49 protein-coding genes and 1 pseudogene (1 of these 50 only partly in view) are annotated in these 57,671 nt (G+C 55.3%); 26 read left to right on the top strand and 24 right to left on the bottom strand.

Translation table 11 applies throughout. From position 1 onward, the window contains the following. The 4 genes in view from menH to menE are tightly spaced (each overlapping or abutting the next) and all read left to right on the top strand, a layout consistent with a single transcriptional unit that may run on beyond the window. Positions 1–719, top strand: partial view of a 2-succinyl-6-hydroxy-2,4-cyclohexadiene-1-carboxylate synthase gene (gene menH / locus AFK62_RS13325; RefSeq protein WP_007665643.1) — the 3' portion only. It extends 73 nt beyond the left edge of the window; 719 of the gene's 792 nt are visible here — the last part of the coding sequence; its start codon lies beyond the left edge, outside the window; it ends in the stop codon at positions 717–719. Continuing rightward, entirely contained in the window at positions 706–1,563 is an 858-nt protein-coding gene (gene menB, locus AFK62_RS13320; RefSeq protein WP_007665641.1) for a 1,4-dihydroxy-2-naphthoyl-CoA synthase, read from the top strand. Before menH ends, menB begins: the two co-directional genes overlap by 14 nt. Further along, positions 1,563–2,528, top strand: coding sequence for an o-succinylbenzoate synthase (gene menC, locus AFK62_RS13315; RefSeq protein ID WP_007665639.1), 966 nt, complete (start codon positions 1,563–1,565; stop codon positions 2,526–2,528). Before menB ends, menC begins: the two co-directional genes overlap by 1 nt. Further along, on the top strand, positions 2,525–3,901 hold the full coding sequence (menE, locus tag AFK62_RS13310; RefSeq protein WP_007665636.1) for an o-succinylbenzoate--CoA ligase: 1,377 nt from the start codon (positions 2,525–2,527) through the stop codon (positions 3,899–3,901). Before menC ends, menE begins: the two co-directional genes overlap by 4 nt. Before the next feature lie 29 nt (positions 3,902–3,930). On the opposite strand, the gene AFK62_RS13305 is transcribed toward menE, so the two are convergent. From AFK62_RS13305 to AFK62_RS13295, 3 genes are read right to left on the bottom strand one after another with little or no spacing between them, the layout of a single operon-like run. Continuing rightward, on the bottom strand, positions 3,931–5,451 hold the full coding sequence (locus AFK62_RS13305) for a tripartite tricarboxylate transporter permease (RefSeq protein ID WP_007665633.1): 1,521 nt from the start codon (positions 5,449–5,451) through the stop codon (positions 3,931–3,933). A gap of 11 nt (positions 5,452–5,462) precedes the next feature. Beyond that, entirely contained in the window at positions 5,463–5,894 is a 432-nt protein-coding gene (locus AFK62_RS13300; RefSeq protein ID WP_007665631.1) for a tripartite tricarboxylate transporter TctB family protein, read from the bottom strand. Between the two features lie 14 nt (positions 5,895–5,908). Beyond that, entirely contained in the window at positions 5,909–6,889 is a 981-nt protein-coding gene (locus AFK62_RS13295; protein WP_007665630.1) for a Bug family tripartite tricarboxylate transporter substrate binding protein, read from the bottom strand. A gap of 133 nt (positions 6,890–7,022) precedes the next feature. Between AFK62_RS13295 and tctD the strand changes: the two genes are divergently transcribed. The 6 genes from tctD (at position 7,023) to glpQ (ending at position 13,860) form a co-directional block, all read left to right on the top strand. Continuing rightward, positions 7,023–7,703, top strand: coding sequence for a transcriptional regulator TctD (tctD, locus tag AFK62_RS13290; RefSeq protein WP_007665627.1), 681 nt, complete (start codon positions 7,023–7,025; stop codon positions 7,701–7,703). After that, the gene (locus tag AFK62_RS13285) at positions 7,684–9,120 is read left to right on the top strand and encodes a sensor histidine kinase (RefSeq protein ID WP_053531959.1); all 1,437 of its coding nucleotides are present in this window, start codon (positions 7,684–7,686) and stop codon (positions 9,118–9,120) included. The genes tctD and AFK62_RS13285 overlap by 20 nt, the downstream gene beginning before the upstream one ends. A gap of 141 nt (positions 9,121–9,261) precedes the next feature. After that, entirely contained in the window at positions 9,262–9,804 is a 543-nt protein-coding gene (locus AFK62_RS13280) for a YfaZ family outer membrane protein (RefSeq protein WP_007665623.1), read from the top strand. Between the two features lie 93 nt (positions 9,805–9,897). Then, the gene (locus AFK62_RS13275) at positions 9,898–11,094 is read left to right on the top strand and encodes a nicotinamide mononucleotide deamidase-related protein YfaY (protein ID WP_053531958.1); all 1,197 of its coding nucleotides are present in this window, start codon (positions 9,898–9,900) and stop codon (positions 11,092–11,094) included. A gap of 345 nt (positions 11,095–11,439) precedes the next feature. Beyond that, positions 11,440–12,792, top strand: a complete 1,353-nt coding sequence (gene glpT / locus AFK62_RS13270; protein ID WP_007665619.1) for a glycerol-3-phosphate transporter — start codon at positions 11,440–11,442, stop codon at positions 12,790–12,792. A gap of 9 nt (positions 12,793–12,801) precedes the next feature. Then, positions 12,802–13,860 carry a glycerophosphodiester phosphodiesterase gene (glpQ, locus tag AFK62_RS13265; RefSeq protein ID WP_007665617.1) on the top strand — a complete coding sequence of 353 codons (1,059 nt, stop codon included), beginning with the start codon at positions 12,802–12,804 and terminating at the stop codon, positions 13,858–13,860. A 138-nt stretch (positions 13,861–13,998) separates the two neighbouring features. Here glpQ and yfaE read toward each other — a convergent pair whose 3' ends face one another. From yfaE to ubiG, 4 genes are all read right to left on the bottom strand, one after another. Further along, positions 13,999–14,253 carry a class I ribonucleotide reductase maintenance protein YfaE gene (gene yfaE / locus AFK62_RS13260; protein WP_032983984.1) on the bottom strand — a complete coding sequence of 85 codons (255 nt, stop codon included), beginning with the start codon at positions 14,251–14,253 and terminating at the stop codon, positions 13,999–14,001. Between the two features lies 1 nt (position 14,254). Continuing rightward, positions 14,255–15,385 carry a class Ia ribonucleoside-diphosphate reductase subunit beta gene (gene nrdB, locus AFK62_RS13255; RefSeq protein WP_007665614.1) on the bottom strand — a complete coding sequence of 377 codons (1,131 nt, stop codon included), beginning with the start codon at positions 15,383–15,385 and terminating at the stop codon, positions 14,255–14,257. A 140-nt stretch (positions 15,386–15,525) separates the two neighbouring features. Next, positions 15,526–17,811, bottom strand: a complete 2,286-nt coding sequence (gene nrdA / locus AFK62_RS13250) for a class 1a ribonucleoside-diphosphate reductase subunit alpha (RefSeq protein ID WP_007665608.1) — start codon at positions 17,809–17,811, stop codon at positions 15,526–15,528. Between the two features lie 341 nt (positions 17,812–18,152). After that, a complete protein-coding gene (gene ubiG, locus AFK62_RS13245) occupies positions 18,153–18,884 on the bottom strand; it encodes a bifunctional 2-polyprenyl-6-hydroxyphenol methylase/3-demethylubiquinol 3-O-methyltransferase UbiG (protein ID WP_007665606.1) in 732 nt (243 codons plus the stop codon). Positions 18,885–19,043: 159 nt separating this feature from the next. Here ubiG and gyrA point away from each other — a divergent pair, with 159 nt between their 5' ends. Together gyrA and rcsC are read left to right on the top strand one after the other, a co-directional pair. After that, positions 19,044–21,680 carry a DNA topoisomerase (ATP-hydrolyzing) subunit A gene (gene gyrA, locus AFK62_RS13240; protein ID WP_007665605.1) on the top strand — a complete coding sequence of 879 codons (2,637 nt, stop codon included), beginning with the start codon at positions 19,044–19,046 and terminating at the stop codon, positions 21,678–21,680. Positions 21,681–21,873: 193 nt separating this feature from the next. Beyond that, positions 21,874–24,723 (top strand): two-component system sensor histidine kinase RcsC, encoded by a 2,850-nt coding sequence (gene rcsC, locus AFK62_RS13235; RefSeq protein ID WP_007676708.1) that lies wholly within the window; start codon positions 21,874–21,876, stop codon positions 24,721–24,723. 165 nt (positions 24,724–24,888) lie between these two features. On the opposite strand, the gene rcsB is transcribed toward rcsC, so the two are convergent. Next, complete coding sequence (gene rcsB, locus AFK62_RS13230) at positions 24,889–25,539, bottom strand: response regulator transcription factor RcsB (protein ID WP_007676706.1); 651 nt, start codon at positions 25,537–25,539, stop codon at positions 24,889–24,891. A 16-nt stretch (positions 25,540–25,555) separates the two neighbouring features. Further along, a complete protein-coding gene (rcsD, locus tag AFK62_RS13225; RefSeq protein ID WP_053531957.1) occupies positions 25,556–28,210 on the bottom strand; it encodes a phosphotransferase RcsD in 2,655 nt (884 codons plus the stop codon). Between the two features lie 838 nt (positions 28,211–29,048). Here rcsD and AFK62_RS13220 point away from each other — a divergent pair. The 5 genes from AFK62_RS13220 (at position 29,049) to AFK62_RS13200 (ending at position 34,825) form a co-directional block, all read left to right on the top strand. Further along, positions 29,049–30,185 (top strand): porin OmpC, encoded by a 1,137-nt coding sequence (locus tag AFK62_RS13220; RefSeq protein ID WP_007676703.1) that lies wholly within the window; start codon positions 29,049–29,051, stop codon positions 30,183–30,185. Positions 30,186–30,281: 96 nt separating this feature from the next. Then, positions 30,282–31,325: an FAD:protein FMN transferase ApbE gene (apbE, locus tag AFK62_RS13215; RefSeq protein WP_007676702.1), complete on the top strand. Its 1,044-nt coding sequence runs from the start codon at positions 30,282–30,284 to the stop codon at positions 31,323–31,325. Positions 31,326–31,397: 72 nt separating this feature from the next. After that, complete coding sequence (gene ada / locus AFK62_RS13210; RefSeq protein WP_007676701.1) at positions 31,398–32,462, top strand: bifunctional DNA-binding transcriptional regulator/O6-methylguanine-DNA methyltransferase Ada; 1,065 nt, start codon at positions 31,398–31,400, stop codon at positions 32,460–32,462. Beyond that, positions 32,462–33,106: a DNA oxidative demethylase AlkB gene (gene alkB, locus AFK62_RS13205; protein ID WP_007676700.1), complete on the top strand. Its 645-nt coding sequence runs from the start codon at positions 32,462–32,464 to the stop codon at positions 33,104–33,106. Before ada ends, alkB begins: the two co-directional genes overlap by 1 nt. A 72-nt stretch (positions 33,107–33,178) precedes the next feature. Next, positions 33,179–34,825, top strand: a complete 1,647-nt coding sequence (locus AFK62_RS13200) for a multidrug ABC transporter permease/ATP-binding protein (protein ID WP_007676698.1) — start codon at positions 33,179–33,181, stop codon at positions 34,823–34,825. An 80-nt stretch (positions 34,826–34,905) separates the two neighbouring features. Here the strand turns inward: AFK62_RS13200 and AFK62_RS13195 are convergent, their stop codons facing one another. Together AFK62_RS13195 and norR are read right to left on the bottom strand one after the other, a co-directional pair. Continuing rightward, on the bottom strand, positions 34,906–36,399 hold the full coding sequence (locus tag AFK62_RS13195; protein WP_007676696.1) for a SulP family inorganic anion transporter: 1,494 nt from the start codon (positions 36,397–36,399) through the stop codon (positions 34,906–34,908). A 97-nt stretch (positions 36,400–36,496) separates the two neighbouring features. Continuing rightward, on the bottom strand, positions 36,497–38,011 hold the full coding sequence (gene norR, locus AFK62_RS13190; protein WP_007676694.1) for a nitric oxide reductase transcriptional regulator NorR: 1,515 nt from the start codon (positions 38,009–38,011) through the stop codon (positions 36,497–36,499). A 157-nt stretch (positions 38,012–38,168) separates the two neighbouring features. Between norR and norV the strand changes: the two genes are divergently transcribed. Both norV and norW read left to right on the top strand, forming a co-directional pair. Beyond that, positions 38,169–39,602 (top strand): anaerobic nitric oxide reductase flavorubredoxin, encoded by a 1,434-nt coding sequence (gene norV / locus AFK62_RS13185; RefSeq protein WP_007676691.1) that lies wholly within the window; start codon positions 38,169–38,171, stop codon positions 39,600–39,602. 3 nt (positions 39,603–39,605) lie between these two features. After that, the gene (norW, locus tag AFK62_RS13180; protein ID WP_007676688.1) at positions 39,606–40,748 is read left to right on the top strand and encodes an NADH:flavorubredoxin reductase NorW; all 1,143 of its coding nucleotides are present in this window, start codon (positions 39,606–39,608) and stop codon (positions 40,746–40,748) included. A 3-nt stretch (positions 40,749–40,751) separates the two neighbouring features. On the opposite strand, the gene AFK62_RS13175 is transcribed toward norW, so the two are convergent. Next, positions 40,752–40,964, bottom strand: a complete 213-nt coding sequence (locus AFK62_RS13175; RefSeq protein WP_032984643.1) for a KTSC domain-containing protein — start codon at positions 40,962–40,964, stop codon at positions 40,752–40,754. 92 nt (positions 40,965–41,056) lie between these two features. Between AFK62_RS13175 and AFK62_RS13170 the strand changes: the two genes are divergently transcribed. Beyond that, on the top strand, positions 41,057–41,404 hold the full coding sequence (locus tag AFK62_RS13170) for a DUF1971 domain-containing protein (RefSeq protein WP_007676682.1): 348 nt from the start codon (positions 41,057–41,059) through the stop codon (positions 41,402–41,404). Positions 41,405–41,561: 157 nt separating this feature from the next. Here the strand turns inward: AFK62_RS13170 and AFK62_RS13165 are convergent, their stop codons facing one another. Beyond that, on the bottom strand, positions 41,562–42,200 hold the full coding sequence (locus tag AFK62_RS13165; RefSeq protein WP_007678380.1) for a glutathione S-transferase family protein: 639 nt from the start codon (positions 42,198–42,200) through the stop codon (positions 41,562–41,564). Positions 42,201–42,439: 239 nt separating this feature from the next. Between AFK62_RS13165 and AFK62_RS23010 the strand changes: the two genes are divergently transcribed. The 3 genes from AFK62_RS23010 to AFK62_RS13160 are packed head-to-tail and all read left to right on the top strand — an operon-like array spanning position 42,440 to position 43,373. After that, positions 42,440–42,775 (top strand): hypothetical protein, encoded by a 336-nt coding sequence (locus AFK62_RS23010; protein ID WP_321029366.1) that lies wholly within the window; start codon positions 42,440–42,442, stop codon positions 42,773–42,775. Between the two features lie 27 nt (positions 42,776–42,802). Beyond that, positions 42,803–43,054, top strand: coding sequence for a hypothetical protein (locus tag AFK62_RS21355; protein ID WP_071884324.1), 252 nt, complete (start codon positions 42,803–42,805; stop codon positions 43,052–43,054). Then, the gene (locus AFK62_RS13160) at positions 43,026–43,373 is read left to right on the top strand and encodes a low molecular weight protein tyrosine phosphatase family protein (RefSeq protein ID WP_032984765.1); all 348 of its coding nucleotides are present in this window, start codon (positions 43,026–43,028) and stop codon (positions 43,371–43,373) included. The genes AFK62_RS21355 and AFK62_RS13160 overlap by 29 nt, the downstream gene beginning before the upstream one ends. 160 nt (positions 43,374–43,533) lie before the next feature. On the opposite strand, the gene AFK62_RS13155 is transcribed toward AFK62_RS13160, so the two are convergent. Both AFK62_RS13155 and AFK62_RS13150 read right to left on the bottom strand, forming a co-directional pair. Further along, positions 43,534–44,028 carry a DUF523 domain-containing protein gene (locus AFK62_RS13155; RefSeq protein WP_032984764.1) on the bottom strand — a complete coding sequence of 165 codons (495 nt, stop codon included), beginning with the start codon at positions 44,026–44,028 and terminating at the stop codon, positions 43,534–43,536. A 266-nt stretch (positions 44,029–44,294) separates the two neighbouring features. Continuing rightward, entirely contained in the window at positions 44,295–45,038 is a 744-nt protein-coding gene (locus tag AFK62_RS13150; protein ID WP_007678376.1) for an SDR family NAD(P)-dependent oxidoreductase, read from the bottom strand. 85 nt (positions 45,039–45,123) lie between these two features. Between AFK62_RS13150 and AFK62_RS13145 the strand changes: the two genes are divergently transcribed. Further along, positions 45,124–45,687: a TetR/AcrR family transcriptional regulator gene (locus AFK62_RS13145; protein ID WP_007678375.1), complete on the top strand. Its 564-nt coding sequence runs from the start codon at positions 45,124–45,126 to the stop codon at positions 45,685–45,687. Between the two features lie 359 nt (positions 45,688–46,046). On the opposite strand, the gene AFK62_RS13140 is transcribed toward AFK62_RS13145, so the two are convergent. Beyond that, entirely contained in the window at positions 46,047–46,493 is a 447-nt protein-coding gene (locus tag AFK62_RS13140; protein WP_007678374.1) for a GNAT family N-acetyltransferase, read from the bottom strand. A gap of 165 nt (positions 46,494–46,658) precedes the next feature. Continuing rightward, entirely contained in the window at positions 46,659–47,051 is a 393-nt protein-coding gene (locus AFK62_RS13135) for a cell envelope integrity TolA C-terminal domain-containing protein (protein ID WP_369834725.1), read from the bottom strand. 503 nt (positions 47,052–47,554) lie between these two features. On the opposite strand from AFK62_RS13135, the gene AFK62_RS13130 reads away from it, so the two are divergent. Next, the gene (locus AFK62_RS13130; protein ID WP_129232767.1) at positions 47,555–48,043 is read left to right on the top strand and encodes a hypothetical protein; all 489 of its coding nucleotides are present in this window, start codon (positions 47,555–47,557) and stop codon (positions 48,041–48,043) included. 73 nt (positions 48,044–48,116) lie between these two features. On the opposite strand, the pseudogene AFK62_RS21350 reads toward AFK62_RS13130, so the two are convergent. The 3 genes and pseudogenes from AFK62_RS21350 to AFK62_RS13120 all read right to left on the bottom strand — a co-directional run. Continuing rightward, positions 48,117–48,260 (bottom strand): annotated as a pseudogene (locus tag AFK62_RS21350) (IS630 family transposase); the annotation flags it as partial. A 601-nt stretch (positions 48,261–48,861) separates the two neighbouring features. After that, positions 48,862–49,431, bottom strand: coding sequence for a hypothetical protein (locus tag AFK62_RS13125; protein ID WP_032984762.1), 570 nt, complete (start codon positions 49,429–49,431; stop codon positions 48,862–48,864). Positions 49,432–49,659: 228 nt separating this feature from the next. Then, positions 49,660–50,430: an SDR family oxidoreductase gene (locus AFK62_RS13120; protein ID WP_007678371.1), complete on the bottom strand. Its 771-nt coding sequence runs from the start codon at positions 50,428–50,430 to the stop codon at positions 49,660–49,662. 94 nt (positions 50,431–50,524) lie between these two features. On the opposite strand from AFK62_RS13120, the gene AFK62_RS13115 reads away from it, so the two are divergent. Continuing rightward, a complete protein-coding gene (locus AFK62_RS13115; protein ID WP_050555049.1) occupies positions 50,525–51,466 on the top strand; it encodes an AraC family transcriptional regulator in 942 nt (313 codons plus the stop codon). 28 nt (positions 51,467–51,494) lie between these two features. Here AFK62_RS13115 and AFK62_RS13110 read toward each other — a convergent pair whose 3' ends face one another. From AFK62_RS13110 to AFK62_RS13095, 4 genes are all read right to left on the bottom strand, one after another. After that, positions 51,495–51,977 carry a glutathione peroxidase gene (locus AFK62_RS13110; protein WP_007678369.1) on the bottom strand — a complete coding sequence of 161 codons (483 nt, stop codon included), beginning with the start codon at positions 51,975–51,977 and terminating at the stop codon, positions 51,495–51,497. 327 nt (positions 51,978–52,304) lie between these two features. After that, positions 52,305–54,401, bottom strand: a complete 2,097-nt coding sequence (locus AFK62_RS13105) for a pyrroloquinoline quinone-dependent dehydrogenase (protein WP_007678368.1) — start codon at positions 54,399–54,401, stop codon at positions 52,305–52,307. A 10-nt stretch (positions 54,402–54,411) separates the two neighbouring features. Continuing rightward, positions 54,412–54,777: a hypothetical protein gene (locus tag AFK62_RS13100; protein ID WP_007678367.1), complete on the bottom strand. Its 366-nt coding sequence runs from the start codon at positions 54,775–54,777 to the stop codon at positions 54,412–54,414. Positions 54,778–55,238: 461 nt separating this feature from the next. Then, entirely contained in the window at positions 55,239–57,236 is a 1,998-nt protein-coding gene (locus tag AFK62_RS13095; RefSeq protein WP_053531956.1) for a BCCT family transporter, read from the bottom strand. Positions 57,237–57,671: the final 435 nt, after the last annotated feature.

Raw genomic sequence — 57,671 nt, 5'->3', positions numbered from 1 at the left:
TGGGCGATAGCCGGGAATGGCATACGGTCGCCGCCGATGTCGCGCAATATGACCACCTGTTTATCGATCTCCCTGGTCACGGCGGCTCGGCAGGCAACGAAGCCGTGAGCTTCGCACACGTCAATCAGTTACTGGCGGCAACGCTTGATAGTTACAACATACTTAACTACTGGCTGGTGGGTTACTCCCTTGGCGGACGGATGGCGATGTTCCACGCAACCCAGGGAACAACGCGTGGCCTGCAAGGACTGATCGTAGAAGGTGGTCATCCAGGGCTGCACGACGCACAAACGCGAGCGACACGTTTAGCCGCTGATAGCCGCTGGGCGCAACGGTTTCGCTGCGAACCCCTCCGCCAGGTGCTGGATGACTGGTATCGCCAGCCGGTGTTCGCGACGCTCAGTGATGCCCAGCGAGAGGCGCTTATTACGCTGCGTGCCGACAACCAGCCCGCGGCGCTGGCGGCCATGCTGGAGTCCACATCGCTGGGCCGACAGCCGCCGCTTTGGGATGCGCTGTCGCGATTGCGCATCCCTTTTCATTACCTGTGCGGCGAGCGCGACGCGAAATTCCGCGCGCTCGCCGCCACGCTTGATGCCCCGCTGCATCTGATTACTGGCGCAGGCCATAACGCTCACCGGGAAAACCCGCGCGCGACAGCCTGCTGCATTAACGCGATTTTGCGAACCCCTACGGAGAACTCCCATGATTTATCCTGATGAAGCGATGCTTTACGCGCCCGCTGAGTGGCTCGACTGCTCTGAAGGCTACACCGATATCCGCTACCAGAAGTCTACCGACGGCATCGCGAAAATCACCATTAACCGCCCGCAGGTGCGTAATGCGTTTCGCCCGCTTACCGTTAAAGAGATGATCCATGCGCTGGCTGATGCGCGCTACGACGACAACATCGGCGTGATTATTCTCACCGGCGAAGGCGAAAACGCTTTCTGCGCGGGCGGCGATCAAAAAGTACGTGGCGACTATGGCGGCTATCAGGACGACTCCGGCGTCCATCACCTCAATGTGCTCGACTTCCAGCGCCAGATCCGCACCTGTCCCAAACCGGTTGTGGCAATGGTGGCGGGCTACGCCATTGGCGGCGGTCATGTACTGCATATGATGTGCGATCTGACCATCGCCGCCGAAAACGCCGTATTCGGCCAGACCGGCCCGAAAGTCGGCTCCTTTGACGGCGGCTGGGGGGCGTCTTACATGGCGCGTATCGTCGGGCAGAAAAAGGCACGCGAAATCTGGTTCCTCTGCCGTCAGTATGACGCGCAACAGGCGCTCGATATGGGCCTGGTCAACACCGTGGTGCCGCTTGCAACGCTTGAAAAAGAAACCGTACGCTGGTGTCGTGAAATGCTGCAAAACAGCCCGATGGCGCTGCGCTGCCTGAAAGCGGCTCTTAACGCTGACTGTGATGGCCAGGCGGGGCTTCAGGAGCTTGCCGGCAACGCCACCATGCTGTTCTACATGACTGAAGAAGGTCAGGAAGGGCGCAACGCGTTTAATCAGAAGCGCCAGCCAGACTTCAGCAAATTTAAGCGCAACCCATAATGCGCGCGGCACAGCTTTACCGTTACCGGTTGCCGATGGATGCGGGCGTGGTGCTGCGCGAAAGGCGCCTCACCACCCGCGACGGCTTGCTGGTGCGCCTTAGTGAAAACGGGCGTGAAGGGTGGGGCGATATTGCGCCATTGCCGGGGTTTAGCCGCGAGACGCTGGACGCGGCGCTTCCCCCGACGCGCGACTGGCTTACAGCGTGGCACTGCGGGGCGGCTCTGCCGCTGCCGGATATCGCAAGTGTCGCGTTCGGGTTGAGCTGCGCACAGGCGGAGCTTGACGGCGCGCTGCCGCAGGCGGCGAATTATCACGTGGCGCCGTTGTGCACCGGCGACCCAGACGAGCTTTTCGCACGCCTCGCCGGGCAAACCGGCGATAAGGTTGCCAAAGTGAAAGTGGGGCTGTACGAGGCGGTGCGCGATGGCATGATAGTCAACCTGCTGCTGGAGGCGCTCCCGGATTTACGCCTGCGGCTGGACGCCAACCGCGCCTGGACGCCGCTCAAGGCGCAGCAGTTCGCGAAATATGTGAATCCGGCCTATCGCCCGCGCATCGAATTTATCGAAGAGCCTTGCAAAACCCGTGACGACTCACGCGCATTTGCCGCTGAAACCGGCATCGCCATCGCCTGGGATGAGAGTCTGCGCGAGCGTGATTATATGATAGCGGCGGAGCCCGGCCTGCGCGCGGTCATTATCAAACCTTCGCTTACGGGAAGCATTGAGACGGTACGTGAACAGATTGTGCGTGCACATGCGGCGGGGCTGACTGCGGTCATCAGCTCCTCGCTGGAATCCAGCCTTGGCTTAACGCAACTGGCGCGGCTGGCGGCGTGGCTGACCCCAGGCGTCACGCCCGGGCTTGATACACTCTCGTTGATGCAGGCGCAGCTGTTGCGCCCGTGGCCTGGCAGTCCGCTGCCGTGCTGGTCTGTCGATGCGCTGGAGCCTCTGCTGTGAGCGTCTTCGACTGGCCCTGGCGTCACTGGGCGCGGGAGCGGCCGGACGATATCGCGCTGCGCGCCACCACAGGCGATCTTAGCTGGCGCGCGTTGTCAGAGCGTGTTGATGCACTCGCGGCGGGCTTTTATCAGCAGGGCGTCAATGAGGGCGACGGCGTGACGCTCTGCGCCAGAAACAGCGAGCGCACCTTGCTGGCCTGGCTTGCGCTGTTGCAGTGCGGCGCACGTATTCTGCCGCTCAACCCACAACTGCCACAAACGCTGATCCACGCGGTGTTGCCCTCGCTCACGCTGCGACACGCGCTCTGTCTGGGAGAGGCGCCCGCCTTGCCTGCGCTGAATATACTGGCGTGGCGCGAACCTGAAACCTCATACGCCGTCGCGTGGCGCGCCGACAGGCTGGCGTCGATGACGCTGACATCCGGCTCCAGTGGGCTGCCGAAAGCGGCCGTGCACACGGCGCGCGCGCATCTCGCCAGCGCCGCGGGCGTGCTGAGCCTTATCCCGTTTCATCCCTCTGAATGCTGGCTGCTGTCGCTGCCGCTGTTTCATGTCTCCGGGCAGGGCATTCTGTGGCGCTGGCTGCGGGTGGGCGCGCAGCTCGCGGTGCGTGAAGGACTGGCGCTCCCCGAGGCGCTGGAGGGCTGCACGCACGCGTCGCTGGTGCCGACGCAACTCTGGCGGTTGCTGCAACTGCCGGAACGGCATCTCAGCGTGAAGGCCGTATTGCTGGGCGGCGCGGCCATCCCGGTTGAACTGACCCAGGCGGCGGCACAGCGGCAGATAGCGTGCTGGTGCGGTTATGGGCTGACCGAATTTGCCTCAACGGTGTGTGCGAAGCGTGCCGACGGCAAACCCGATGTCGGCGCGGCGCTGCCGGGGCGCGAGGTGATGCTGGCCGGTGATGAGATCTGGCTGCGCGGTGAGAGTATGGCCGAAGGCTACTGGCGCGACGGGCGGCTGGTACCGCTGACAAATGCGCAGGGCTGGTTTGCCACCCGCGATCGCGGCGAATGGCACGACGGCAGGCTGCAAGTGCATGGACGGCTGGATAATCTCTTTTTCTGCGGCGGGGAAGGGGTGCAACCGGAGACCATCGAGCGCGTATTATGCCAGCATCCGCAGGTGCGCCAGGCGTTTATTGTCCCGCTTGCAGATGAGGAGTTCGGTGAGCGCCCGGTTGCGGTGGTGGAGTGCGAGGCCTCGTTTGAGCCGCAGGCGTTACGTCTCTGGGCGAGCGATAAGCTGGCGCGATTTCAGCAACCGGTCGCGTGGTTGCGCCTGCCTGAAACGCTCAAAAACGGAGGAATAAAAATCTCGCGGCGTGACGTAACGCAGTGGGCCGCCCGTCGTTTGCATGCAGAAACGTAATACGGCCCTTCGGGGAAGGGCCGTAACGGTTAGCCGATATCTACCGCAGCCTTACGCTTTTGCTGGCGCTTACGCAGTTTTTTCACCACTGGCGGCACGGCAATCACCAGCACCGCCATCACCAGTAACACTTTGGTGACGCCGCTCTGCCAGAGGATCCCCGGCTCGCCGTTGCTGATAGACAGCGCGCGGCGCAGGTTTTGCTCCAGCATCTCGCCGAGTACAAAACCTAAGATAAGCGGTGACATCGGAAAGTGCATTTTACGCAGGATATAACCCAACACACCCAGCGCTACCATAAGCACCAGATCAAACGTGGTGCTGTGCACCGCATAAACGCCGACTGCCGATACCGCCGCGATGGCCGGCACCAGGAACCATAACGGGATCGTCAGCATGCGGGTGAACAGACCGATCAGCGGAATGTTCATAATCAGCAGCATGATGTTTGCGATTAGCAGCGCCGCGATAAGCCCCCAGACGATATCCGGTTGTTCTGTGAACATCGCCGGCCCCGGCGTGATGTTATAGAGCGTCAGCGCGCCCATCATCACCGCCGTGGTGCCAGAGCCCGGCACGCCTAACGTCAGCATCGGGATAAACGAGCCGCAGGCCGACGCGTTGTTTGCGGCCTCCGGGGCCGCCACGCCGCGAATGTCGCCCTTACCAAAGGACCCGTCTTTGTCGCCAAGTTTTTTCTCCGTCATATAGGTGATAGCGCTTGCAATCGTCGCGCCTGCGCCCGGCAGAATGCCGACAAAAAAACCGATGACGGAGGAGCGCAATGTCGCGCCCGTACAGGCGGCGGCCTCCTTAGCGTTAAACAGCATACGGCCGGTTTTACGTACCAGCGTCTGACCGCTGCTGGTGCTCTCCAGCATCAGCAGGATTTCTGAAACCGAGAACAGCCCAATCACCACCACGATAAACTGCACGCCATCGGAGAGATGCACGCTGTCAAACGTGAAGCGATACACGCCGGTGTTGGCATCCACCCCGACGGTCGCAAGACCGAGGCCAATCAGGGCGGCGAGGAACGATTTCAGCGGATTTTGCGCCATCATGCTGCCAAGACAGGCGATAGCGAACACCATCAGCGCGAAATATTCCGCCGGGCCAAACGCCAGCGACCACTCCGCCAGCATCGGCGCAAACAGGATAATGCCGCAGATAGCGATAATAGAGCCGACAAAAGAACTGACCGCCGAAATGGACAGCGCCACACCGCCGCGTCCTTGCTGCGCCATTGGGTAGCCATCCAGCGCCGTCATAATCGCCGCGGCGTCTCCTGGCACGTTAAGCAAAATGGATGAGATTCGCCCGCCATATTCGCAGCCGATATAGACCGTCGCGAGCAGGATAAGAGCAGATTCCGCCGGTAAGTGAATGGCGAAGGCCAGCGGCAGCAGAATGGCGACACCGTTAATCGGCCCGAGGCCCGGCAGCAGGCCGACAATCGTGCCGACAAAACAGCCGATCAGCGCAATCAGCAAATTGGTGGGCGTCAGCGCGACGGCGAAGCCCTGCGAGAGATAAAGCCAGGTATCCATAAAAGCCCCCGTTAATTAAGCCACGCCCCGAGAGGCAGCGTCACGTCAAGCAGCCGGTCAAAGGCGAACCAGAGCGCGCCGCCCATCACCACACCGGATACCGCCGCCGCCGGAAGCTGCGCGCCAAACAGCACGCCGACCACCGCTGTCAGGAGCGCGGTCGCGAGCGGAAAGCCCAGCCACTCAAACCCCCAGGCATAAAGCAGCAGAATAATCACCATCACCACCAGCCGCTTGAGCACGGCGAGATGCGGCCACTCCACTACATCCGGATGGCGCAGCAGCAGCAGTACCGAGCAGAGCAGCATCAGGGCGATAATTCCCACCGGGAACGGACGCGGCCCGACCGGCTCGTAGGCGTACTCGCTGTGGATCTGCCAGGCGACAAACAACCCGCCAATGCAAAGCAGGATCCCGATGCCGGCAAAAATGCGATCGCTCATGGCCTCCCCCTTTGTTATTTCGCAAGCCCAAACGCTTTCGCTTTTTCACGGTAATCCGTGACCTGTTTTTTCACGTATTCATCAAGCGCTTTGCCGGTCATGTTGAATTCAAACAGGCCGCGCAGATCGCGCTGCTTTTTGAATTCGTCGGTTTGCTGGAGCTTTTCGAAGGTCTGTACCCACCACTGATAATCGGCGTCGCTGACTTTAGGCCCCACGTAGAAACCACGAATAATCGGCCACACCAGGTCATAACCCTGTTCTTTGGCGGTGGGAACCTGTGCAAGCTGGCCGGGCAGACGCTCGTTGGCAAACACTGCCAGCACGCGAACCTTATCGCCGGTGAGATACGGCACCATCTCGCTTAAATCGCCCGACACCGCCTGTACGTGATTACCCATCAACGCGGTCACCGGCTCGCCGCCGCCCTCAAACGCCACGTAGCGCATCTTGTGCGGATCGACGCCAGCTTTCTGCGCCAGCAGCGCGGTTTTCATCCAGTCCTGGCTGCCGATGGAGGCGCCTGCGCCAAACACCACGCTATTGGGATCTTTCTCGAGCGCTTTCATCAGGTCGCCGAGCGTTTTCCATGGCGAATCCGCACGTACCGCAATCATGCCGTAATCGGTGCCAACGCTTGCAAGCCAGCGCACGTCGTCAACGTTGTAACGGCCAAATTTCCCCTGTGAGAGATTCAGCAGCGAACCGCCGGAGAACGCCACCACGGTGCCCGGCTCACCGGGACGCTGGGCGACGATCGCGTTATAGGCCACCGCACCAACGCCGCCTGGCATGTATGTCACGCGCATCGGTTTTTCCAGCGCGCCGGTTTCCTGCAGGCTCACCTGAATCAATTTGCAGGTTAAATCGAATCCGCCGCCGGGTTTCGCCGGCGCGATACATTCGGGGCGCGACGGCGCGTCCGCCGCGCTGGCGGTTGTAAAGGTGAAAGCCAGTGACGTTGCTAACAGGGTAGAGAGAAGGGCTGTTTTCATTTTCATCCTCATGCATGACTGCCGTGATGTTTCTGATTATGTGAACTGCTTTGTAGCGTACCGGTTGCATGATTGTTAAAACTAAAGCCTTTCAGTTTCCTTTCATCGCGACAGAAACTTTACTGGATGTGATATGCGTCTCTTACTGGCAGAAGATAATCGTGAGCTGGCTCACTGGCTGGAGAAAGCGCTGACGAATAACGGCTTTGCCGTGGATTGTGTCGGCGACGGGCTGGCGGCAGACCATCTGCTGCAAAACGAACGTTACGCCGTGGCGGTGCTGGATATAGAAATGCCGCGTCTGAATGGGCTCGATGTGCTAAGCCGGTTGCGCCGTCGCGGGCAGGCGGTGCCGGTGCTGCTGCTTACGGCGCACGGCGCCGTGGCGGACCGGGTGAAAGGCCTTAATGAAGGGGCGGATGACTATCTGCCAAAACCGTTTGAGCTAAGCGAACTGGAGGCGCGGTTGCGCGCGCTGGTGCGGCGTAGCGAAGGGCAGGTGCAGGAGGCGCAGCGTCTTGGCGAACTGACGTTTCACGATGAAGGCTATTTCGAATTACAGGGTAAGCCGCTGGCGCTGACGCCGCGCGAGCACGCGCTCTTAACCGTGCTGATGTATCGCCGTCGCCGTCCGGTATCACGCCAGCAGCTTTTTGAGCAAGTTTTCAGCCTGAGCGACGACGTCAGCCCTGAAAGTATTGAGATATACATTCACCGGTTGCGTAAAAAACTCGCCTCCAGCAACGTTCAAATCACCACGCTACGCGGCCTGGGCTATGTGCTGGAGTGCAGCGATGAACTGGTTGCGCCCTGAATCGCTGCTCGGAAAACTGCTGCTGTTTCTTGGCCTGCCGCTCTTGCTGCTGTGGGCGTTTTCGGCGTTAAACAGTTATGTCAGCGCGCTGAACGCCGCGACGCAGGCATATGACCGCACGCTGCTTGCCTCGGCCCGTATTATCGCTGAAAGGCTCAATGTGCAGCACGGTGAACTCCAGGCGGACGTGCCGTGGGTCGTGCTCGATAGCGTCGAGCGCAACATGAATGACCGTCTTTACTACAAAGTGCAGGATACGCACGGGCGGGTTATCTCCGGCTATGACGATCTTCCGGTGATGCCACGCGGCGTGGCGCGCACCGATCTCTATCCGGCGCTCGCGTGGTTTTATCACGCGACTTATCAGAGCCAGCGGCTGCGCGTAGCGCGACTGTTGCAGCCGGTCAATGAGGACGGCATTAACGGTATGGCAGAGATTTATGTCGCCGAAACTTTGCAGTCACGTCATCTGCTGGCGCGCCAGCTATTGCTCTCTTCCGCGTTAACGCAGGGCGGCCTGGTGTTGCTGACGCTGGTGCTCGCCGGTTTTTTGCTGCGCCGGGTGCTAAAGCCGATGCGCAAGCTGTCGCGCCTGATGGTCAGGCGATCGCCTGGCGAACTGACGCCGCTGCCCGATCTGCTGCCGTGGTCGGAAACGCGGCTGTTGATTATCGCTTTCAATCGCTACATCAGCCGCCTGCGCGCGCTCATTGCCCGTCAGGAGCGCTTTAGCGCCGATGCCTCCCATCAGTTAAAAACGCCGCTTACGGTCCTCAAAACGCAGGCGGCCGTAGCCCTTGCAAGTGACGATCCGGCGCAGTGGCGCGAGAGTTTACTGGCGATGAGCGCGACGCTTGATAACACTATCGATCTGACCGAACGCCTGTTGCAACTGGCGTCGTTGCGGCGCGCCGAGCCGAGTGAAGCTCGCGCCTTCGACGTGGTGGATCTGGTGGCAGCAGCGCGCGAAAGCTGTTTCTCTCGTCTGCCGCAGGCGCGCAGCAAACCGGTCGATCTCGGTTACGAAGGCGAAGAAGGGCCGGTGTGGGTATCGGCGGAGCCGCTGCTTCTGGCGGAGTTGTGTGCCAATCTGCTGGATAATGCGCTGAAATATACGCCCGCAGGCGGTGTGGTGACGGTGCGCGTTTGCGTGGAGAAAAACGAGGCGCGACTCGAAGTGGAGGACAGCGGGCCGGGCATCGAGGCCGCGCAGCGCGATCAGGCGCTGACGCCGTTTCGTCGTCTTGATAATGCCGGAATGCACCCCGGCGCCGGGCTTGGACTGGCGCTGGTGAATGACATTGCGCGCTGGCACCGCACCCGCGCGGAACTGCGTAAGGGCGAACAGCTCGGTGGGCTGCTGGTACGCGTTCGCTTACCCGTTCACCTCTCCATGCCCGGCGCCGGTGGCGTTTAATGCGCTCCGGCATAGATGTTTTCTCTTTTTTAGGGCGCTACCGCGACGCACAGACGGCCCCGCATTGATTGCATGCGGGATACGGGTACAATGCCGCGTTGCATTTACAGGGTCCTTTTTCTTTTTTTTGAGACACATGGAATGAAAAATACTATTCGTTTAGCAATCGCTGGCTTGTTGCTGGCGGCCACGCAGGCAGGCGCCGTGAGCGTCAATGGCTCCGTGGGCGAGCATTACACTAATCTGGGCGCAGGTTTCGGCACCGAAAGCAGCGGCCTGCAGCTGACCGGCAACTGGGCACATAATGACGATCACGGGGATATCGTGGGCGTTGGCCTGGGCTTCAACATGCCGCTTGGGCCGTTTATGGTCACGCCGGGCGTGAAAGCTATCTATCTGAACCCGAACGAGGGCAGTGAAGGTTACGCGGCGGCGGTTGGCGGCGGCGTGCGCTGGGATATCGGGCAGCGCGTCTCGCTGTTTGGCGACTACTACTACTCGCCGGATTCGCTCTCCAGCGGCGTGAACGACTACCAGGAAGCCAGCGCGGGCGCACGTTTCTCTCTGTTCCGTCCGCTTAGCGTGGAAGCCGGTTACCGTTATATCAATATGACCGGTAAAGATGGCGATCGCGACAGCAAAGTGGCCGATGGCCCGTACCTTGGCGTGAGCGCAGGGTTCTGATTTTCCGGGCGCAGTTATCCGCTGCGCCTGTTTTTTTCCTCCTTCCTTTCTCTGCGCGCTATAGTAAAGCCGTTCCTTCATGCGGAGAAAATAATGCTACAGACAGAAATGCTCTCGACCGGCGATGAAGTGCTGCATGGTCAGATTGTCGATACCAACGCCGCCTGGCTTGCCGAGCTCTTTTTTAATCAGGGATTGCCGTTAACCCGCCGCAACACCGTGGGCGACAGCCTGGATTCACTGGTAGCGGCGCTGACCGAGCGCAGTCAGCACGCCGATATTCTTATTGTTAATGGCGGTCTGGGGCCGACGAGCGACGATCTAAGCGCTGAAGCGGCAGCCCGCGCGGCCGGTGTGGCGCTGGAGCTGCATGAGGGCTGGCTTGCACAAATGGAGCGTTTTTTTGCTGAGCGCGGGCGGGTGATGGCCCCGAGCAACCGCAAGCAGGCGTTGTTGCCGGCAGGCAGCGAGATGATAGACAACCCGGTGGGTACCGCCTGCGGTTTTGCCATCACGCTCAATCGCTGTCTGATTTTCTTCACGCCTGGCGTGCCGTTCGAATTTAAGCGAATGGTCGAGCATGAGATCCTGCCGCGCCTGCGTGCGCGATTTACCATTCCGGAGCCGCCGCTCTGCCTGCGTCTGACCACGTTCGGGCGTTCAGAAAGCGATCTTGCGGCACAGCTGGATACGCTGACCCTGCCGCCGGATGTAGTCATGGGCTACCGCTCCTCGACGCCGATTATTGAACTTAAGCTAACGGGCCCGGCCGCGCGGCGCGAGGAGATGGAAGCGTTGTGGCCGGCAGTGCGTGAGGTGGCGGGGGACAGCCTGATTTTTGAAGGCACCGAAACCCTGCCATTCCAGATTGCCCGTTGCCTGCGTGAGCAACAGCTCAGTATCACGCTCAGCGAGCAGTTCACCGCCGGGCTGCTGGCGCTACAGCTTTCGGGGGCGGAAGCGCCGCTGCTCGCAAGCGAAGTGCTGCCGGCGCAGGTGGAGACGCTTGCCCAGACCGCCCACTGGAATGTGGATCGCCGCAGCCGCCATCTCGCCGATCTGGCGCTCAGCATCGCAAGTTTCGAAGATGACGAGATAAATATTGCGCTGACCACGCCGCAGGGCACTCAGGCCGTGCGCCTGCGCGTTAACGCCAGCCGCTACGCGCTGCGCATCCGTCAGGAGATTTGCGCGATGATGGCGCTTACGCTGGTGCGCCGCTGGTTAAACGGCCAGGACGTGACGGCAAGCCAGGGCTGGGTGCAGGTCGTCGATACACTTACGGTATAACACTCATCGGGGCGTCAGCGGCTCAGGCCGGCGTCCCGCTCTTTTCCCCTCCGTGGTTCCTTCATGTTCTTCTCTTAAACACAACGCGTCTGACGTCTTTTCCTTTTCTTCCTCTGCACAATGCGGGTGCACCATTCCCTGCTTTTTGGGCTTAAACGAAAGTAAACGCGCATAAAGCGAAAAATATAACGCGGCGTGATGCGCTTTTGTGTTCGGTTGTCATATTTCTGTAACAATTTGTGCGATGTTTCACAGCATAAATAATCCTTTTTGCCTACTATCACGCTCGCAAAGGAAACATAAGCAAAACGAATAAATCTACATCCAAATAAGCAGGAGACAGTGATGTTAAGTATTTTTAAACCCGCCCCGCATCGCGCAAGGCTGCCTGACGGCGAGATAGATCCGCTCTATCGTCGCCTGCGCTGGCAGATTTTTATGGGGATTTTCTTCGGCTATGCCGCTTACTATCTGGTGCGTAAAAACTTTGCCCTTGCGATGCCGTATCTGGTAGAGCAGGGGTTCTCTCGTGGCGATCTGGGCTTTGCGCTGTCCGGCATCTCCATTGCTTATGGTTTTTCAAAATTCATTATGGGCTCGGTCTCTGACCGCTCGAACCCGCGCGTTTTCCTCCCGGCGGGGCTGATCCTTGCTGCGGCAGTGATGCTGTTTATGGGCTTCGTACCCTGGGCGACGTCCAGCATTATGGTGATGTTCGTGCTGCTGTTCCTGTGCGGCTGGTTTCAGGGCATGGGATGGCCGCCGTGTGGGCGCACAATGGTGCACTGGTGGTCGCAGAAAGAGCGTGGCGGGATTGTGTCAGTATGGAACTGCGCCCATAACGTGGGCGGCGGCATTCCGCCGCTGCTGTTCCTGCTCGGTATGGCGTGGTTTAACGACTGGCATGCGGCACTCTATATGCCTGCGTTCGGGGCGATTCTGGTGGCGATTATCGCTTTCGCGCTGATGCGCGACACGCCGCAGTCCTGCGGTTTGCCACCGATTGAAGAGTATAAAAACGACTACCCGGACGACTACAGCGACAAGCACGAAGAAGAACTGACCGCGAAGCAAATTTTTATGCAGTACGTGCTGCCAAACAAGCTGCTGTGGTACATCGCTATCGCTAACGTCTTTGTCTACCTGCTGCGCTACGGCATTCTCGACTGGTCACCGACCTATTTAAAAGAGGTGAAGCATTTCGCGCTGGATAAATCCTCGTGGGCGTATTTCTTCTATGAATATGCAGGTATCCCCGGCACGCTGATCTGCGGCTGGATGTCGGACAAAGTCTTTCGCGGTAACCGCGGCGCCACCGGTGTGTTTTTCATGACGCTGGTGACGATAGCCACAGTTGTTTACTGGCTCAATCCGCCGGGCAACCCTAATGTCGATATGGCCTGCATGATTATTATCGGCTTCCTGATTTACGGCCCGGTGATGTTAATCGGCCTGCACGCGCTGGAGCTGGCGCCGAAAAAAGCGGCAGGCACCGCAGCCGGCTTTACCGGTCTGTTCGGTTATCTTGGTGGCTCTGTCGCAGCGAGCGCTATCGTCGGATATACCGTCGATTTCTTCGGCTGGGATGGCGGCTTTATGGTGATGATTGGTGGCAGCATCCTGGCGGTCTTGCTGCTGATTATCGTGATGGTTGGCGAGCATAAACACCACCATGAAACGCAGGCGAAACGCGGATAAGGAGCACCGATGAAACTGAAAATGACGCTGGCGGCGCTGGCGATTAGTGTGATGTCGGCAAATGCGCTGGCGGCAGATAAGCTGGTGATTGCGCATCGCGGCGCCAGCGGCTATCTGCCAGAACATACGTTGCCGGCCAAAGCGATGGCCTATGCGCAGGGCGCCGATTACCTTGAGCAGGATCTGGTGATGACGAAGGATGACCAGCTCGTGGTGTTGCACGACCACTATCTGGACCGCGTGACCGACGTTGCCGACCGCTTCCCGGACCGGGCGCGCAAGGATGGCCGCTACTACGCGATCGATTTTACGCTCGCCGAGATTAAATCGCTGGCGTTTACCGAAGGCTTTGAGCTGGAAAACGGTAAAAAGGTGCAGACCTTTCCGGGGCGCTTCCCGATGGGCAAATCGGACTTTCGGGTGCATACCTTTGAGGAAGAGATAGAATTTGTGCAGGGGCTGAATCACTCAACGGGTAAAAATATCGGCATCTACCCGGAGATAAAAGCGCCGTGGTTCCATCATCAGGAAGGCAAGGACATCGCCGCAAAGACGCTGGAAACGCTGAAAAAATATGGCTATACCACCAGGCAGGATAAGGTCTATCTGCAATGCTTTGATGCAAACGAACTCAAGCGCATCAAGAATACGCTTGAGCCGAAACTGGGAATGGATCTGAAGCTGGTGCAGCTTATCGCCTATACCGACTGGAATGAAACCCAGGAGAAACAGGCGGACGGCAAGTGGGTGAACTATCGCTATGACTGGATGTTCAAACCCGGCGCCATGAAGCAAATCGCGCAGTATGCCGATGGTATTGGGCCGGATTACCATATGCTGGTAGCCGAAGGTTCAACCAAAGAGAACGTGACGCTCACCGCGATGGCGAAAGAGGCGCACGACAGCCATCTGCAGGTGCACCCGTATACGGTGCGCGCCGACCAGTTGCCGGATTACGCGGCGGACGTAAATCAGCTTTATGACGTGCTGTATCACAAGGCGGATGTGGACGGGTTGTTTACCGATTTTCCGGACAAAGCCGTGCAGTTTTTAAACGACAAACCGTAAAACAAAAAGGGCCGTAAGGCCCTTTTTTTACACCTGGCAGAAAGCTTTGTAGGTCAGGTAAGCGCAGCGCCACCCAAAAACACCGCCGACAACCTTATTTGCATCATCGTCCGGCACCCACATGCCCCTTTTAACGGGTTACATTTCTATCTCAATATCGCCCTGCGGTTTACAGCAGCACGGCAAAATCTCGCCTTCCTGTATAAATGCCAGTGGTTTGGTGAGCCACTGCACCTGTCCTGCGACCAGCTTACAGCGACACGAGCCGCAATATCCTTCGCGGCACTGGTACTCTACCATCACCGCATGCGACTCCAGTGCCACTAACAAGGAAGGGTGCTCGTCCGGGCACGACAGCTCGGTGCCCGTCACGCGAAGCGTAATACGACCCATATCAGAGCTGGAAGCTGCTCAGGTCGTCGTGGTCGATTTCAGAATCGATCTGACCGACCAGATAGGAGCTAACTTCAACTTCCTGCGGTGCGACCTGCACGTTGTCAGAGACAAGCCAGGTGTTGATCCACGGAATCGGGTTCGAGCGGGTTTTGAAGGGGAGATCCAGGCCGACTGCCTGCATACGGATATTGGTGATGTACTCAACGTACTGGCACAGAATATCTTTGTTCAGGCCGATCATTGAACCGCCCTGGAAGAGGTATTCCGCCCACTCTTTTTCCTGCTGCGCCGCCAGAACAAACAGATCGTAGCACTCCTGTTTGCACTCTTCGGCAATGATAGCCATTTCAGGATCGTCTTCGCCGCTGCGCATCAGATTCAGCATATGTTGGGTGCCGGTCAGGTGCAGCGCTTCGTCACGGGCGATAAGGCGAATGATTTTGGCGTTGCCTTCCATGAGTTCACGTTCAGCGAACGCGAAAGAGCAGGCGAAGCTCACGTAAAAGCGAATGGCTTCCAGCGCGTTCACGCTCATCAGACACAGGTAGAGCTTTTTCTTCAGCTCATGCAGGCTCACGGTGACGGTTTTACCGTTCACGCTGTGAGTCCCTTCGCCCAGAAGGTGCCAGTAGCTGGTCATCTCGATCAGATCGTCGTAGTAATGCGAAATGCCTTCGGCGCGCTTCAGGATTTGCTCGTTGGTGACGATGTCGTCAAATACTACCGCCGGATCGTTAACGATGTTGCGGATGATATGGGTGTAAGAGCGCGAGTGGATGGTCTCGGAAAACGCCCAGGTTTCTACCCAGGTTTCCAGCTCCGGGATAGAGATAAGCGGCAGCAGCGCGACGTTCGGGCTGCGGCCCTGAATGGAGTCGAGCAGCGTCTGGTATTTCAGGTTGCTGATGAAAATATGTTTTTCATGCTCCGGCAGTGCCTGGAAGTCGATGCGGTCGCGCGACACGTCCACTTCTTCAGGACGCCAGAAGAACGACAGCTGCTTCTCGATAAGCTTTTCGAAAATTTCATATTTTTGCTGATCGTAACGCGCCACGTTGACCGGCTGGCCAAAGAACATGGGTTCAAGAAGCTGATCGTTTTTCGTCTGTGAAAATGTGGTGTAGGCCATGACGTAAATCCTGTGAAACGGCTTTGTTGATAAGAGGCGGTTTGCACCGGCCTCTCACCCGGCCCTCTCCCCGAAGGGGCGAGGGGGAAATGAGAAACCCCCTTCACCGGGAAGAGGGTTGCTTCAGGTCAACGACCTTTTTAAATCTTACATGCCCCGCTTTCGCAGCCATCATCCTGAATGGATGGCGCCAGGTCATCCTGGGCATCTTCCGCGCCGTCGCGGGTGTTCTGGTAATACAGCGTTTTCACGCCGAGCTTATACGCCGTCAGCAGATCTTTCAGCAACTGCTGCATCGGCACTTTGCCGGACGAGAAACGCGTCGGGTCGTAGTTGGTGTTAGCAGAAATCGACTGGTCGATAAATTTCTGCATGATGCCCACGAGTTGCAGATAACCGTCGTTGCCCGGCATTTCCCACAGCAGCTCATATTTATCTTTAAGCGCTTCGTAGTCCGGCACTACCTGACGCAGGATACCGTCTTTTGACGCCTTGATGCTGATGTGGCCGCGCGGCGGCTCGATGCCGTTGGTCGCGTTCGAGATCTGCGAAGAGGTTTCAGATGGCATCAGCGCGGAGAGCGTGGAGTTACGCAGGCCATGCGTCTGAATAGATTCGCGCAGGGTTTCCCAGTCGTAATGCAGCGGCTCGTTCGCAATCGCATCCAGATCTTTTTTGTACGTGTCGATCGGCAGGATGCCTTTGCTGTAGGTGGTTTCGTTGAACCACGGGCACGCGCCTTGCTCTTTCGCCAGGTCATTAGAGGCTTTCAGCAGGAAGTACTGAATCGCTTCAAACGTTTTGTGCGTCAGATTGTTGGCGCTGCCGTCTGAGTAGCGTACGCCGTGCTTCGCGAGATAGTACGCGAAGTTAATCACGCCAATACCGAGGGTACGGCGGCCCATCGCGCCGCGTTTCGCCGCCGGGATCGGGTAATCCTGGTAGTCCAGCAGGGCGTCAAGCGCGCGAACCGCGAGGATGGCCAGCTCTTCAAGCTCGTCCAGGCTCTCGATAGCGCCCAGGTTGAACGCGGAGAGGGTGCAGAGCGCGATTTCGCCATTCTCGTCGTTCACATCTTCCATCGGTTTGGTCGGCAGCGCGATTTCCAGGCACAGGTTGGACTGGCGCACCGGCGCGACAACCGGATCGAACGGGCTGTGGGTGTTGCAGTGATCCACGTTCTGGATGTAGATACGGCCGGTAGAGGCGCGCTCCTGCATCATCAGCGAGAACAGCTCAGAGGCTTTAATACGCTGTTTGCGGATGCTGTCATCCTGCTCATATTTGGTGTACAGACGTTCGAACTCGTCCTGATTGGCGAAGAACGCATCATACAGGCCTGGCACGTCGGACGGGCTGAAGAGGGTGATGTCTTCGCCTTTCAGCAGACGCTGATACATCAGCTTGTTGATCTGCACGCCATAGTCCATGTGACGCACGCGGTTGGCTTCGGTGCCGCGGTTGTTTTTCAACACCAGCAGGCTTTCAACTTCCAGATGCCACATTGGGTAGAACAGCGTTGCCGCGCCACCGCGAACGCCGCCCTGAGAGCAGGACTTCACCGCAGTCTGGAAATGCTTGTAGAACGGAATGCAACCGGTGTGGAACGCTTCGCCGCCGCGAATCGGGCTTCCGAGCGCACGAATGCGGCCCGCGTTGATGCCGATCCCCGCACGCTGGGAGACATATTTCACAATGGCGCTGGAGGTCGCGTTGATGGAATCCAGGCTGTCGCCGCACTCGATCAGAACGCACGAGCTGAACTGACGGGTAGGGGTACGCACGCCCGACATGATCGGCGTTGGCAGCGAAATCTTAAAGGTGGAGACCGCGTCGTAGAAGCGCTTCACATAATCCAGGCGAGTGTCGCGCGGATAGTTGGAGAACAGGCACGCTGCGACCAGGAGGTAGAGGAACTGCGCGCTTTCGTAGATCTCGCCGGTCACGCGGTTCTGAACCAGGTATTTCCCTTCGAGTTGCTTCACCGCCGCGTAAGAGAAGTTCATATCACGCCAGTGGTCGATAAAGCCGTCCATCTGCGCGAACTCGTCTTCGCTGTAATCCTGCAGCAGGTGATGGTCATACTTGCCAAGCTCTACCATCTTCACGACATGGTCGTACAGCTTCGGCGGCTCGAACTGGCCATACGCTTTTTTACGCAGATGGAAAATCGCCAGGCGCGCGGCCAGGTACTGGTAGTCCGGCGCATCGCGGGAGATCAGGTCTGCCGCCGCCTTGATGATGGTTTCATGAATATCGGAGGTTTTAATGCCGTCGTAGAACTGAATGTGAGAACGCAGTTCTACCTGGGAGATGGAGACGTTATGCAGACCTTCTGCAGCCCAGTCCAGAACACGATGAATTTTATCCAGGTTAATGCGTTCCTGGCTGCCATCTCGTTTTGTTACCAGCAGACTCTGATTCATGGGTAATACCTGTCCGTGAAATCCGTGAAAATAGAAATATCCCCCGCTTATCCACAAGTGACTAACTCTGTGGATAAATACTATATATAGGGGGTTTGAGATAAGTGAAACGCTATATGGTGAGTATTCTAGTCCGGATTCTTTTGAGAACAAGGCTTGATTTCAGTGTTAATTTGCGGTTGCAAAATTTCGAAATTAAGTAAGTCCTCATGTCATAAGGGCTTGAAGGCTTGTCAAGGCGGCAGGAAAAAAAATGAATTTTTGATCGAACGCTGATTTCCTGGTCAGGAAAGAAATTGCGCAACAGAACGTTGCGCAATTTTTAATACCAAAAGCTTATATCAGGCAGGGTTTTTAGCCTGAGTATGCAACATATAATTTACATCCACGCCGGGCGCGAGTTTAAAACGGTTGGTCAGCGGGTTGTAATGCAGGCCGATAATGTGGCGTTCTTCAAGCGACGTTTCATCCACCCAGCCCAGCAGTTCAGAAGGGCGGATAAATTTTTTGGCGTCGTGGGTGCCTTTGGGAACCATACGCAGGACATATTCCGCGCCGACCACCGCCATCAGCCAGGATTTAGCGTTGCGGTTGAGCGTTGAGAAAAAGACGTGGCCGCCGGGTTTTACGAGCGCCGCGCAGGCCTGTACCACGGAGCGCGGGTCCGGCACATGCTCCAGCATCTCCATGCAGGTTACGACGTCGTACTCGCCCGCATGCTGCGCCGCGTGTTCTTCAACCGTACGCTGGACGTATTCAAGCTCAACGCCGCTTTCAAGCGCGTGCAGACGCGCTACCGCGAGCGGCTCGGCGCCCATATCAAGCCCCGTCACGTGAGCCCCTTCGCGCGCCATGCTCTCTGAGAGAATGCCGCCGCCGCAGCCGACATCCAGCACCTTTTTCCCGAACAGACCGCCTGCACGTTCGGCGATATAACCCAGACGCAGCGGGTTAATGCGATGCAGCGGTTTAAACTCCCCTTCCGGGTCCCACCAGCGCGAAGCGACAGCTTCAAATTTGGCGATTTCTTCTAAGTCTACGTTGTGCGCAACTGGCGGTTTTTCAGCATTCATGGACGCCTCTACTCCTTTCTTCGCAAGAGCGTCGAGTATAACAGGCGTCAGTGGGGAATAAAGCGGCCTGACGGGGCTATTCGGTTTACCGAATAGGGCGCGGCTGTGTTATAATTTGCGACCTTTGAATCCGGGACACAGTAGAGGGATAACGGTCAGATGAGCGACCTTGCCAGAGAAATTACACCGGTCAACATTGAGGAAGAGTTAAAGAACTCCTATCTGGATTACGCGATGTCGGTTATTGTCGGCCGCGCGCTTCCGGATGTCCGAGATGGCCTCAAACCGGTACACCGTCGCGTACTTTACGCCATGAACGTGTTGGGCAATGACTGGAATAAAGCCTACAAAAAATCCGCCCGTGTCGTTGGTGACGTAATCGGTAAATACCATCCCCACGGTGACTCCGCCGTCTACGATACCATCGTGCGTATGGCTCAGCCGTTCTCGCTGCGCTACACGCTGGTCGATGGTCAGGGCAACTTCGGTTCTATCGACGGCGACTCCGCCGCAGCGATGCGTTATACGGAAATCCGTCTGGCGAAGATCGCCCATGAACTGATGGCCGACCTCGATAAAGAAACCGTTGATTTTGTTGATAACTATGACGGCACGGAAAAAATTCCGGACGTCATGCCAACGAAAATCCCGAACCTGCTGGTTAACGGTTCTTCCGGTATCGCCGTTGGGATGGCGACCAACATTCCGCCGCATAACCTGACGGAAGTGATTAATGGCTGCCTCGCCTATATCGACGATGAAGACATCAGCGTCGAAGGGCTGATGGAGCACATCCCCGGCCCGGATTTCCCGACTGCCGCCATTATCAATGGCCGTCGCGGCATTGAAGAGGCATATCGCACCGGTCGCGGCAAAATCTACATTCGCGCCCGCGCGGAAGTGGAAGTCGATCCGAAAAACGGCCGCGAAACCATTATCGTGCATGAGATTCCGTATCAGGTGAACAAAGCGCGCCTGATCGAGAAAATCGCCGAACTGGTGAAAGAAAAGCGCGTAGAAGGCATCAGTGCCCTGCGCGATGAGTCTGACAAAGACGGTATGCGTATCGTTATTGAGATCAAACGTGACGCCGTTGGCGAAGTGGTGCTCAATAACCTTTATTCGCAAACGCAGCTTCAGGTTTCCTTCGGTATCAACATGGTCGCATTGCACCATGGCCAGCCGAAGATCATGCCGCTGAAAGACATTCTGGCAGCGTTCGTCCGTCACCGTCGTGAAGTGGTGACCCGCCGCACCATCTTTGAACTGCGTAAAGCGCGTGAGCGTGCGCATATCTTAGAAGGCCTGGCGATTGCGCTTGCGAACATCGACCCGATTATCGAGCTGATTCGCCGCGCGCCGACGCCGTCGGAAGCAAAAGCGGGCCTTATCGCTAATGCGTGGGAGCTTGGCACCGTTTCCGCCATGCTGGAGCGTGCCGGCGACGACGCCGCGCGTCCGGAGTGGCTGGAGCCGGAGTTCGGCATCCGCGACGGCAAATACTGGCTGACCGAGCAACAGGCTCAGGCGATCCTCGACCTGCGTCTGCAAAAACTCACCGGCCTTGAGCATGAAAAACTGCTCGACGAGTATAAAGAGCTGCTCGAACAGATCGCTGAGCTGCTGCATATCCTCGGCAGCGCCGACCGCCTGATGGAAGTGATCCGCGAAGAGCTTGAGCTGGTCCGCGATCAGTTTGGCGACGAGCGCCGCACCGAAATTACGGCTAACAGCGCCGATATCAACATTGAAGATCTGATCAACCAGGAAGATGTGGTGGTCACCCTGTCTCACCAGGGCTATGTGAAGTATCAGCCGCTGAAGGATTACGAGGCGCAGCGCCGCGGTGGTAAAGGTAAATCCGCCGCGCGTATTAAAGAAGAAGACTTTATCGACCGCCTGCTGGTGGCCAACACCCACGATACGATCCTCTGCTTCTCGAGCCGCGGTCGTCTTTACTGGATGAAAGTCTACCAGTTGCCAGAAGCGAGCCGTGGTGCCCGTGGGCGTCCTATCGTTAACCTGCTGCCGCTGGAAGCCAACGAGCGTATCACGGCCATTCTGCCGGTTCGTGAATATGAAGAGGGCGTCAACGTCTTTATGGCGACCGCGAGCGGCACCGTGAAGAAAACAGCGCTGACCGAGTTCAGCCGTCCGCGTACCGCCGGTATTATCGCGGTGAACCTGAACGAGGGCGATGAACTGATTGGCGTTGACCTGACGGCGGGCAATGACGAAGTCATGCTGTTCTCCGCACAGGGCAAAGTGGTGCGCTTTAAAGAAAACGCAGTTCGTCCGATGGGCCGTACCGCCACTGGCGTACGTGGTATCCGTCTTGGCGAGGGCGACAGCGTGGTATCGCTTATCGTACCGCGCGGCGAAGGCGCTATCCTGACGGCTACCCAGAACGGCTACGGCAAACGTACCGCGGTGGAAGAGTACCCGACCAAGTCGCGTGCGACGAAAGGGGTTATCTCCATTAAGGTTACCGATCGCAACGGCCCGGTTGTCGGCGCGGTGCAGGTAGACGATGCGGACCAGATCATGATGATCACCGATGCCGGTACGCTGGTGCGTACGCGCGTGTCGGAAATCAGCGTGGTAGGCCGTAATACCCAGGGCGTTATCCTCATCCGCACCGCGGAAGATGAAAACGTCGTCGGGTTGCAGCGCGTGGCCGAGCCGGTAGATGACGAAGAGCTCGACTCTATCGATGGCAGCGTGGCGGAAGGCGATGATGAAATCGTGCCGGAAACCGACGCTGACGACGACGTAGCGGACGACGCTGACGAGTAATCGTCACGCGATATCCCAGGCGACGTCTCGCCACAGCAAAGGGCCGGTTTACCGGCCCTTTCTTTTTTCGGCGCTTATTGCGCCTGGCTGCTCTGAATATCGCCGGATAATATCGTTGCCGTTGCGACCCGGGGGTTTTGCGGCTACCTTAACGGCATTCCTTTGATAACCCTCTCGGCTGGCTGGTGCCCTTTTGAAATACTTCGTCTCTTTTCGCTCGACGCTGAAAGTGTCCCGCTATCTTTTCCGGGCGCTGGCGCTGCTGCTCTGGCTGCTTATCGCCCTGTTTTCGGTGTTTTACATCGTCAACGCGCTGCACGTAAAAGAGTCGGAAATTCGCCAGGAATTTAACCTGAGCTACGATCAGGCGCAGCGCTATATTCAGCGCACGTCTGACGTGATGAAAGAGCTGAAATATGTGGCCGAAAACCGGCTCGATAATATCGATGCGCAGCTTAAAAACGGGCGTGGTCAGAATGACGCGTTGAACACGCCAGCCTTTGTGCCGCTGTTTTCCGATTCCGACTGCAACACGCTCGGCACCAGCTGGCGCGGTTCGCTACAGTCGCTCTCCTGGTTTTTGCGCTACTGGCACGATAACTTCTCTGCGGCTTACGATTTAAACCGCGTGTTTCTGATTGGTTCCGATAATCTCTGTATGGCAGATTTCGGCCTGCGGGATGTGCCGCTGGAACGTGATAAAACCTTACAGGCGCTGCATGAGCGCATTGTCAAATACCGCAATGCTCCGCAGGACGAACGTGGTAACAGTCTGTTCTGGGTCACCCAGGGGCCGCGACCGGGGATTGGCTATTTCTACTCCCTGACGCCAGTTTATCTGGCGAACCGCCTGCAGGGGCTGCTGGGTATTGAGCAGACCATTCGTATAGAAAACTTCTTCACGCCGGGCAGCATGCCGATGGGCGTGACTATCCTTGATGAAAACGACAGCCCGCTGTTCTCGCTGACTGGCCCGGAAACACGGCTTGAGCGCAACGGCGAATGGGAGCAGGAGCGCGCCTGGTTTGGTTATACGTCAGGCTTTAAGCAGCTCATCCTGAAGAAAAGCCTGCCGCCGTCATCATTGAGTATTGTCTATTCGGTGCCGGTCGATCTGGTGCTGGAACGCATCCGGATGTTGATCCTGAACGCAGTACTGCTGAATGTGCTGGTGGGAATTGTGCTCTTTATGCTTGCGCGCATGTATGAACGCCGTATTTTTATCCCGGCGGAAAATGACGCGCAGCGCCTGGAAGAGCATGAACAGTTCAACCGCAAAATTGTCGCCTCGGCGCCGGTCGGGATCTGTATTTTGCGCACCCAGGACGGCACTAATATTATTTCCAACGAGCTTGCGCATAACTATTTAAACATGCTCACGCATGAGGACCGACAACGGCTGACGCAGATAATCTGTGGTCAGCAGGTCAATTTTGTCGACGTCCTCACCAGCAACAATACCAATTTGCAAATAAGCTTTGTGCATTCGCGTTATCGCAATGAAAACGTGGCGATCTGCGTACTGGTGGATGTCTCTGCGCGCGTAAAAATGGAAGAGTCGCTGCAGGAGATGGCCCAGGCCGCGGAACAGGCGAGCCAGTCGAAATCAATGTTCCTCGCGACCGTGAGCCACGAGCTGCGTACGCCGCTTTACGGCATTATCGGTAACCTTGATCTGCTGCAAACGGAAGAACTGCCAAAAGGCGTGGATCGTCTGGTCACCGCCATGCATAACTCCTCCAGCCTGCTGTTGAAAATCATCAGCGATATTCTCGATTTCTCAAAAATTGAATCGGAACAGCTGAAAATCGAGCCGAGCGAGTTTTCGCCGCGCGAAGTGATGAGCCATATCACCGCGAACTATCAGCCGCTGGTGGTACGCAAACAGCTTGGACTGTACTGCTTTATTGAGCCTGATGTGCCGATGACCCTGCTTGGCGATCCGATGCGGTTGCAGCAGGTGATTTCAAACCTGCTCAGCAACGCCATTAAGTTCACCGATATCGGCTGCATTATTCTCCATGTCGGCACGCAGGGCGATTATCTCTGCTTCCGCGTGCGTGATACCGGCGTTGGTATTCCGGCGAAAGAAGTGGTGCGGCTGTTTGATCCGTTCTTCCAGGTCGGTACCGGCGTGCAGCGCAATTTCCAGGGTACAGGGCTCGGGCTCGCGATTTGTGAAAAACTCATCAACATGATGGATGGCGATATTTCGGTAGATACCGAGCCGGGCATGGGCAGCCAGTTCACGATCCGCATTCCGCAGTGGCAGGCGCAACTGCCGCCGAAGGCGAACGTCGACGGGCTTTCCAATAAACGCTTCTGGCTGGCAGTGCGCAACGCCTCACTGTGCGAATACCTGCAAGGGATGCTGACGCGCAATAATATTCGCGTGCAGAATCACCACGGTGAAACGCCGGACAAAGACGATATTCTCATTACCGATGACGAGAACTGCGCCAACTGGCCGGGCCGGGCGGTAGTGCTGTTCTGCCGCCGCCATATCGGTATGCCAGTTGAGCGCAGCCCAGGCGTCTGGATGCACAGCGTCGCAGCACCCCATGAATTGCTGACGTTGCTTGGCCGTCTTCACAGTATCAATGTGGAAGTGCCGGGTAGTGAACCGACGCTCCCTGCTGCGTCAACCAGCGCCGAACAGAACGAGGATATGATGATTCTGGTGGTGGATGACCACCCGATCAACCGCCGCCTGCTCGCCGATCAGTTGGGCACGCTGGGTTATCAGTGCCGTACTGCGAATGACGGCGTGGATGCGCTGAATGTACTGAGCAAAAACCATATCGATATTGTGTTAAGCGACGTCAACATGCCGAATATGGATGGTTATCGCCTGACACAACGTATCCGCCAGCTAGGCATGACGCTGCCGGTCGTCGGCGTGACGGCTAACGCGCTGGCCGAAGAGAAACAGCGCTGTCTCGAATCGGGCATGGATAGCTGTCTCTCCAAACCGGTGACGCTCGATGTGCTGAAGCAGACGCTCGCGGTGTACGCCGACAGGGTACGTAAGGCGCGGGGATGATCGTTGCGCATCGTCACGGGCTGGCGGTGCGCGTGTTGATGCCAGGCGTTAATACCGATAAGTCACACTTATCTGTCATTAATCAGTGGTGGTAATGCGTCGTAGAATAAAGCAGGGCAGGGAAGGCGGGGGAATATCCCTGCCCGAAGGCAGGGACAAAAGGCATTACTCTTTATCCGCCGGCGTCAGGCTCACGGAAGAGAGGTAGTTCAGCAGCGCGATATCGTTATCCACGCCCAGTTTCATCATGGCTGATTTCTTCTGGCTACTGATGGTCTTAATACTGCGGTTCAGTTTCTTGGCAATTTCAGTGACCAGGAAACCTTCAGCGAACAGACGCAGCACTTCGCTCTCTTTCGGCGAAAGACGCTTATCCCCATAACCGCCCGCGCTGATTTTCTCAAGCAGACGAGAGACGCTTTCCGGGGTGAATTTCTTGCCTTTCTGCAGTGCGGCCAGCGCTTTCGGCAGATCGGTCGGCGCGCCTTGCTTAAGAACAATCCCTTCGATATCGAGATCCAACACGGCGCTGAGAATAGCCGGGTTGTTGTTCATGGTCAGTACGATAATAGATAACGTCGGGAAATGGCGCTTAATGTATTTAATAAGCGTAATGCCGTCGCCGTATTTATCGCCCGGCATGGAAAGGTCGGTGATAAGAACGTGCGCGTCTAACTTCGGCAAATTGTTAATTAGTGCTGTGGAATCTTCGAACTCACCGACAACATTCACCCACTCGATTTGTTCAAGAGATTTGCGAATGCCGAACAGAACAATCGGATGGTCATCGGCAATAATTACGTTCATATTGTTCATGTATTAGGCTACCTTGCTACAGCAGGCTCTTGACGTAAACGTCAATGTCGCTGATATATTTTTCTATGGCTGTGGCATCCTTCTCACGAATGAGATGCTCCAGTGTTTCACATAACTGTTTGCCGGGAACCAGGTTCAGCATAGCGAACACGCCTTTCAGGCGGTGCGCCGTCTGCGCCAGCGCAGCAAAGTCGCCAGCGGACGATTCAGTATACAATCTCTGAACGTCATCCGGTACCGTATCGACGAACAGCGCATAATAGCCGCTGGCATGAAGCTGCGCATTTTCATCGCCGCCCATTGGGGATTCAGGAATATCTTCCTGCGCCAGTTGCTCTTCAATTAGTTGTAGCACTGCTTCCTGCATGGCGTGACTAATATTAAAGTTGACGCGCAGCTGTCCCGGTCCGATGCGTCGTACGCCGGCCTCATCATCGCTTAAAAGCAGGCCGTTGGCAGTAAGATTAGACGGATTATCCGTTAAAAATATATCGTACTCTTGACTTGATAACCTTTCATCCGGCGTGATGCAGGATGCGCCCCACTGTTCAAGCTGGCGCACCACCACGTTACGCACTTCATTCGATGTAATGTCGATCATCGCGATAACGTCATCCAGCAGACGTTCGTCGCTCTCTTCGGTTTCCATCGGTTCTACAGGCATCGTGACGTGCAGCGAATAGCGCGTACCAAGCTCTTTACGGGCTTTGATATTCAGATGCCCGCCCAGACGGCGTGCCAGCTGGTTACACAGATAGAAGGTAAGCCCATTGGCCTTGCCGAACTGATCGGTGGACGTATCGTTGAGGAACGGGAAGTGCAGGTTATCGATTTCGCTATTGCTGATGCCTTCTCCGGTATCCAGCACGCGGAATAACAGACGTTCGCGCGCGCCTTCTTCTGACATCACTTCCAGCGTGATTTTGCCAATCTGCGTGGTGGTAACAGAATAGTGCAGCAGCATCAGCAAGACTTTGCGCAGCGCCTCGCGGTCGCCGTGGCGCTCCTCGTTAGCGGAAAGCTGATTATTGATAAGCAGCTGCAGGCCTTTACGTTTGATAACCGGCAGGACTTCCGGCACGACTTCGTCAATCAGTTCCTGAATGGTGAAATCGCTGGGGGTGGGGCGCCAGAAATCGGCCTCCAGTTGATTCACCAACTGAATCTCATCGACCAGACGCGCAATCCGCTCGGCCTGCTCGGCCAGCACCTGGCTTTCCGGCGCTTCAACCAGCGCCGCCTGACGCGCAAGCTGCTGCGTCGGGTCTTTTAGCGCAGCGCCAATGTTTTGCATGAATACGGAGCGGCCCTGCTGGTTTTTCTCATACAGGCGCTGTGCCTGCTTGAGCTTTTTATTCACCAGGATTTCGCGATCCTGATCGCGAATAATGAAAATCTGCGTGCGCGGCACGACCTGGCTTCGGAACAGCCGGATTTCATAGAGCTCGTTATTCACCGTCGCCTGAATAATGCCCTGGTGCTGATCGGCCATCGACGTGATGTTTTGCAGATTCAGGTGTGGCAGCAGGTGATCGGCGATTTTATTGCTCATGATAGTGCGGCTGGATTCCTGATCATGCACCAGCAGCCCCAGCGGCAATACGCTCAGGATCTCTTCGTTCAGCGCGCGCAGCATTTGCAGTTCGGCATTATTAGACGCATTAGCGACGTTTTCCACCGGGCGACTTGGCTGGTGACGGAACGTCGTATAACCAAAGAGCGCGAGCGCCAGCAGGCCGATGTTTAGCAGCAACGGCAGGAGGATATTTTGCAGCGTTTCCATCAACAGCGTGCCGAACGGCACTTCCCAGATGAGCCGCAACTGGGTGCTGGTGAGCGCTGAGGAGATCTCAATGCGCGTGCTGTTAAAGTTAATACTCACGCTATCCGGATCGTCTTTATCCTGACCCGTTGCGGCATTCGGGCTGCTGTCAGGCTCCAGGCGGAAACTCTCGAGCGGCATGCCTGGGGGGATAAGATCGTTAATCGGAATATCAAACGCTACGACCGTCGCCAGATGGCCTGGCTGGTTAAACGTGGTGCGCAGAGTGAAATAGTGACCGTTCTGCCACGCGAGTTTACGCAGCGGTGAAAAACTCTCACGCTCATCCAGTGCATTTGCCTGCTGGAGCATTTCGGCGCGGCGCGAATCCGCAATGGCGTTGATGGAGTTTTCTTTAAAGCCGGAGGAGAGATCTTTTAAGGGCAGCGTGGAGATCAGGATCATACTGTTGTCCTGACCATTGAGATAATACATCGACCATGGCGCGCTTTCGGCGCCCCACAGCGTATCAAGGTAGCTCGAAATACGCTGCGTCATATCAAGCGTGGAGCTGTCGTGCGAGCCGAAGATCAGCGCTTCGGTTTTACGGTGCGGTTTCTCAAGATAATAGACATCCTGACGCAGACGCGTTTCCTGCAATCCTTCGCCGCTCTGGCCGGCTGCCGCGGCACCGATATTGTCGTAAATCTGCCAGGTGGCGTAACGATACGTATCTACCCGTTTATGCAAGGCATGCGTGATGTCGACTATCTGATAGCTCTTATCTTTCAGCCACGCGTTGACGGCGCTCTGGACCATCACGCCCATCGTCACCAGAAGCACCACAATTAGTAATAAGAAGAAACGGGTAATACTGCCCGGCATAAGGGAAAATTTATTGGGGATCATTGCGTCTGGCTGACTCATTATTGTGCGTAATCCACCGGCCTGCGCCGTGTAAAGAAAAAAGAACCGTGCTGCGCCGGCGGCAGCTATCCATTTTTTTGCCTTCTTGTCCTGCCACGTCGCGTCAAAACGAAGCGCAACGCCCGTGTCACAGGGCTTGTCGGGTCGACACCTGTCTTATTTAACAGTATCGCAAACAATGAAGTATAAAGCGAAACGTATGATTTACCAGATGGTGAGAACGGTCTGAAACTGTGGTAACAGGCGGCGTTCGGTGGGGCGGGCGGTAGAAATGCGTTGCCGATATTATCGCCATTTCATTCGTAAACGAACAAAATAACGTCAACATGATTAATTAATAGTCGTTAATTTTACTTTTATTTGTGAGGAAAAAGGAATTTCACAAAATTAAGGCAAAAAAATGCCGGATGCGAGCATCCGGCGGTAATAGGGGTAAAACGAACATTCAGATATGAATGACGGTAATAAATAAAGTTAATGATGATAGCAGGGGTAATTCTAGAGGACTCTTTAGATCGGGTTTTGGCATTCAGTGCGGTAAATAGTCTTAATCGATAACTTTATGATTTTAAAAGTTTTTGTGTGGTTTCTTGATAATTAGTGCGAATATATTTAGCGATTAGTGCGGAAAAAAGTTCAGCGATATTAATATGTTGTTACATTTTGAAGGCATTCTGAAACACCTAAAAAGTTTTCGTATCATATTCCCGTTGGATTATTCGTCTCCGGTTTCGGACAATGGATTCGCCCGCTAGTTCCGTGAATTAGTGAGCAGTGGCAATAATAAGTATATAAAGGCATATAACAGAGGGTTAATATAATGAAAGTTAAAGTTCTCTCCCTGCTGGTCCCGGCTCTGCTGGTTGCAGGCAGCGTAAACGCGGCAGAAATCTATAATAAAGACGGCAATAAATTAGATCTGTTCGGTAAAGTGGACGCTGAGCACTACTTCTCTGACGACAACAGCGCAGACGGCGACCAGACCTACATGCGTATCGGCTTTAAAGGCGAAACCCAGGTCAACGATCAAATCACCGGTTACGGCCAGTGGGAATATCAGATTCAGGGCAACACCTCTGAAAGCGACAACCAGTCCTGGACCCGTGTGGCGTTCGCAGGTCTGAAATTCGGTGATGCCGGTTCTTTCGACTACGGTCGTAACTACGGCGTTATCTATGACGTGACTTCCTGGACCGACGTTCTGCCGGAATTCGGCGGCGACACCTACGGCGCAGACAACTTCCTGCAGTCTCGTGGTAACGGCATCGCAACCTACCGCAACACCGATTTCTTCGGTCTGGTTGATGGTCTGAACTTCGCTCTGCAGTACCAGGGTAAAAACGGCAGCGTGTCTGGTGAAAACGACGCCGCTGGCGGTCGCAGCCTGCTGAAACAGAATGGCGACGGCTACGGCATGTCCCTGACCTATGATCTGGGCGAAGGCTTCAGCGTCGGTGGCGCAATGGCGACCTCCAAACGTACCGCTGACCAGAACAGCGCAGGCGTTTATGGCGAAGGCGACCACGCAGAAGTTTACTCCGGCGGCCTGAAATACGACGCGAACAACATCTATCTGGCGGCGCAGTACTCCCAGACTTACAACGCGACCCGTTTCGGTACCTCTAACGGCAGCAACCCGAGCGACATCTACGGCTTCGCTGACAAAGCGCAAAACTTCGAAGTGGTTGCACAGTACCAGTTCGACTTCGGCCTGCGTCCGTCTGTGGCTTACCTGCAGTCCCGCGGTAAAGACATCGCCAACAAAACCACTGGCGCGTCTTACGGCGACCAGGATCTCCTGAAATATGTTGATGTTGGTGCGACTTACTACTTCAACAAAAACATGTCCACCTTCGTTGATTACAAAATCAACCTGCTGGATGACAACAACTTCACCCGCAACGCCGGCATCGCGACCGATGACGTCGTAGCGGTAGGCCTGGTTTACCAGTTCTAAGTTTGACCCTGATGTGCAAAAGGAGCCTGCGGGCTCCTTTTTTTATGTCTTACGAAAATAAGGTAACCTTGGGCCGCCGCCACAGAGGAGAGATGCGTGAAATTACTGGGATTATGGGCCGGGCTGCTGGCCGTTATTTTGACTCTCGCCGGATGCGATAATGCACAGACCACCGCCTCGCAGGCGCTGGTGCTGGAAGGTAAAACGATGGGAACGTCATGGCGCGTCAGCCTGGCGGAGGTTGATGCCGCCCGCGCGCCTGCGCTGCGTCAAAAAATCCAGGCTCGCCTTGACGCCGACGACCAATCCCTTTCCACCTGGAAAGACGATTCCGCGCTGATGCGCTTTAACCACGCCCGCACGACGGCGCCGTGGCCGGTGGATGAGGCGATGGCTGATATTGTGACCGAATCGCTGCGCGTGGGTGCGAAAACCGATAACGCAATGGATATCACCATCGGGCCACTGGTTAATCTCTGGGGCTTCGGGCCCGATAAACAACCGGTGAAAACGCCAGACCAGGCGCAGATCGACGCGGCGCGCGCGCGAACCGGGCTGTCGCACCTCAAGGTGATCAACGGCGCGGGACAGCAGTGGCTGCAAAAAGATATGCCGGATCTCTATGTCGATCTCTCCACGGTTGGCGAAGGTTATGCGGCAGATCATCTGGCGCGCCTTATGGAAGAAGAGGGCATTAGCCGCTATCTGGTTTCCGTGGGCGGCGCGCTGGCAAGCCGGGGTATGAACCCGGGCGGGCACCCGTGGCGCGTGGCGATCCAGAAGCCGACCGATCAGGAAAACGCCGTTCAGGCGGTAGTGGATATCAACGGTCACGGTATCAGCACCTCCGGCAGCTACCGCAACTATTACGAGCTCGACGGCAAGCGCCTTTCGCACGTCATCGATCCGGCGACCGGGCGTCCCATCACCCATAAACTGGTCTCGGTAACGGTTATCTCCCCGACAGCGCTTGAGGCCGATGCCTGGGATACCGGTCTGATGGTGCTTGGCACCGAGCGCGCGAAAGCCGTGGCGCTGCGCGAGAAACTCGCGGTCTACTTCATTATTCGTGATGGCGACGGCTTCACGACATGGATGTCCCCGCAGTTCAAAACCTTTATCGACCAGGCGAAAAATTAAAAAGCAAGAACGTGAGTGTTCGCAGGCGGTGAGTCGGGCAAAGTCACGCTAACCTGTAAGAAGGAGAGCGCCATGAACGTAGCAGAATTTACCAGCGAACACGCCCGCTGGCAGGCGGTGGAAAACCGCGACGTGCGTGCCGATCACGCGTTTGTTTTCGCCGTGGTAACGACGGGGATTTTCTGCCGCCCGTCGTGCCGCGCCAGGCGTCCGCGTCGGGAAAATGTTCGTTTCTACCCGGATGCGGCAGCGGCCTGCGAGGCCGGGTTCCGGCCCTGTAAACGCTGCCAGCCTGCGGGTCTCACGCCGCAACAGCAAAAAGCGCAGCGCATTGCTGACGCATGTCGGCTGATGGCGCAAAGCGAGACGCCGCTGACGCTGGCCGCGCTTGCCGACAATGCAGCGATGAGCCCGTTTCATTTTCACCGCGAGTTTAAAGCGCTGACCGGCATGACGCCGAAGGCATGGCAAAAAGCACTGCGCGCGCAAAAACTTCAGGCGGCGCTGCGCGACGGCATGTCAGTGACGGATTCGCTCTGGGAGGCCGGGTTTTCTTCCGGCAGCGCGCTCTACCGCGAGGCGCACGGCGCGCTTGGAATGCGCCCCCGGCAGTATCGGCGCGGCGGGGAGCAAGTGGCTATTCGCTACGCCATCGCGCCCTGCGCGGCAGGGCTGTGTCTGGTGGCAGCAAGCGAGCGCGGATTGTGCGCCGTGCTGCTGGGGGATGACGCTGCCGCGCTCGACGCTGAACTCACCGCGATTTTCCCGCGTGCACAGTATCTTAAGGCGGATGACGGGTTCACCGCCCGGGTGGCACAGGTGATCGCCTGGCTTGACGCGCCGCAGGGCGAGCTGGCGCTGCCGCTCGATTTACGCGGCACGGCGTTCCAGTTGCGCGTCTGGCAGGCGCTGCAAACGGTGCCGCCGGGCCAGACCATCAGCTACCAGGAACTGGCCGCGCGTACCGGCAACCCGCAGGCGGTACGTGCGGCCGCCTGCGCCTGCGCGGCCAATAAATTGGCCGTCATTGTGCCGTGTCACCGGGTAGTGCGCCGCGACGGCGCGCTTTCCGGATACCGCTGGGGAGCCGCCCGCAAAGCGCTGCTGCTTTCCCGTGAACGTAAAGAGGAGACCTGATGCTCGATCTTTTTGCCGATGCAGAACCCTGGCAGGAGCCACTCGCCGACGGCGCGGTGGTGCTGCGCCGTTTCGCGCTGGCCTGCGCGCCCGCGCTGATGACCGGCATTGAGGCGGTTGCTGCCCAATCGCCGTTTCGCCATATGGTGACGCCCGGCGGCTATACCATGTCGGTGGCGATGACCAACTGCGGCGAAGTGGGCTGGAGCACGAATCAGAAAGGCTATCTCTACGCGTCGGTCGACCCACAAACCGGTGCCCCCTGGCCTGAAATGCCTGAGGCCTTTCGCGCCCTTTGCGACGCTGCCGCGCAGGCGGCAGGCTACCCTGATTTCACGCCAGACGCCTGTCTTATCAACCGCTACGCGCCCGGCGCGAAACTCTCCCTACATCAGGATAAAGACGAGCCGGATCTGCGCGCGCCTATTGTGTCGGTGTCTCTCGGCCTGCCCGCCGTGTTTCAGTTCGGCGGCCTCAAACGCAACGATCCGCTAAAGCGCCTGTTGCTGGAACATGGCGACGTGGTGGTGTGGGGCGGCGCGTCGCGGCTTTTTTATCATGGGATACAACCGCTTAAAGGCGGCGAGCACCCGGCTACGGGCGAATATCGCTTTAACCTGACGTTCCGTCAGGCACGTAAATAAGAATTATTCTTGCCGTGACCGCAGAGCCGTTTAAACTGCTCGCTGTTTTCACTGCCTGAGTCATGTTTATTTATGGAACTTCTGCGCCTCGTCTGGCGCCAGTATCGCTGGCCGTTTTCACTGGTGCTCCTGCTGAGTCTTGCCAGCGCCGCGCTGGGCATTGGGCTTATCGCGTTTATTAATCAACGTCTGATTGAAACGGTGGATTTGACGGCATCGGTATTGCCGGAATTCCTTGGCCTGCTGGTGCTTCTGATGGTGGTAACGCTCGGCTCCCAGCTCGCGCTCACCATGCTCGGCCACCACTTCGTTTACCGCCTGCGCAGCGAATTCATCAAACGCATCATGGATACGCCGGTCGAGCAGATTGAGAAGCTCGGTAGCGCCACGTTGCTTGCGGGACTGACGAGCGATGTGCGCAATATTACCGTCGCGTTTGTGCGTCTGCCGGAGCTGGTGCAGGGCGTGATTTTAACCGTTGGCAGCGCGGCCTATCTCGGCTGGCTGTCAGGGAAAATGTTGCTGGTGACTGCGCTGTGGATAGCGGTGACGCTCTGGGCAGGCTACCTGCTGGTACAACGCGTTTATAAACATATCGCGACGCTTCGTGAGGTTGAAGACAGCCTGTATGACGATTTCCAGACGGTACTGGAAGGGCGCAAAGAGTTATCGCTCAACCGCGAGCGTGCGGCGTATATCTTCGACAAAATCTACAAGCCGGACGCGCAGCGCTACCGCCAGCATATTATCCGAGCCGATACCTTCCACCTGAGCGCCGTTAACTGGTCGAATATCATGATGCTTGGCGTCATTGGTCTGGTGTTCTGGATGGCGAACGGTCTCGGCTGGGCCGATACCACGGTTGCCGCCACCTATTCGCTGGCGCTGCTGTTTTTACGCACGCCGCTGCTCTCCGCGATGGGCGCGCTGCCAACGCTTATCTCCGCTCAGGTGGCATTTAACAAGCTCAAACAGTTCCAGCTTGCGCCTTATGCGCCTGCCTTTGAACACCCTGCACGCCACACCCAGTGGCAAACCCTGGAATTGCGCGACGTCACGTTCCGCTATCATGACGACAGCTTTAGCGTCGGGCCTGTCAACCTCACGCTTCACCGCGGTGAGCTGATATTCCTGATTGGCGGTAACGGCAGCGGCAAATCGACGCTGGCGATGCTGTTGACCGGGCTGTATGAGCCGGCTTCCGGCGAGATCCTGCTGGACGGCACGCCTATTCACGCCACCGGGAAAGAGGCGTACCGCCAGCACTTCTCAGCGGTGTTCACCGACGTCTGGCTGTTCGACAAACTGCTCGGGCCTGGCGGCGAAGAGGCCGACCCGCAACTGGTGGACGCCTGGCTTGAGCGCCTGAAGATGGGCCACAAGCTGACGCTTGAGAACGGCAAAATCCTTAATCTCAAACTCTCGAAAGGGCAGAAAAAGCGCGTGGCGCTGCTGCTGGCGCTGGCAGAAGGACGAGACATCATCCTGCTTGATGAATGGGCCGCCGACCAGGATCCACATTTCCGCCGCGAGTTTTACCAGGTGCTGTTACCGTTGATGAAAGAAATGGGCAAAACCGTGTTCGCCATCAGTCATGACGATCACTACTTTATCCATGCCGATCGTCTGCTGGAAATGCGCCAGGGCGTGCTTCTGGAACTCACCGGTGAAGAGCGCAAGCTTGCAAGCCGTGACGTGCTGGCGCGCACCGCCAGCTAACCGGCACGCATAAAAAAAGCGCAAGCTGGCTTGCGCTTTTTTCTGATTCAAACCACCGCACCGGCGGTGGTTTTTTTATGTCAAAGCTTGCCGCTCAGGCGCTGATGGAAGTCGTGGCTGCGCATATCCAGCCCTTCGATTTCCACCTTCGCGTTGTAGCGCTGGTAATGCGTTTCGATGGCATCCAGCGCCGCGACGGTTGAAGCGTCCCAGATCTGCGCGTGGGTTAAATCAATAATGACGCGCGCCGGATCGTCGGCATAGTGAAAATGCTCGTAGAGATCGTTGCTGCTTGCGAAAAACAGCGGGCCGCGCACGTGGTAGCGTACTGCCGCACCGTTATCGATAACCTCGCGCTCGGCGCGCACCACGTGGGCAACGCGGCGGGCGAACAGCATCATTGCGAACAGTACGCCGCCCGCAACGCCAATGGCGAGGTTGCCGGTCCACACGGTGGCGATGACCGTCACGACCATTACCAGCGTCTCGGAAAGCGGCATCCGCTTGAGCGTTGCCGGCGCGATGCTATGCCAGTTCAGGGTTTTCGCCGCCACCACCATCATGATGCCCGCCAGTACCACCATCGGGATCTGCGCCATCACGGCGCTGAGGCCGGTGACCATCAGCAGCAGCACCAGCGCGGCGGCGATGGTCGAGAAACGCGAACGGGCGCGGCCCAGCTCCACGTTCACGACCGTCTGGCCTATCATCGCGCAGCCGCCAATGCCGCCATAAAATCCGCTCAGGATATTGGCAACGCCGAGAGCCCAGCATTCGCGGCGCTTGCTCGACGGAGTATCCGTGATGTCATCGACCAGACGCGCGGTCAGCAGCGACTCCATCAGCCCCACAAACGCAATGCTCAGCGCGCATGGCCAGACGATGTGCAGCGTCTCCAGGTTGAGCGGCACCAGCAGCGAGTTAAAGCCCGGCAGGCCTGGCGCCATGGGGCCTTCATCGCCGACGGTCGGCGGCATCAGCTCACACGCCCAGACGATGACGGTGACCGCGACAATCGCCACCAGCGGCGACGGCACGCTTTTGGTCACGCGCGGCAGCAGCAGCACAATGGCGAGCGTGGCGGCGAAGAGCAGCCAGACCATCTGGCTTTGTCCCCACACATGCGGCACCTGCGCCATAAATATCAGGATGCCGAGCGCGTTTACAAAACCGGTCATTACTGAGCGGGGGATGTAGCGCATCATGCGTGCGAGACCGAACAGCCCGAACAGGATCTGAATTATCCCGCCGAGGATGAGCGCCGGCAGAATGTAGCCGACGCCGTGCTGATGCACCATTGGGCCGATGACCAGCGCCACCGAACCTGCCGCCGCCGTAACCATCGCCGGGCGACCGCCCAGAATCGACATACTGAAACACAGCACGATAGACGCCACCAGGCTCACTTTCGGGTCGACGCCCGCTATCACGGAAAACGAGATAACTTCCGGGATCAGCGCAAGCGCCGTCAGGATGCCCGCCAGCGTTTCACGCATTAACAGCCGCGGTGTGCGCAGCACATGCGTTACAGAAAGCTCAGGGATAGCCCGAGCCGCATTTTGAGTATCAGACATGAGTATTTGCAGGTGTTTTATTATCAGACGCCGCCTTTTTGGGCGGCAGGGACGGGCGATGGTACAGAGCAAGGCCGCAAAACGCCAGCCTTGCGGGTCATTTCAGGCCCAGCTTGCGCGCGAGCCGGTGCAGGTTGCCAGGGTCCATCTCCAGCAGACGCGCGCATGCCGCCCAGTTATTGCCGGCAATTTGCAGGGCGCGCTGAATATAGTCGCGCTGAAACTGACGCGTGGCGTGCTGCAAATTTTCGACCGGCGGCGCGGCGGCGGCAACCTCAAGTGGCGCAGGCGCGCTACGGCCTGGCGCGAAGTGGTGCGCCAGCAGCAGTAATTCAGGGCCGCGGCTCTCGGCCTGCGCTACGATAATCGCCCGGTAGAGAGCATGTTCCAGTTCGCGGATATTGCCCGACCAGCGCTGCGCCATCAGCCATGCGCTCGCCTGCGGGCTGAGTGCGACGCGGTTCAGGCCAAATTTCAGCCGGCATTTTTCACAGAAAAATCCCGCCAGCAGCAGGATATCGTCACCGCGTTCGCGAAGCGGCGGCACATGGAGCGGAAAAACGCTCAGACGATGGTAAAGATCGGCGCGAAAGTCGCCCTGTGCTACCGCGTCGCGCAGATCGCGGTTGGTGGCGGCGACAATACGCACATCCACTCGCAGCAGTTTATCTTCGCCGACGCGCTGGATGTCGCCATATTGCAGTGCGCGCAGCAGTTTTGCCTGGAGCGTCAGCGGCAGCTCGCCCACTTCATCAAGAAACAGCGTGCCGTTATCCGCCAGTTCAAATTTACCGCGCCGGTCGTGAATGGCGCCGGTAAACGCGCCCTTAACGTGGCCGAACAGTTCGCTTTCCGCCACGCTTTCCGGCAGCGCGGCGCAGTTAACGTACACCAGCGGGTTCGCCACACGGGCAGATTGCGCATGCAGCTCGCGCGCCACCAGCTCTTTGCCGACGCCCGTTTCGCCAAGTACCAGCACATTAAGATCTGACGGCGCGACCAGGCTTATCTCTTTTTTAAGCTGCTGCATCGGCGCGGAGTCGCCAATCATTTCCAGACGCTCGTCCGGCTCCACGCCAGGCGGCAGGCGGCTCACGGGCGCGGCGGTTTTCTCCAGTTGTTCTACCAGCAAAGCGTTGTGCAGCGCGCTGCCTGCAAGGCTTGCCACCCCACGCAGTTCGTCATCGCTGTAGGCGTCAAACTGCGTCGCGTTCATCCCATCAAGCGTCAGCGCGCCGATGAGCGTCTGTCCGGAGAAGAGCGGCATGCCGACACAGGCGTGGACGTGCAGCTCCTGACGCTCCGGGATAAGCCCGTCGTACGGATCGGGCAGGTCGCTGTCGGCGGGAAAGCGCACGACGTCGCCCGCCCGCGCGATAGCCTCCAGACGCGGATGCGCCGCCAGGCTAAAACGACGGCCCATCACATCTGGCGCGAGACCGGCCGTGGCGAGCGGGCGAAACTGGCGGTTTTCGTAGCGGAGCAGGGCGGTGGCGTCGCAGCGCAGCAGGCGGTGGATGCTGTCAATCATACGGGTAAAACGGTCGCGTCCAGGCAGACCGTTTTGCATGTCGATGGCCAGTGCGGCGAGAGACTGGGCAGAGAGCGTCATGGTGTCAATTCCACAATGGAGTGTCAAATTAACAATAATGGATAATAGTCATTATGACAATCTATAAAATATAAACCATGAATAATCAGTAGGTTAAAAGTTGGCACGCTAACTGCAATACCTCTGGCATATCGATTTATTTCAGAGGAACCGTGCAATGAACATTCATGTTAAAAATAATATTTTTTGGGTTGGCCAGCGTGACTGGGAAGTGCGTGATTTTCATGGCACCGAGTACAAAACCTTAAAAGGCAGCAGTTACAACAGCTATCTCATCCGTGAAGAGAAAAATGTGCTGATCGATACGGTTGACCACAAATTCAGCCGCGACTTCGTGAATAACCTGCGCAGCGAAATTGATCTGGCGGATATCGATTACATCATTATCAACCATGCCGAAGAAGACCACGCAGGCGCGCTCTCCGAACTCATGAACTGCATCCCGGACACGCCGATTTACTGCACCGCCAACGGCATCGATTCTATCAACGGTCATCATCATCACCCGGAATGGAACTTCAACGTGGTGAAAACCGGCGACACGCTGGATATCGGCAATGGCAAAAAATTGATCTTCGTTGAAACCCCGATGCTCCACTGGCCAGACAGCATGATGACCTATATGACTGACGACGCGGTGCTCTTCAGTAACGACGCCTTTGGCCAGCACTATTGCGACGAACACCTCTTTAACGACGAAGTCGATCAGGCCGAGCTGTTTGAGCAGTGCCAGCGCTACTACGCGAATATTCTGACGCCGTTCAGCCGCCTGGTGACGCCGAAAATCACCGAGATCCTCGGCTTTAACCTGCCAGTCGATATGATTGCCACGTCACATGGCGTGGTATGGCGCGACAACCCGACGCAAATCGTTGAGCTGTATCTGAAGTGGGCGGCGGATTACCAGGAAGATCGCATCACGATTTTCTATGACACCATGTCCAACAACACCCGCCTGATGGCGGATGCCATCGCCCAGGGCATCGCGGAAATTGATCCTCGCGTGGCGGTGAAAATCTTCAATGTGGCGCGCAGCGATAAAAACGAAATTCTCACCAACGTGTTCCGCTCGAAAGGCGTGCTGGTGGGCACTTCAACCATGAACAACGTTATGATGCCGAAAATCGCAGGTCTGGTGGAAGAGATGACCGGGCTGCGTTTTCGTAACAAGCGCGCCAGCGCGTTTGGCTCCCATGGGTGGAGCGGGGGCGCGGTAGACCGGCTCTCGACCCGCCTGCAGGATGCGGGGTTTGAGATGTCGCTAAGCCTGAAGGCCAAATGGCGCCCGGATCTCGACGCGCTGGAACTCTGCCGCGAGCATGGCCGCGACATCGCACGTCAGTGGGCGCTCTCGCCACTGCCTGTTAGCGCCCAGGCGATCGCCCCAGAGAGCGGCGTGGCTTTTCAGGAGCCCGGTGAGCCAGTAGGGCAGTGCATGATCTGCACCGTCTGCCAGTGGGTCTACGACCCGGCGAAGGGTGAGCCGAATCAGGATGTCGCCCCGGGCACGCCGTGGGATGCCGTGCCGGAAAGCTTCCTCTGCCCGGAATGCGGGATCGGCAAATCGGTCTTTGAAGTCTGTGAGGGCTGAACGATGAGCGAGGAACTGATTATCATCGGCGCGGGTTTTGCCGCCCGCCAGCTGGTGCGCAACCTGCGCCAGCAGGATAAAACGCGCCCGATCCGGCTTATCGCCTCAGACAGTGGCGATGAGTACAACAAGCCCGACCTCAGTCATGTCTTCACTAACGCGCAGCGCGCCGACGACCTGACACGCCAGACGGCAGGCGACTGGGCAGAGCAAAATCATTTACTGCTACACCCGCACACGCAGGTTACAGGTATTGACGTCGCGACACGCACTGTAGAAACCAGCGCCGGACGCTTTGCCTGGCAACATCTGGTGCTTGCCACCGGCGCACAGGCTGTCTTGCCGCCGGTGAGCGGCAGCGAGCTGATGTTTACGCTCAATAGCCAGCAGGAGTATCGCCAGTGTGAGGCGGCGCTGCGCGACGCGAAACGCGTGCTGCTGCTGGGAGGCGGGCTTATCGGCACCGAGCTTGCGATGGATCTCAATCGCGCCGGTAAAAAGGTGACGCTGGTCGATACCAGCACGAGCCTGCTTTCGACCGTGCTGGTGCCGGAAATTAGCGCGCGCCTGCAAACGGTACTCGCGCAACATGGCGTGACGCTGCGGCTCAGCACCGGGCTTGCGTCGCTCGCACGTCATCACGATTCGCTGGTCGCGACGTTATCCGACGGGCATCAGGAGTGCGTTGATGCGGTCGTCTGCGCCATTGGTCTGCGCCCTGACCTGACGCTTGCACACAGCGCAGGACTGGCAACCCGGCGCGGGATCGTGGTGGATGACAGGCTTTCCACCAGTCATCCGGCTATTTATGCCCTCGGCGATTGCGCCGAGATCCGCGGACGCCTGCTGCCATTCCTGCAACCGGCGCAGTTGTGCGCCATGACGCTTGCAAAAAACCTGAGTGGCGCAGCCCAAAGCCTGACGCTGCCCGCGATGCTCGTTAAAGTGAAAACGCCGCTAATGCCGCTGCATCTTGCGGGGGATACCGCCAATCGCGGGCTGGACTGGGAGATGCGCGTTGGTCCGGGCGGTGTCATCGCGCGTGGCAGAGATGAGGAGGGCGTACTGCGGGCGTTTGTGGTGAGCGAGGATCATATGAAGCAGGCGTTTGGGCTGCTTAAAGAACTGAATGCGGGTGGAAATTAACCCTTACCCGACGCGCTGATAAGGAAAGCGGTCTTTAATGGATTTGCGGAAATAGCGCCCTTTTGAGAGGGCGCGACCCAGCGCGAGGTAAACCTGCTCCGGCACGTTCAGGTAGTGATAGACCGCGCCGCTTCGAAAGGCGATTTCCAGCACACGGCTGTCCCAGTCATAGCCGACCGAGGCGAGGCTACGGGAGATTACGTTTTCTCGTTGCATTTCGTCCTCGCGGTTGATGAATGACTGACAGTAAGTATAGCGTTGAAACGCGCCGCCCCGGCGGCGGCAGAAGAGATTTGAGGAGACTGACGATGCGTATTCCACAACATTTTATCCATACCCGCGCCACGCCGTTCTGGAATAAGGCGACCGCGCCCGCGGCGCTTTTTACCCACCACAACACCAAAACGGGCGTATATGGCCGGCTGTCCGTAATGCAGGGCGCGGTGAAATATTACGGTTTCCCTGATGGCGAGGCGAAAGAGCCGGATATGGAGGTGGTTATCGAGGCCGGGCAATTCGGCATCAGCCCGCCGCAGAAATGGCACCGCATTGAACTGCTCACCGACGATACATATTTCAATATCGATTTCTTCGCAGACCCTGACGTAACGCTACAGGGCGCGGGAATAGGGCAGGTGGTGAACACGAAGAAATAAGCCGCAAGCCACACCAGCGTGGATATCCCCAGATAAAAACCAGCCGTAATGGCTGGTTTTTTACAGTTTTAAAAAGGACAGGGAAAAGCGCTTTCGGTATGCAGGTGTAAGCATATTCCCGCCCGCGGTTGTTAAAACGATCCATGAGCAAAGCGGCTCACGGCCTTTCAGGCGACCAGTGATTTTCGATGACGTCTCTGATAGCAGGATGTTTTTCCGCTTCAGTCAGGGATAAGCAGAACCCGGGCCGGGAGAGGCGCAGATGCTCACGCGCCTGGCTCCAGCGTGTGACAACGGCGGCCAGCATTTCCAGGCCGCCGGGGTGTGCGGGCTGCCAGGCTTTTGAGCCAAAAAAGACATCACTAAAACTGTCCCATTGCTGATAAAGCTTTTGCACGGTGCCCTGCGCCAGTTGTGTGTTGTGATCTTCGGTACCATCAGGTAGCCAGCGTTCAGGGTAATCAATAATGCCCACTGAGGCATAACAGTTCGCTGCGATATAAACCAGCCCCCGTAATTGCTGAGCGCGCACCGCGGCGTCCTGAGATAAAAGTCCCGAAGCCGGATATTCCATGCCGAGGTAAATGAGGATGGCGGCGCTTTCAGTAAGCTCTGAACCATCCGCCAGGATTAACGTCGGGATCTGGACTAAGGGATTTATTTGCCTCAGTTCTTCAAGATGACTCTCTTTTTGCCATGAACTGGCTGTGCAGATCCGATATTCCACGCCGCAGGCCTTAAGCGCCATCTCAATTGCGGCAGAGCCAGAACGCGCGGTCCCGTAAAGTGTATACATGATGGGTTTTCCGGTGATGACCATAATCTGATAGTAGCAGAGCGTGTAAACCGGGACTGGCCCTGCGACAGGCCACATGCCGTAAACAGGGACTTTCCAAAGGGTTATCACATGACAGGTGCGTTATCGCTTTGTGCTGACGTGAATTCCCGATGTAACCTTTTCTCTTTTAACAGTATTTATTTTCCGCATGGCCTGCGGGCGGTGTGGTTTTCTGTTATTTGATGAACATCTTGCGCATGAATATATGGCCACTGGCGCTTATCCGTGCGCTGCGTGGTCATCGCTGGCTACGCTTTTTGGGTGGTGCCTATATTCTCTCCTCGTCCGGAAATGGTTTTACCCAGATTATTATCTTTGGCCAGCTTTTACAGTGGCAGGCTTCTCCCGCCACACTGACGATAGTTTATAGGCTTTCCATGCTATCCGTTAATCAAGCGCGCTCATCGGCAATCTTTCATGGATGCGGAGATGCAAGGACAATGACCATTAACTACCAGAACATGGGATTTCCATTTTCCCTAAAAAACGTAAAATCGCCTCGTTCGTTCTCTTCGTATTATCGCGGCTGCTGACCCCGATGAATCTGAGAGAGATAACCCATGAACAAAACGCGCACCAGAGACTGGCGAATCGCACAAAAGCATCGCAATAAATCTCGGGATGTCCACTCTGCCTTATTAACGTTTCGCGGCGAAAAAAACTGGAAGATGCTGTACACGCGGTCAGACAAATTGCTGCGGGCGACACAGTTAGGGCTTGAGTATCCACGTATTACGAATCAACAACGTGCCATGCGCGGGCTGGAAGAGTATCAGCTTACGGATGAACGTCCTTTTTATTTGCAGTCGTAATCAATGGCGCAGCCCAACGGCGGAACAGGTGTTCCGCCGTTATCCCACTCTTGCCGTGCGTTCTGCGGGTACAAGTCGAAATGCGAAAAGACCGGTGTCTGCCGATCTGCTTCACTGGGCCGACGTTATCTGTGTGATGGAGCAGAAGCATAAAAACCGTTTACTGGCGGAATATCACCGTATCATCGGCTTTAAGCCCCTGCACGTCCTTGATATTCCTGACGATTATCACTTCATGGATCCGGAACTGGTGGCACTCCTTAAAGACATCGTGCAGGAAAAACTCGGGTTAATCACTCCACCGCATGAGAGCCAGTGAGCATTTATAACTGCTAAGGTTCCTCCCACATTCTGTGCCGTCTGATAACCGGATGCCTTCAATGAAAATTCACGATTGCCTGACGTGTGGCCAGCCTATGAGTGATACACCGGATACTTAGAATTTAAATTGTGGGGGAGATGGCGTGTGTTGTGAGTATTCAGCCTTCTCTTTCTTTAATCCAGGCAATAAGCTCAGCGAGCTGCGTATCAGAAAATACTGCTATACCATGTTCATTGAGCAACGCCGCTGCAACTCCCATACCAGGCTTACGCTTACCACTAAAAGAGCCGTCATAGATAAACTGACTTCCACATGTAGGACTGCCATCAGTTAATAATGCAGCAGTACACCCAGACTCCTGGGCAGTGCGTAAGGCAAGCCAGGCTGCAAGCTGATAATGCTCAGTCACATCACTTCCTGTGCTTTCTATTATTCTGGCTTGCTCCCGCATTACGTCTTTACCATCAGCAAAAACAATCTCTGCCGGGGAACGTGGTATTGATAAGCCGGCAGCCAGCTCAGGACAGTGGACCACCAGACGTTGCTCCTTCTGCCAGCGCGCCAGCTGAGCCTGCATGGGGGCTTTCTCACTTCCGTTATAGCGCACTTTAAACCCCATCAGGCAAGCACTGACCAAAATTCTGTTTATCATTATTAAAGTAAAATTAGGGCAAAAGGATGCCTGAATTATAACAATTTATATTTATCCATTCATCCGGCTGCTAATGGATAACGCACCATAACAAAAGCCATGTCCGCTTCTGCCTTACAGCAGCCAGCCGCGAGAGCACTGCCTGGTACGAGCGGGGAGGGCGTTACGACTACGCATAAAAAAACCGCCTCACGGCGGCTTTCTACCAGGCTACGAACTCAATTGCATAATTCGGCGCATCGAACCGGAGCAGGCTTACCGTAACCCTAGACTGCGGCCACACCGCCATCGACGAAAAGCTCATGTCCGGCGACAAAGCTACTTTCGGCAGATGCAAGGAAGAGAACGGCTCGTGCTACCTCGCTCGGCTCCCCTAATCGCCCTAACGGGACGCCTTTGTTTAAAGCGTCTTCGACGCCTGGATTTGAGTCGAGATAACTTCTTATCAGAGGCGTTTCTGTTCCCCCCGGAGAAACAACATTCACGCGGATGCCTCGCTCTTTGAGATCGTTCGTCCAGCTTCGAGCGAACGAGCGCACCGCAGCCTTACTTGCGTTATATATCGACTGACCTGGCAGACCTTTACTCCCGGCGATGGAGCCGTTCAGGACCACAACCCCGCCAGCGCCCATCAACGGTAGTGCTTGCTGTACAGTAAACACGACGCCTTTCACATTGACGTTGAAGATAGCGTCAAAATGCTTACTTTCAACGGCATCGAGTTGAGCAACCTCATAAATGCCCGCGTTGGCGAATACGACATCTACCTTTTGGTGATCTTGTTGGATCCGCTTGTAAAGCCTGGCGACATCAGCCGAGTCAGTAACGTCACCCTGTACGCCAACCGCGCCGTGACCAATCTTTTTCACTGCCTCATCGAGCTGTTCTTGCCGGCGGCCCGTGATGTATACGTACGCACCTTCGATGGCGAAAAGTTTTGCCGTCGCGAAGCCGATGCCATCACTGCCCCCTGTAATCACGACAACCTTATCTTCAAAGCGTTTAGTCATTTCCCGGATCCTTAAATAAGTGGAGGATTGCTCCACTTATAATATGGAGGCATACTCCACTTAACAAGCCGCAGAGGAAAATAAAGTGAGTGATGAACCAACTCTTAGGGCGGATGCGCAGAAAAACCGTGTACTTATCCTGTCTGCCGCCGAGGAGCTATTTCTAAAAAAAGGAGCGGGGGTTGCGCTTGAAGAAGTTGCCAAAAAGGCAGGCGTCGGCATCGGTACGCTTTATCGTCGCTTCCCCACCCGTGAGGCGCTGTTCGCCGCAACCAGCAATGAACGTTTTCTGACGCTGGCCGAAAAAAGCAGGATGCGCGACGCAGAATTGAACCCTGGCGCTGCGGTGAGAATGTTTCTTGAAGAACTAGCCACCTACACGAGCACGTATCAGAGTCTTGCGGCTTCGATTGGAACGTTTATTAAATGCGGGACGCCCGGATGTAATGCCATCACAGCTGAAGGTCATCGATTACTGCAGCGTGGGCAAGAGGCTGGCACCATCCGCCGCGATGTCACTTTCGAGGATTTTATCTACGTGATAACGGCCATTTCTTTTGCAATTGAAAGTGGTCAGGCATCTCAATCTCGTATTGGTCATCTGGTTGATTTGTTCTTGAATGGCATTGCCGTAAAAGCGGTTATATAACCACTGATACTCATCACTAACATCCGCGTTGTCACAGGCTACTTTTTTGCTGCAACGCTGTCGCTCTCCCCGAAACAGCGCGCCCATAGGCCACATCAGACATTGTTGACTTAACCAGATCATAGCCCTGACGTTTACTGCTCAGAGCCCTGTTAAACAGAGCACATCGCGAACGTTTCCTTCCTGTTCAAAGCGGGTACGAATTCCCCAATATGAGCGTTCAGAAGAGACCTTTTCTGGTCAATAATGCAGCTTTTATTCCGGGACGATATTGTCATGCTCAATCCCCACCGGGACAGGAGAAGTGATGATGGTTGCCTCATATAAGCGAGAGCCAGGCTTTATTCTGCCCGGAAAGATTATGTACCCAATAGCTTCATCTGCAATAAAGGGTATGGCCTGCCTTGTCCATCAACGTCAGAACGACCAACAGTGACAAATCCATTCTGTTTATAAAAGGTAACCGCCTGAGGATTCTGTTCGTTTACGTCGAGTTCGTCAGCACCCTGCGCATCGATAGCATATCGCAAGAGGGATTTCCCAATACCTTTTCCGCGATGCTCTGCATCCACAAAGAGCATTTCAATGCGTTTTTCGCTTACCCCGATAAAACCCAGGATAGCGTCGTCACCGCTATGACGAGCAATCGTTATAGTCAGACCAGGAAAGTACGTATGCAGTAACAGAGGACGGAGCGCTTGAATATCCTGCTCTTGTAAAAAATTATGCGTAGCACGTACCGATGATTCCCAGACGTCTAACAACACGGGGTAATGAATTTGTGTCCCTTGTTCAATCGTTATCATGACTTTTCTTAACCATTAATTGACCACCCATCATCATACTAGCGGTAAGGAAGTATTTGTCACTGTGTGGGGTGCCAACGTCAGTTTCAGGGGCGTAACGAACCCGACTGGGGTTGTCGGGTCAGATATGAGCGAAAAGCGGACATATTCATGTCTATGGAATGGCTAACCGCGCAAATCAAATCGAGATTTTTCAAAATCGCGGTATACCTCTTGATTCGTGAAGGCAGGAAATGTGGCTTTCTGGGCTGCTGATTTTACCGCTTCGCAATATGCTTTATCACCGTCGCTAGTTGATATTTTTAAAGCCATGCCATTCTGCGCAAATTCTATATGCAACCTACATTTCTTTCCTTCCCAGATTTGTGGTTCAGCAATTTTTGCATTTATCGCTGCTCTGATAGCCCGCGCTTGCGCCCCCCATTCATCATGATCACCCCATTTGCCAGAACCGCAACTAGCCGTTGCAGTAGTTTTATGGCATACGGAAGGTTTTAATGGCGTGCAACCTGTTACCAGACTGGCCACAAATGCCAGCATAAAAAGTTTCATTAGCATTTCATTTGTCCTCACTCCTTTCACCCTTATTCCATTAAATTCGTCATGAATATTGATATATTATTTTGCCATTACGGGCATATTTTCAACTGCCTTTTCTGGCGATGACGAAGTCGTGATTAAGCTTTTACTGACTCCCTATTGATAACCTCAAGCAACTTTTAAATGTCTGCTTATGACACGAAGCGGACATGCAGTCGTGGCAAGGTCCGCTATGAGCGAGGTGCGGAAGTAGCCACTTTTGTGGTCTGCTCAAATTGACTACACAAACAGGTGTAATTCAATGTACGTGGAACTAAAACGTGTATGCCTACTTTCTAACTTCCTGCTCTTTCAGGTCTGTGTGCATGACACGACCGCGTGAGCCTAAAACATCTGGCTCGTTGATGATAAAATTGACATAGAGATCAGTCAATTAAATTATGTACATTATGAACCATTGACGGCGTTCATAATTCTGTATAGAGTGATCGCACACCCCACAGAGTTAATAGACTAAAATTATGGAACTTATCGATTGTCCTTCCGAAGCTGTTCGTAACATTGTCTACTGGTATGATGAAATTAAAAAGTATCCAGAACATGAAATGACAGAGCGTTTGAGTTTTGTACGGTGTTGGTATGCATGCTATGTTAATATGAAGTGGTATTTCGCTCCGAGCAAATATATTGGCTACAAAGACATTGATTTTGATTCATATCTTGTGGCTGATGACCTTGATGGTAAGAAAACTGAGCGCGTTCTCCAGCGATTCCGCCAGGCACCAAATAAAGCACAATTATCTGAAATTCACGAAGTTATGGAAGAAGTTTTTTTCCATGCAAATCGTACGCTTCACATAAACGCCAAGATTTTTATATTGCCAACCGGAGATGATGATGGCATCAATCTTACGACAACAGAAAGACAGACTGTTACTGCTATAGTTAATATGGTTGAATCTTTACCATCAGAAGTTCAGAACGAAGTTATTCGACAATTATCCTGTTAAATTGTGAATTATTTAGCCGTCACCATAATTTATGAATCGCAAGGGATAATCTAAATAAGTGGTCCTAATACCGCTACGCTTTTGTCAGTCCATGTTTTCTACCTGGGAACGGACTGACGGTATCCATAAGGTGACGGACTTTTTTCAACAATTGCCACATTGAGAGGTGCTGATAATTGTGGGTTATCGTGTCATGCAGCACTTGCCATAGCCGCTCTGACCTCCCCCACCGCTTAGTACGTTCAGTTCTTAGCAATGTCCGCTCCTGGCACGAAGCGGACCGCCTAAAGCGCCGCGAGGTCTGCTTTGAGCGAACAGCGGAAGTTTGCAGATATACTCGTATCATTCACTGGAAATGTGGTTACACCATGTTTTAACAGAAGGAGAACCCATCCTTTTTGAAATATTGTTTCAGCGTTTAGCATGTGATTCTGTCACGTTGAAATATCATTTGTGAATCAAAGAAATTTTGACTCATTAGGATAATGTCTCGCGTAATCTCTGATTGCGGTCAGTAACGGTACCAGTGCTTTTTCGGATGCACTCAATTCACATTCAACCCGCGGCGGTTGTGCTAAGAAGTCTGTCCTCAAGATAAGCTCATCGCTTTCTGGCAAGGAGTTTAAATTTAAAAGGTCATATTAAAATTAATTGCCGCGTCGTCTTCGGCGCGATATATGGGAAAATTTTTTTTCAGCATGTTGTTCAGCTAATATATCTGCTGTCAGCGAGGAAGCGGTGTTGCGGCTATCATTCATTTTCACAGGCGACAAAAAGATAGCAACCTAATCGATTGTAATAGCTTCAGATTGATTCAATTATATATAAATAAATTCGTATTTCACGATGTAAGTTCCTGTTTTATTTACACGCGCTGTTACCCATACACCTGTCATTCCTTGCTTACGGTGGTTGCGCAGAAATTCTTTGTTTGTACAAAGCTGTATCCATCTGGTGGTGTTCTGATCTTTTAACCAGATACCTGCTTCACAATGCCCATACTTACCTATCGATGGCCCTGGGAAGACAATCTCATATTCGGATTGATAGCCAATGATTTTATCTGGGAAGAGATAAACATACACATCGTAACAGTTTAAGCTCAATACAAACCCCAGGCAAAAACCGCCAAAGAATGCATTACAAAGATACTTTAATGTTTTGTTAAAAGTGCGAAGATAAACAGCGCGTATAAAAGATAAGCTTCCAATCAATGCGCCAAAAGAAATATACGTTATCCATTCAGGCACCGACTTTTGTAAAACCGTCTTACTGGAGATACTTGATGCCCACGCCATATACAAGAACCATCCACCCATAATGATGCACATCATGGTTATAATGGACCATTTCCTATATTTATTTTCAAAGTAATAAGTTTTATTCATTATTATATTTTTGTGGGTATCAAAAGGTAAAGCTGGCTTTGCTACGTAAGGCTATTTTAACTTATCAATTTTAATATGTCTCCTGTTTCTACTTGAATTTTAAACTGCCGCTTCTGGCACGAAGCAGCCTTAAGCACATTCAGGCTACGCTTTCGCTGCTCACAGTTGAAAAACAGAGAGAGGGAATTCCCCTCTCTTTCCTCATGTGTCACATCTTCGCCTGCGCTATTAATAAGAAAAAGGGGAACGGTGCTGCGCTTCGGTGAGAAATTGCGCCGCATCTTCACCGGCGGCAGTGTACAGCGGGCTATTTGGATCGTTAGCGGCCGTAAAAATGGCTTGTGCCACATCGTCGGCGTGCGTGACGGGCGACTGAGAATTGCCAGCCATCTCGATAAACGCATTCACCATTGCTCCATAGGCAGGATCGTCTCGCCCGCCAAAATATGCCCGTGCATTTTCGCCAAACTTTGTTTCGGGCGAACGCCCTGGTAACACCACATGAACGCGAATACCGAAAGGCCTGACTTCGATGGCTAATGATTCGCTCCATGCATTCAACGCCGCTTTGCTGGCACGATAAACGCCAATCAGCGGCATGGCTTTGGTGGTCACGGATGAAGAAACGTTAATGATGACCCCGGATTTTTTCTCTCTCATCAGTGGGAGAAACGCCTGCGTTAACGAGAGTGTGCCCAGGACATTGGTGTTCATTAATTGCTGCGCCGTCGCCAGGGGCGTCAGTTCAACGGGGACAGGTGCGCCCAGGCCTGCATTATTGACCAGCAGGTCAATCGCGCCCGCGTTTTCCACCACACGGGTAATACTCTCCTCTGACGTGATATCCAGCGGCAATACTTTCAGTCTGTCGCTTTCAGGAAAAAGGGTCGCATCAGGCGTTCTCATTGTGGCAATCACGTCCCACCCTTTGGCTAAAAAAAGGTTTGCTGTTGCCAGTCCAAAACCTGAAGAGCATCCGGTAATCAGTGCAGTCGGCATGGTAAATCCTCGCTGTTGGTCAGAGCAGCAATCATAGTTCTCCATGCCTGGACAATATATAATCAAAAATCCACTTATATTGAGAGAGAGTCCAGTGTCAGATCCGTTAACCGATATTGTTGCGTTACTCAACCCAAGGCCAACGCATGCAAAACTCGTGGAGGGGGCGGGTAAGTGGCGTATTGTCCGGGAGTCGTCGGGAGAGGCTTTTTACTGTGCGGTTTTGCAGGGAGAATGCCTGATGCGTATTAATGGTAAAGCTCCCATACTGCTTGTTGCCGGTGATTTTGTTCTGATACCGGCAACGTACACGTTTGAGAACACCAATGCGGGCAGTTCTCCGCCCGCAGACATGACGATGCCAGCCTTCGCTGGGGACGGACACGTAAGAATTGGTTCAACAACCGGGCCCGCTGAACTTCTCATGTATGTGGGGCACTGTGAATTCGACACGCCGGACAAACCACTTATCGTCGCTTTACTCCCCAACGAGATCCTGATTAAAGGGCAACGGCGTTTCGTCACGCTGTTTGAACTTCTGCTGGACGAAAGCCGGACCCGGCGACCGGGGCGCGACGCAGTATTGATGCAGCTTTTGCAACTGTTACTGATTGAAGCGTTGCGCAGCGATCCTGAACTGTCGAAAACGGCAGGCATCCTCAGGGGGTTACAACATGAAAAGATCGCCACAGCGCTGCATCTTATTCATGAAAACCCCGGCGCTGACTGGCAAATCGCGCGGCTTGCCCGTGACTGCGCAATGTCCCGCTCCTCTTTTTTTGCCATATTCAGCGAGACAGTCGGCATGTCACCTATGCAATACCTGCTCTTCTGGCGAATGTCGCTCGCCAGAAAAGCCCTGGTAAGCGGCACAGATAAAATCGAGCAGATTGCCTTTCGAACAGGATATCAGTCTGCGAGTGCGTTTAACGTCGCATTCACGAAATACACAGGCATGCCGCCGGGCGAGTTTCGACGCCGCAATGCAAATGACGAGGCTGCCAGGAAGAGAATGGGGGCGTCAGGCTCTCTCTAAAAGTGAAGGGCCCGAACGGCAGAAACTCTTATTTTTCAAGCGCAGCAAGGATAGCGGCTTCCATTTTCTCCGGGGAGGTGAGAGGTGCAAAACGCTGTAGCGGCTTGCCGTCGCGTCCGATAAGGAACTTAGTGAAGTTCCACATAATGCGCCCACCCAGTATGCCGGGCAACTGGCCTTTCAGGTAACGAAACACAGCGTGCGTGGTGGGGCCGTTGACCTCCACTTTATCAAACATCGGAAAGCTCACGCCGTAGTTGATGTAACAGGTCTGCGCAATGTCGTCGGCCCCGCCGGGCTCTTGCTTGCCGAACTGATTGCAGGGGAAACCAAGCACCACCAGCCCCTGCGCGGCGTACTTGTTGTAGAGCATTTCAAGGCCCGCGTATTGCGGGGTAAAACCGCAATGGCTGGCAGTATTAACCACCAGCACCAGCTTACCCGCATAGTCGGCCATAGCGATGCGCTGACCCTGCAGGCTGGTGGCAGTAAGTTCATGAAAAGTCGTCATATCAGAAACCTCAAAGCAGAGCCTTTTTCAGGCGTTATGGATGACAGGTGCCTGTCTTTAACACGTCGGCTTCTGGCACAGCGCCACCCTTTACGTTTAAACACTACATCGATATGCAAAAATACTATGCACGGTAATAGAGGCTGTGCCCGGCAATCCTCCAACTCTTACCGCTGCGAATGCGTAAACATCGCTATCGGGAATGCGTTATTCCCCACAGCAAAGCTTATGCGGGTTAACCAGGCGGGCAGGCAGGAAGGGTGGTTTTACCTCTATTAAAATGGGGCCCGCAGGCCCCATGCTGTTTTCATCGATAGTGATGAAAGATTATTCAGGCAGCGCGTAAACCACTACCTGGTCACCGACCTGGTCCTTCAGGATAGTATTACCGCCGGCGACAAATGCCACATACTGGCGGCCTTTGTACTCATAGACCGACGGGTTCGCTACCGCAGGCGCCTCAACCTGATCGGACCACAACTCTTCGCCGCTATCAACGGAATAGGCGCGTACTTTGGCATCCATTGAGGCGCCGATAAAGATCACCCCGCCCGCCGTGATGGCCGGACCGCCGATGGTGGGAGAGCCCCAACTTTCCGGCATAAAGAAGCCGTACTGCTGCGATGCGCCAACCGGACGACGCCATTTCACCTCACCCGTGTGCATATCAAGCGCCACGATTTCACCAAACGGCGGCTGCCAGCATGGCATACCCAGCCAGTTGTTCGCGACCAGCAGACGCATGCCGTACGGCGCGCCTTCCTGCGGGGCAAAGCCGTTTTCGTTGCCAGCGCTTTTATCCGCTTTATCGTAATCTTCGCGGCTATAGAGCTTCACGTACTGCACGATATGTGAGGTGTTGACGATAGCGATCTGTTTCTTCGGATCGAACGCCACGCCTCCCCACTGGACGCCACCCGCGCTGTCCGGGTAGGTCAGTGCGCCTTCCCCTTTGGTGGTGGGCGGTGTGTACATTCCCTCGTAGGTGAGATTATCCCACAGACGAGAGCACTGACCGGCACCGACGATATCCGCGAGCTTCCAGATCTCCGGCTTTTTGGACTGATCGAGTAGCGGGGCTGGCCGGGTCGGGAAGGGTTGCGTTGGCGAAAGGACTTCTCCCTTCACCGAGCCATCGCCCTGCGGAACAGGACGCTCTTCAATAGGCCACACATCCTCGCCGGTCAGGCGGTTAACCACAAACAGGAAGCCCTGCTTGGTCGCCTGCACAAGCGCCGGGATCGCTTTGCCGTTGACCGTGATATCCATCAGCGTCGGCGCAGAGTTAATATCATAATCCCACACGTCGTGATGCACCCACTGGCGAGACCAGACCACTTTACCCGTGTTGATATCAAGCGCAGTGGTCGAGGTGCCGAGCGGAATCGCTTTTACACGATTGCCGCCCCAGTAGTTGGGGGAGGGAGATGAAACCGGCAGGTAAACCAGACCATTCGCCTCGTCAGCGGACATGTGCGTCCAGACGTTGGCCGTACCCGTCTGTTTGCGGATCTCTTCCGGAATAGCCTCGAAGGTCCATTCACGTTCGCCCGTCTGCGCGTTGATTGAAAATATGGTGCCCGGAGGCGCTTCTGCATAGGCCCAGTCTTTACCAGCCCAGCCGACAAGCAGATGGTTACCGACCACGGTAGGCGGCTGCAGTATAGAGAGCGGGAATTTGGCGTTAATAGTATTCCACTGGTTTACATTCAGCACGCCGTTGTCTGCAAAGCCGGTACACGGTTTGCCTGAATCGGCGTCCAGCGCGAACAGCTTGCCATCCACGGTGCCTAAATAGACGATTTTTTGACAGGCTTCACCAGCCACTGGGTTTTTTGCCTGCCAGTAGGAGACGCCACGGTTTTTCAGCACCGGCTGCGTCAGAGCTTTGCGCGATGATTTGGTGTCATAGTGCCACTTCTCTTTCCCGGTGCCCGGATCCAGGGCAATCAGGCGATCGAAAGGCGTGCCGATGTAGATCGTGTCGTTAGCAAAAATGGGCGTTGCCGACCAGACGGTCGCGGGCGTATCGCCTTTACCATCCGAGACGTCACCGGTATGAAATTCCCACACTTTGGTGAGTTTCCCAACGTTTTCCGGCGTGATTTGGGTCAGGGGGCTGTATTTCTGTGCGTTAAGCTGCCCGTGAAAGCTATCCCAGGTGGCAGAAGAGGGAACGAGTGGCGTTGCCGGCTGGCTGGCTGACGCGACGTTCTGTCCGTCTGCTTTGTCGGGTGAGGCATCATCGGTGGTTTTTGTGGTTCCTGGCGCCTGCTGATCGGCGGCGTCCACATTAAGTTCTTCCTGCGTGCCCTGCGAGGCTTCAGCAGCTTTATCTTCAGCCTGTAACGTAAACGGAGCTATTAACAGCGCCAGCGCCACCAGACTCAGTTTCATGGAAGGCGAGTGTTTATCATTATGCACGGGTGGCTCCTCAGGCGTTGACGTGTTGATTGTGGCGTGCGGAATTGCTGCTTAGTGCAATCAGACCAACCAGGCCGACGACCATGGCCGCCGTAATGATGTACTGGTGAAGCAGCGCAGCGGCAAAACCACTACCAAACAACACCACGAGGGTGACAATAATCAGGAAAATGCGCGGCCCGCGGCGGGAGGCGGCACGTAAAAGAAAAGTGAGTATGGCCAGCACCGCGCAGGCGATAGCGACACCCAGTGCTCCAATGGTGCCCGTGACGCCTGTCAGTGGCGTGAGCCAGGCATATAATGCCACAGCGAAACCGATGACCGCGGCCAGCAGAAGCAATATGCTGCCGACGCGTGAGGGTTGAGAATGCAACATACCAGGAAGTCCCCTTCAAAAATGAAAATGTGCCAATAAATGACGTCCGTGGTTTATGCGGCTGCCACTTGCGTGGGTTAAAGCCAGAGAGGCGAGGTGGAAAACAGCGGCATAGTTCACTGAACGCAACTGAGTATAGAAGAAGGTTTTTAATAATGAGGTGAAGTTATATCGCGGGAAAATCAGAAAGCTTCCGCCTGAGGCCGTAATGATACGGCGTAAGGGCATTAGGTTTGCGCCAATAAATCATGGCAGGCCGCTCTGAAACGTTGCCTTTCTGAATGACTATAATGCCTGCTTTATTTCTCCATCAGGCTATCGACGACCGAGGAAAATGAAGCGGGTCATTTGTGGCTCAACCTGTAAAAGCGTTTAAGAAATCTCCGCTGAATTTCATGTATTGCCGGATAATCACGTGCGGGAGATGAAAAAATGCCGCCATAGCTGGCGGCACGGGAGTATTAGCGTATCAGATGCAGGAAGTGCAGATGTTTTTCATACTGATCCAGAATGTCGTTAATAAGCTGTTCCTGATTCCAGCCCATCACGTCATAATTCTGCCCCCCCTCCTTGAGGTAAACTTCTGCACGATAATATCTGTGTTGCTCAGCCTGCTGCTCATCGGTATCAATAGCCGCCAGAGCGAACGTCGGGGAGTTGTAACCCCGCAGCCTGACTTCATAGAGGAAATTCATTTCATTGCCTAAATCGACCTCAAGGCGAATACGATCGTCTGCGTCATCGCTGATTTTGCTTTGCGTCCCTTGCTTATTCAGCTCCTCCTGAACCAGCGTCATGGCCGGTTTGATAACCTCATCCATAAAGCGTTTAACCAGTGAGCGTTTTGGCAAATAGGCAATGTTGCGCAGCCTGCGCTGCCACGGGATAGGATTGCGGGCAGCCGTCGGCGCGATAGTCGCCATACTCAAGCTCTCGCGCTTGGTTAAATCACGACGCAACGCTTTGAGAAGCCCGTAAATGGAGACAAGCAGGATCATGGAAAATGGAAGCGCGCTGGCGATGGTAACGGTCTGCAAGGCGCTAAGCCCACCTGCGATGAGCAGGGCAATCGCCACAATCCCCATTAACGAGGCCCAGAAAATGCGCTGCCAGACGGGCGTGTTAGTGACGCCGCCGGAAGCCAGCGTGTCGACAACCATCGCACCCGAATCGGCGGAAGTTACAAAGAAAACGATGACCATCGCCATGGCAATAAACGACAGCACAGAAGAGAACGGGAAGTGCTCAAGGAAATTGAACAGCGCCAGCGCCACATCCTGCTGAACCGTATTCGCGAGATCGGTCGCGCCCTGGTTCATGATGAGGTAAATGGCACTGTTACCAAAAACGGTCATCCACATCAGCGTGAAGCCCGCCGGGACAAATAATACCCCGGTTACAAATTCACGAATGGTCCTGCCGCGGGAGACGCGAGCGATAAACATACCGACAAAGGGAGACCACGACAGCCACCACCCCCAATACAGCAATGTCCAGCCGCCCAGCCAGTTGCTGGATTTGGGCTCATAAGCGTAAAGGTTAAATGTCTTGCTCACCATTTCAGAGAGATAGCCGCCCGTATTTTCCACGAAGGATTTCAGGAGCAGCACGGTTGGCCCCAGGAACAGCACCAGGGCCAGCAGTAAAACGGCCAGACCCAGATTAAGCTCGGACAGGATGCGGATGCCTTTATCTAACCCTGACACCACGGAAATGGTCGCAAGCCCGGTGATAACCACGATCAGGATGACCTGTACCGTTTCACTAATGGGAACCCCAAAAAGATGATTGAGCCCGGCGTTTACCTGCAACACCCCATACCCTAACGAGGTCGCGACCCCAAAAACGGTGCCGATAACAGCAAAAATATCCACCGCGTGGCCTATCGGCCCATAAATTTTATCGCCGATGATAGGGTAGAGCGCTGAACGCAACGTCAGCGGCAGGCCGTGTCGATAGCTAAAAAAGGCCAGGATCAACGCAACAATGGCATAGATAGCCCAGGCATGAAGTCCCCAGTGGAAGAATGTCAGCCGCATCGCCTCCTTGGCTGCGGTGATAGTTTCAGGCGTCCCTACCGGTGGAGAAAGGTAGTGCATGACCGGCTCTGCCACACCGAAGAACATCAGGCCTATCCCCATACCCGCTGAGAAAAGCATGGCGAACCAGGAGTGATAGCTGAAATCGGGCTGGGCGTGATCGGGGCCGAGCTTAATATCGCCGTAGCGTGATAAACCAAGAAACGTGACGCTCAATAAGATCAGCGCAACAGCGAGAATATAAAACCAGCTGGCGTTGGTGAATATTTGCTGCTGCAACAATTTAAAATTTTTGTCGGCAACGTCCGGGAAGATTGCTGCAAAGGCAACAAGAAGGAAAATTAACAAAGCAGATGTATAAAATACCGCTTTGTTAATCTTGCTTTGAGACTGCTTTGGGATAGCGTTATTTTCACTCATATTTTATGTATTCCATTGAAGCTTAAACCGCTCTGGATGAGAGGGATGAACTCTTTCAGGGTAGCAAATTTACGCGGCTTATGCAGTCGCTAATGCTCGCTTCTGGAACCACCCAGACAAGGTGAGCTGGCTTCTCGCCAGCCTGGCCCGCGACCAAATATATCGCCAGCAGCATTGACCCCGTTTCTCCCCCTTTTTGCACATCCTCCCACTTTCGTCATTTCTGTGGTCTCAAGCCCTTCATCTATACTGACTATTACCGTAGTCATTTGCATATGCGCCCACGCAAAATTAATGACCAGGCGCCTGTGGGTCTTATGGTCATCAGAAGAGTCGCATGCAAAAAAGTCAATCTGAAGGCGATTTGCCTGAGCGGCGGTAGTCGCTATGTTTAGCACGCCTGGTGTGCAAGCCCGCATATGCATTCAGAGGCGC

The organism is Cronobacter condimenti 1330, assembly GCF_001277255.1.
Lineage (GTDB): Bacteria > Pseudomonadota > Gammaproteobacteria > Enterobacterales > Enterobacteriaceae > Cronobacter > Cronobacter condimenti.
This window is presented reverse-complemented; position numbering and strand designations above follow the sequence as displayed.

Bases quoted from the DNA above. Each gene is read 5' to 3' on its own strand.
- glpT (WP_007665619.1), top strand. From the start codon at position 11,440: ATGTTAAGTATTTTTAAACCCGCCCCGCATCGCGCAAGGCTGCCTGAC.
- AFK62_RS13140 (WP_007678374.1), bottom strand. From the start codon at position 46,493: ATGATAACGATTGAACAAGGGACACAAATTCATTACCCCGTGTTGTTA.
- AFK62_RS21355 (WP_071884324.1), top strand. From the start codon at position 42,803: ATGAACAAAACGCGCACCAGAGACTGGCGAATCGCACAAAAGCATCGC.
- yfaE (WP_032983984.1), bottom strand. From the start codon at position 14,253: ATGGGTCGTATTACGCTTCGCGTGACGGGCACCGAGCTGTCGTGCCCG.
- AFK62_RS13120 (WP_007678371.1), bottom strand. From the start codon at position 50,430: ATGCCGACTGCACTGATTACCGGATGCTCTTCAGGTTTTGGACTGGCA.
- glpQ (WP_007665617.1), top strand. From the start codon at position 12,802: ATGAAACTGAAAATGACGCTGGCGGCGCTGGCGATTAGTGTGATGTCG.
- AFK62_RS13285 (WP_053531959.1), top strand. From the start codon at position 7,684: ATGAACTGGTTGCGCCCTGAATCGCTGCTCGGAAAACTGCTGCTGTTT.
- ubiG (WP_007665606.1), bottom strand. From the start codon at position 18,884: ATGAATGCTGAAAAACCGCCAGTTGCGCACAACGTAGACTTAGAAGAA.
- AFK62_RS13155 (WP_032984764.1), bottom strand. From the start codon at position 44,028: ATGATAAACAGAATTTTGGTCAGTGCTTGCCTGATGGGGTTTAAAGTG.
- AFK62_RS13200 (WP_007676698.1), top strand. From the start codon at position 33,179: ATGGAACTTCTGCGCCTCGTCTGGCGCCAGTATCGCTGGCCGTTTTCA.
- nrdA (WP_007665608.1), bottom strand. From the start codon at position 17,811: ATGAATCAGAGTCTGCTGGTAACAAAACGAGATGGCAGCCAGGAACGC.
- tctD (WP_007665627.1), top strand. From the start codon at position 7,023: ATGCGTCTCTTACTGGCAGAAGATAATCGTGAGCTGGCTCACTGGCTG.
- AFK62_RS13150 (WP_007678376.1), bottom strand. From the start codon at position 45,038: ATGACTAAACGCTTTGAAGATAAGGTTGTCGTGATTACAGGGGGCAGT.
- rcsD (WP_053531957.1), bottom strand. From the start codon at position 28,210: ATGATCCCCAATAAATTTTCCCTTATGCCGGGCAGTATTACCCGTTTC.
- norR (WP_007676694.1), bottom strand. From the start codon at position 38,011: ATGACGCTCTCTGCCCAGTCTCTCGCCGCACTGGCCATCGACATGCAA.
- menC (WP_007665639.1), top strand. From the start codon at position 1,563: ATGCGCGCGGCACAGCTTTACCGTTACCGGTTGCCGATGGATGCGGGC.
- AFK62_RS13135 (WP_369834725.1), bottom strand. From the start codon at position 47,051: ATGCTAATGAAACTTTTTATGCTGGCATTTGTGGCCAGTCTGGTAACA.
- nrdB (WP_007665614.1), bottom strand. From the start codon at position 15,385: ATGGCCTACACCACATTTTCACAGACGAAAAACGATCAGCTTCTTGAA.
- AFK62_RS13280 (WP_007665623.1), top strand. From the start codon at position 9,262: ATGAAAAATACTATTCGTTTAGCAATCGCTGGCTTGTTGCTGGCGGCC.
- AFK62_RS13170 (WP_007676682.1), top strand. From the start codon at position 41,057: ATGCGTATTCCACAACATTTTATCCATACCCGCGCCACGCCGTTCTGG.
- ada (WP_007676701.1), top strand. From the start codon at position 31,398: ATGAACGTAGCAGAATTTACCAGCGAACACGCCCGCTGGCAGGCGGTG.
- gyrA (WP_007665605.1), top strand. From the start codon at position 19,044: ATGAGCGACCTTGCCAGAGAAATTACACCGGTCAACATTGAGGAAGAG.
- AFK62_RS13125 (WP_032984762.1), bottom strand. From the start codon at position 49,431: ATGAATAAAACTTATTACTTTGAAAATAAATATAGGAAATGGTCCATT.
- AFK62_RS13130 (WP_129232767.1), top strand. From the start codon at position 47,555: ATGGAACTTATCGATTGTCCTTCCGAAGCTGTTCGTAACATTGTCTAC.
- AFK62_RS13300 (WP_007665631.1), bottom strand. From the start codon at position 5,894: ATGAGCGATCGCATTTTTGCCGGCATCGGGATCCTGCTTTGCATTGGC.
- AFK62_RS13095 (WP_053531956.1), bottom strand. From the start codon at position 57,236: ATGAGTGAAAATAACGCTATCCCAAAGCAGTCTCAAAGCAAGATTAAC.
- rcsB (WP_007676706.1), bottom strand. From the start codon at position 25,539: ATGAACAATATGAACGTAATTATTGCCGATGACCATCCGATTGTTCTG.
- menB (WP_007665641.1), top strand. From the start codon at position 706: ATGATTTATCCTGATGAAGCGATGCTTTACGCGCCCGCTGAGTGGCTC.
- AFK62_RS13110 (WP_007678369.1), bottom strand. From the start codon at position 51,977: ATGACGACTTTTCATGAACTTACTGCCACCAGCCTGCAGGGTCAGCGC.
- AFK62_RS13175 (WP_032984643.1), bottom strand. From the start codon at position 40,964: ATGCAACGAGAAAACGTAATCTCCCGTAGCCTCGCCTCGGTCGGCTAT.
- AFK62_RS13220 (WP_007676703.1), top strand. From the start codon at position 29,049: ATGAAAGTTAAAGTTCTCTCCCTGCTGGTCCCGGCTCTGCTGGTTGCA.
- norW (WP_007676688.1), top strand. From the start codon at position 39,606: ATGAGCGAGGAACTGATTATCATCGGCGCGGGTTTTGCCGCCCGCCAG.
- alkB (WP_007676700.1), top strand. From the start codon at position 32,462: ATGCTCGATCTTTTTGCCGATGCAGAACCCTGGCAGGAGCCACTCGCC.
- AFK62_RS13295 (WP_007665630.1), bottom strand. From the start codon at position 6,889: ATGAAAACAGCCCTTCTCTCTACCCTGTTAGCAACGTCACTGGCTTTC.
- AFK62_RS13195 (WP_007676696.1), bottom strand. From the start codon at position 36,399: ATGTCTGATACTCAAAATGCGGCTCGGGCTATCCCTGAGCTTTCTGTA.
- AFK62_RS13165 (WP_007678380.1), bottom strand. From the start codon at position 42,200: ATGTATACACTTTACGGGACCGCGCGTTCTGGCTCTGCCGCAATTGAG.
- norV (WP_007676691.1), top strand. From the start codon at position 38,169: ATGAACATTCATGTTAAAAATAATATTTTTTGGGTTGGCCAGCGTGAC.
- AFK62_RS13100 (WP_007678367.1), bottom strand. From the start codon at position 54,777: ATGTTGCATTCTCAACCCTCACGCGTCGGCAGCATATTGCTTCTGCTG.
- AFK62_RS13305 (WP_007665633.1), bottom strand. From the start codon at position 5,451: ATGGATACCTGGCTTTATCTCTCGCAGGGCTTCGCCGTCGCGCTGACG.
- AFK62_RS13160 (WP_032984765.1), top strand. From the start codon at position 43,026: ATGAACGTCCTTTTTATTTGCAGTCGTAATCAATGGCGCAGCCCAACG.
- AFK62_RS13275 (WP_053531958.1), top strand. From the start codon at position 9,898: ATGCTACAGACAGAAATGCTCTCGACCGGCGATGAAGTGCTGCATGGT.
- AFK62_RS23010 (WP_321029366.1), top strand. From the start codon at position 42,440: ATGAATATATGGCCACTGGCGCTTATCCGTGCGCTGCGTGGTCATCGC.